This window comes from Novosphingobium aquiterrae (assembly GCF_042434435.1).
Taxonomy (GTDB): Bacteria; Pseudomonadota; Alphaproteobacteria; order Sphingomonadales; family Sphingomonadaceae; genus Novosphingobium; species Novosphingobium aquiterrae.
Map to the genome: position 1 here is coordinate 334,521 of NZ_JBHLTL010000011.1, position 57,671 is coordinate 392,191.

Below are 57,671 nucleotides of genomic sequence, written 5' to 3' on the forward strand. Positions count from 1 at the left end.
GGGCCGTAAAGTGCGTCGCGAGCATCCTCGCGCATGCCAACGCAAAGGGCGAACTCACACTATCGGACCCCGTGTTCGCGGCCGCACAGTTCGTCACTCTCTTGGTCGTCGCACCGATGCGCCATTTTGCACTCGGTCTTGCACCCGCCGCCAACGACGCGGCTGCACAGGACCGAGTCCGGCGCGGCATCGCGTTGTTTATCGCCGGCTGTCGGACACCAGCCTCGTGCAAGGAACAATCGTGCTGAGCGACGCGGAAGAGGATGTCCCGCTCGGCGAACGTGCGCGGTTTGCCGAGCTGGCAAGGATCTTTGCACGACATGGCCTGAACGGTCTTGCTTCACGCATTGGCCTGATGCCAAGCCGGGTCGCGCTTCCCGCAGAAGCGGATGCGCCGGAGCGAGTGGTCGCGCTGCTGCGCGATCTCGGGCCGGTCGCAGTCAAGCTCGGTCAAGTACTGGCCACTCGCGAAGACCTCATCGGACCAGAATGGATTGCAGCACTCTCCACGCTTCAGGATCAGGTGCCCCCGCTGCCTTTTGAGCAGATCGAAGCCGATCTGGTGGCGTCACTCGGCGCTCCGATCGATGAGGTGTTTGCCAGGTTTGACCGCATTCCCATTGCGGCGGCCTCGATTGCTCAAGTCCATGCCGCGGCGCTCCGCGACGGGACAGAGGTGGTTGTCAAGGTGCGCCGCCCGGGTATCGCCTCGCGGGTGGATGCCGATCTTCGGCTTCTGCGAAGGGTTGCGCGGCTGGGGGAGCGCCGCTCGCCCGAATTGCGAAGGCTCAAGCCCGACGAGTTGTTACGCGCTTTCGCCGAAAGCTTGTCGCAGGAAATGGATCTGAGTGCCGAGGCGGCGGCATGTGAGAGCATTGGCGCATATCTCGAAACTCTTGGTGTCCGGACGCCCAGGTTTTTTTGGGATCATATCGGGCGGCGCGCGAACGTGCAGGAGCGGCTTGTCGGCATATCTGTGCGCGCGGGCGCCGCGTCGGATATGGACTTTCCAGCCGCCAAGGACATTGCCGATACATACGCCGACGCCGTGCTGCGCATGATAATCTTCAACGGTCGGTTCCACGCCGATCCGCATCCCGGCAACGTGTTTGTCCTTACCGATGGCGGGATTGCGTTCATCGATTTCGGTGCGGTCGGTATCCTCACGCCAGCACGCCGCTCCGAACTTGTGACCCTTGTGTTGGCGATCGCGGGAGACGATGCCCGCGCGGTTGCCGACGTGCTGATGCGCTGGTCGGGCGACTATTCTGTGGACGCGCAGGCTCTCCAGCGAGACCTGAAATTGCTGATCGATGAGTTCCGGGGGGCCGTCCTCCAACAGATAGAGTTATCAGTGATCTTTACGCGCGTCTTCTCGCTCTTGCGCGAATTTCGGTTGGCGCTGCCTCCTGATCTCGCCCTCCTGCTACGCACGCTTCTCACCGCCGAGGGCTTCGTGCGCAGTCTCGACCCCAACTTCAACATCGCCGCGAGAACTATGCCGATTGCCCGAGAGCTGATGCGTGAACGTTTGAGCCCCGCTGACCTCAAGAAAGGCGGACGACGTTTAATAGCCGGTCTAGGGCGGCTTGCGAGCGCATCTCCTGAACTAATCACCCTGGCAGAGAGTATTGCGCGGTCTGGGGCGCTACCGATACGGATCCAACCCTCTTCATCATCCTCGAATATAAAAAGGAGTTCCGCGACCGACCCACACGTACTTACCGTCGGATTGATTATCGCGGGTTCCATTCTCGTGGATAAACATGAAACAGCAGGAATAAGTCTATTTATTGCAGCGGCCGGTAACTTTCTCTGGGCGAAATTCCAGTGCAAAAAATTGAACCGTGCGGATCCCTAAACCACAAAAAACTTCTGATTTTACTCGACGCCTCGCAGCTGAACCGCGAAACACCCCTGAATGCGATGTATCTACTTGCACGACTGTAATATTCGAATGTTGCTGTTTAAAGCGTAGGCGCTGTTCGGCCCCCACCTTGCGCGGGGGAGGTCCAGCGTTGAGCTTGCGCTGCCTGATTTGGGCCGAGGCGCTACTCCTATGATAATCCCGTGTGATGATCCTGTGAGCAAGGGCGCGCAGCGGTTCGAGATATTTAGCGGTGCGGGTAAGCGGCGCGATTGGCCACCGGAAGTCAAGGCGTCGATCGTGGCGGAGTGCTATTCAGGCAACGGAGGTGTCGGCGCCGTTGCCCGTCGCCATGGCCTTGACCCTTCGCAGGTCTATGCTTGGCGGTAGTATTTCCACAAGCAACTGGCGAACCAAGGATCGGTCCCTTCGTCGGCAGAACCGGCGGCCGCGACGTTCGTGCCGGCGGTGGTCGAGTTGGGCCACAACCGGATCCGGCACCAGCCCGCCGAGCCCGGCAGAGGCGGCGTGCGCCAACGGCTGCGGTAGAACTGGAGATTGACGGTGTAGCGGTGAAAATCGCGCGCGGCGCCGATGCCGGCGCGTTTGCCGCGGTGATCGAAGCGCTAAAGGCAACCCGATGTTCGGACCTGATGCTGGCGCGCGCGTGATGGTGGCGACGCGCCCGGTGGATTTCCGCAAAGGGCCTGACGCCTTGGACGCGCTGGTCGGTAAGGAGTACGGCGTGTGTGGACGCCCCGATAAATGCAAGCGAGATTTAGCGTCGGAATGGGCATGTGGTCGGGTGCTGACGTGTGTCCGGCCTCATAAAGCGACTTCAACACGTCGCGGGCCCTTATCGAATTCGTAGATCGGATCCAGTTCGGCTAGGCGTGCTCGAGGCACTCATCGACCTATTGGTTCTTCCAATCTCGTCTCTGACCGTTTGCCCATAGTTCTCCGATTGACCTCACCAGATTTCCGACGTCTCGCAGCCTGGCCTTACGTCATGCAACATAAGATGCTGGAGCTTGATAGACGCCGCGACGTGCCATTAGTGACCACGCAATGCGCGCCAATTTGTTAGCCAATGCTAATGCAACGAACTTTGGCTGTTTTGTTGCGATCATTCGTTCCAGCCATGTGCCGGGAGTCGCACCGCGACGCCGTGCCCAGCGAACAACCGCAATAGCGCCAAGAACCAGCAACCGACACAGATCTCGCTGGCCCATTTTTGAGACCCGCCCGAGGCGCTCTTTGCCGCCTGAAGAATTCTGCTTTTGGCGTAAGCCCGATCCAAGCGGCAAAATCACGACCCTTTGTGAATGTTTCAGGTGACGGGGCCAAAGCTTCAATAGCTGTCGCACAAATAGCGCCAATCCCAGGGATCGTCATCAGCCGTGACGCTATTTCGTCTCTTCTTGCGCGGGCACTCAGTTATCTATCGAGCGCGGAAATCTCGTCAGAAAGCGAATTCACGTTCTGCAGCAGTACGTCAGCTAGCGCCCTTGCACCGTCTGGAACATCCGGGTGAGAAGCGATCAGTTGCTCCAGTCTCGGATCGTGCCGAGATCCTTGCGGAATTATCAAACCGTATTCCATCTGATCTGCCCCCCCCCGCTGGGTCCCTCGATTTGATGTAGAGTCTGCCCCACTCGAAGGAGCAGACGAATGAGGAAGAGCCGTTTCACCGAGGTACAGATCATCTGGATAATTAAGGAGCAGGAGGCGGGGCTGTCGACAGCCGAGGTCTGCCGCAAGCACGGGCTAAGCCCGGCGATGTTTTACAAGCTGAAGGCGAAGTACGGCGGGCTTGAGGTGTCCGATGCCCGGCGCCTGCGCCAGCTCGAGGAAGAGAACAGCAAGCTCAAGCGGCTGCTGGCCGAGACGGTGCTCGACAATGCGATCCTTAAGGACCTGTTGGGAAAAGTCTGACGACGCCAGGTCAGCGACGGGACGCGGCGCTCGGCGTGATGCGGGATTACCAGGTCTCGATGATGCTGCGCGCCTGCGAAATGCGGACGAAAGGTGCCGGTCAGCATCGGGTCAGTATTGCTGCTCCGGGACATGGAGGAGTAGCCCGTCAAGCCGATCATCAAGCGTGATCTGGCAAGCCAGCCGACTTTCTTCCGTCGTCCCTTCGGCAAATTGAAGCAAATCGGCCTCCATGCTGCCATCGGAAAGGCATCCGACCCGGTCGATCCATGTCGGATCGACATGGACGTGACATGTGGCGCAAGCGCATTGGCCACCACAATCGCCGTCGATTCCCGGAACATCGTTGAACAGTGCCGCTTCGCGCGCCGTCATACCGGATGCGATTTCAACGGGAAACCGGCGACCATCATGAGCAACAAAGGTGACCTTGACCATAGAACTGCAACTTTCCCTTGGCGCGCAAATTAATGCGCGTGAAGTTTGACTGGCAGGCGGGTGATGCCGCGAACGAGATTGGAAAGCAGGCGCTCGGGCTCGCCAACGACCTCCACGAAGTGGAAGCGCTTCTGGATTTCCTCCCAGATGATCCGAAGCTGCAATTCGGCCAGGCGGTTGCCCATGCAGCGATGGATGCCATAGCCGAACGAAAGGTGTTGGCGCGGGTTCTTCCGGTCGATGATGAATTCTTCGGGCCGGTCGATCACCGTTTCGTCGCGGTTGCCCGAAAGATACCACATGACGACTTTGTCACCCTTGGCGATGCGCTTCCCGCCGATCTCGCTGTCTTCCAGCGCGGTTCGGCGCATGTGGGTGAGCGGGGTCTGCCAGCGGATGATTTCGGGAACCATATTGCCGATCAGGGCAGGGTCGCGCCGCAATTTGTCATACTGATCAGGATGCCGGTTCAGCGCCAGGACTCCTCCGCTGATCGAATTGCGGGTAGTGTCGTTTCCGCCCACGATCAGAAGCAGCAGGTTACCCAGGAATTCGAGGAACGGCATTTCGCGCGTGGCCGACGAATTCGCCATCATCGAAATCAGGTCGGTGCCCCCCGGCTGGTCGATTCGTTGCTCCCAGAGCCCTTTGAAATACATCGCACACTCGATCAGCTCGTCGCGGCGCTGTTCGAAGGAATCGACTATTCCCGCTCCAGGTATGGCGGTCGTGACGTCGGACCAGCGGGTCAGGCGGGCTCGCTCTTCCCAAGGGAAATCGAACAGGGTCGCCAGCGTCATCGTGGTCAGCTCGACCGAAACGCTTTTGACCCAGTCGATCTCCTCACCGACCGGCAACGAATCAAGAATTTCTCCGGCACGTTCGCGGATCACGGGCTCGAGCAGCAGCAGGTTCGAAGGCGCCACTGCCGGAGTGACCGCCTTGCGCTGCGCGTCATGCTTGGGCTGGTCCATGGCGATGAACATCTCAAGTTCGAGATTGCTCTGGTCGCTGTGCATGTCTTGGATCGCAATCCCGCCCAGCTTGGCTTCGGATGAATAGACCTTGTGATTGGTGTCGACCGCCATGATGTCGTTGTATCTGGTGATCGACCAGTAGGGGCCATAGGCGCTTTCGGCGCAGTAGTGGACCGGATCCTCACGTCGCAGCCGCTCGAAGAAGGTCCCGACCTTGTCGCTCTGGAACAGGCTGGGGCGAGCAACGTCGATTTCCGCAAGAGGGATGTCGGCAACAGCCCGGGCAAGCTCGGCACCGTCCAGTTCCTGCGGAATTGTTTGAGTGGTCATGGTCACCTCCCTCATCTCGGTCTGCTCTTTTGCTGGATTAAGGGCAGATCGCCGATTCGTCAATAAGTAGTATAAGAGTTTATCCAGAAACCTCCAGTGTATGGCAGTTTGTGCGGGAGCATTGACAGCATTTCGATTAATTCTTATCAGAGTTTGATGAAATCCAGCCCAAGCCCTGTCCTCCCAGCGGAGCCTGCCGCAAACTTTGGCCAGACCAAAGCCAAGCGCGCCCTGGTGCTAGCCCGCGAGATTGTCGAGGATATCGAGAGCAATGCGCAGGGACCGGGTGACCGGCTTCCCCACGAGGACGCCATGCTGGCGCGCTATGATGTGGCACGCGCCACGCTGCGCGAGGCTCTGCGTTTTCTCGAATTGCAGGGTGTGATTCATCTCACTCAGGGTCGGGGCGGTGGGCCGGTTATAACCCGTCCGCAGACAGCCGATTTCGCCAGTTCGATGGCGCTGATTCTGCAATTCATGGATACCGACCTTCGAGCCCTGCTCGAACTGCGCGAAGCGATTGCCCCGACGGTTGCGGCGCGGGCCGCGGAAATGGCCACCGTCGCCGATCTTGCTGCGCTCGAGGCTTGCCTCGCGCGGCTCGAGCGCGAGCGGGACGGTCCGGAATTCGAGGAAACCAATCGTCGGTTTCACGATCTGCTGGGCTGGGCCAGCGGAAACTCGACCTTCGGTCTGTTGGTCTCCGCTTTGCACCTGTTGACCCGCAGCATGTCGGAAGGTCTGGGCTATTCGGCGCAGGAGCGCGAAACCCAGTTGCGGTGCCTCGGTCGCGTGCTGCAAGCCGTGCGGATGCGCGATGCTGTGGGTGCCCGGCGCCAGATGGAACGGCTGACCGATGGATCGACCCAATATCTGGCAGAGCGTAGTCCTGCATTGCTCGCGCAAAAGGTCCGCTGGGGGAACGCAAACCGGGAAGCCTGAAGGGGAGAGAGACAATGGCCTTGACCAGCCGCATTTGTGATCTGCTGAATATCGAATACCCGATCGTCCTGGCCGGAATGGGTGGTGCAAGCGTTCCAGCGCTGGCGGCTGCGGTTTCCAATGCCGGTGGGCTAGGCGTTCTGGGCGCCGCAGCCTGCGCGCCAGAGCGACTGCGGGAATGGATCCGCCAAACCCGCGAACTGACCGATAAGCCGTTTGGGGTCGATACCCTGCTGCCGGCCTCTGTGCGCCTGGGCAAGTCCCCGCAAAGCGGTGCCGCGCCCGCCGATCCGATGGGGCTGGCGGCCGAATATCGCCAGTTCGCGGAGGATTTCATGGCCCGCGAAGGGCTGGTGAGGGCTGACGGCGAGGCGGCAAGGCGTGCGATTGGCGGACGCGATGCCGGGGGCGGCCCGCCGCTGTTCTCGAAGGAGTTCTTCGAAGCGCAGATGGAAGTGGTGATCGAGGAGAAGGTGCCGGTCTATGCCGCCGGCCTTGGCAATCCCGGCCCGTGGATGGACCGTCTCCATGCCAACGGTACGATCGTCATGGCCGTGGTCGGCAAGGTCAAGCACGCGCAGCAGGTGGTCGAAAGCGGAATCGACGTGATCGTCGCCCAAGGCCATGACGGTGGCGGACACAATTCACCGATCGGGACAATCTCGCTGATCCCGCAGGTGGTCGATGCTGTGGGCGACCGGGTGCCGGTGCTGGGCGCGGGCGGCATTTCCGACGGACGCGGGGTGGCCGCGGCCTTCATGCTGGGCGCGCAAGGGGCCTGGGTCGGCACCGCGTTCCTTGCCACCGAAGAAGCGGGCATCGAGGACTTCCAAAAAGAAGCGATCGTCGAGGGCGGAGATGCCGATACCGTGGTCAGCCGCTCGATTACCGGCAAGCCGGCGCGGATGATCCGCAACAAATGGGCCGACGCCTGGGTTGACGCGGGCAAGGAACCGTTGCCAATGCCTTATCAGTCGATGATTTCGGGCCCGGTCATGGCTGCCGGAATCGAGGCCAGGCGCAAGGATATCCTGCCCGGCTTCGCCGGACAGGGGATCGGTCTGATCCACGCGGTGCGCCCCGCCGCCGCAGTAATGGCCGATCTGGTTTCCGAAGCCGAACGTGCACTCGCGCTTGCCAGCCGTTTCCGCTGATCCAGGGGCGACGCGCATGACCGGATTTTCCGACAAAGCCGCAATAACCGGAATTGGCGAGACAGATTTCGTCAAGGGCACCGAACGCAGCGCGGTCGACATGATGCTGGAAGCCTCGCGCCGCGCGATCGCCGACGCGGGATTGAAGCCGGGCGATATCGACGGCATGATCCCGCCGCCGATTTATACGACGTCCGAGGAGTTGGCCGCCAACCTTGGGATCGATGTGCTGCGTTATGCCGCGACGGTCCACATGGGCGGTGCAAGTCCGACGACTGCGTTGCAAAACGCGGCCATGGCTATCGCCGCGGGCCTGTGCGACCATGTCCTTGTCACCCTTGGCTGGAACGGGTTCTCCGCGCTGCGCTCCAAGCCCGGCGCGCCGGCGACGCGGTCGATGAACATGACCACGCTGACCAACACGATCCAAGGCTATTATATCCCCTATGGGGTTTTTCTGCCGGTGCAGATGTATGCCTGGCTGGCGACACGTCACTCCCAACTGTTCGGGGTCGGACCAGAGGCGATGGGCGCGGTGGCGCTGGCCTGTCGCAAGCATGCCCAGCTAAACCCCAAGGCCTTCACCTGCGGTCGTCCACTCGACTGGGATACCTACGCCACATCACGCTGGATTTCTGAGCCATTCCGGCTTTACGACTGTTGCCTTGAAACCGACGGAGCCTGCGCGGTGGTGGTCTCGCGCATCGACAAGGCGCGTGACATGCCCCACGTGCCGGTGACGATTGCCGGGGCTGCGGAAGGGCACCCATATCCGGCCGACGACATTCCCTCGCGTCCCGATCCGTTCAAGATCGGGCTTTCCTACGCCGCTCCGAAAGCCTTCGAGATGGCCGGAGTTAGCCGTGAGAACATGGACTTCCTGCAGATCTACGACTGTTTCACCTACGTGGTTCTGCTGCAGCTGGAAGCCTTGGGTTACTGCGAGCCAGGAGGGCAACTCGATTTCGTCCGGGACGGACAAATTGAACTTGGTGGGCGCTATCCGCTAAACACTCACGGCGGGTTGCTCAGTGAGGCGCATGTCTGGGGCCTCAATCATGTGGTCGAGGCGGTCCGACAGCTGCGTCACGACTGCGGCGATCGGCAGGTCGAGAACGCCCAGACCGGCTTGGTCACGGGCTGGGGCGATCTGGGCGACGGCAGCATCGCCATCTTGCGGAGGTTCCCATGAGCCACGATGCAGAACTTCCTCCCAAGCAGCGGCATGAGGCTCAACCCCCCCCTGCCAAGCCGCGTCCGCGTCCGCAGGACCCCGTAGAGCAGGAATTCTGGCGGCTGTGCCAGGATGGCCAGCTGCATTTCCAGCGTTGCTCCGCCTGCGGCACCTGGCGCCATCTGCCGCGCTACATGTGCGCCCGCTGCGGTTCTCCCGAGTTCGCCTGGGAGCCCAGCACCGGCAGGGGCACGTTGTTCACGTGGACCGTCACGCACCAGGCCCTACACCCGGCATTTGCCCACGAAATCCCGTTCATTGCGGCTGTAGTAGAGCTGGAGGAAGGGGTGCGCATGGCGACCCGACTGATCGAATGCGCTCAGGACCGAGTCAAACTCGACATGCCGGTCGAACTGACCTTCGAGCCGCTGGGGGACGATTTTCGGCTGCCGGTGTTCCGGCCGACCGCGAGTGGAGAGCACGCGCCATGAACCTCGAATATGGCCCCGAATACGAGCGCTTCCGCGACGAAGTGCGCGATTTTCTCGCCCGCAATGGCAAGCGTGCGCCGGAATCGGCACAGCGTGCGGCGCGTCCGACGACCGACGCGGTCGCCTGGCAGAACCTGCTGCTGGAACATGGCTACACCGCGCGGACCATTCCGCGCGAATATGGCGGCTACGGCGCTGAGCCAGACATCCTTGAAGCGCGGATCATCGCCGAGGAATTTGCCCGTGCTTGCGTGCCTGGGGGGCTGTCCAACCAAGGCGTCTCGATGCTGGTTCCGACCCTGCTTGAACTCGGCACCGAGGAGCAGAAGCGCCGCTGGATCGAACCCACCCTGCGCGGTGAGATCGTCTGGTGCCAGGGCTATTCGGAACCCGGCGCGGGCTCGGATCTGGCCAGTCTGCGCACTAGCGCGCGCGAGGAAAACGGCCACTTCGTGATCAATGGACAGAAGATCTGGACCAGCACCGCGCGGCAGGCCGACATGATCTTCTGCCTGGTGCGGACCGAGACCGAGGCACCCAAGCACGCGGGCATTTCTTATCTGATCTTCTCGATGGACTTGCCGGGGATCGAGGTTCGCCCGCTCAAGACAATGACCGGGCACGCTGAATTCAACGAGACGTTCTTCACCGACGTGCGGGTGCCGGTCGATCAGATCGTCGGCCAGCGCGGCCAGGGCTGGTTCGTCGCCAATGCGACGCTCGGCCACGAGCGCGGGATGCTTGGCGATCCTGATGCGCTGGAAAACCGCCTGTTGGCGCTGATCAGGCTGATGCAGGAGGAGCAGATCGGGTCCGCTCGCGCTATTGACAATCCCGTGCTGCGCGACCGTCTTGTCGCTCTGCAGGCGGAAGTCGCGGCGATGAAATACAACGGGATGCGCGTGCTTTCGAACCAGCTCAAAGGTGAATCAGGGGGTATGGCAAAGCTGATTGTCAAGCTGCAGAGCTGCGAACTGGCACACCAGATTTCGGCCCTGGCGATCGACGCGATGGGCGAAATGGGCATCCTCTATGCCGAAAGCCCGCGTGAGCGCGAGGGTGGCGTCTGGCAATGGAACTATATGTTCCAGTTGGGGCTGATCATCGGCGGCGGTACCGCGCAGATCCAGAAGAACATCATCGCCGAACGCGGCCTCAACATGCCGCGCGAGCCGCGTCTTGCGCTGGACGCCGCCCAGAGCCGGAAGGAAGTCGCCTGATGGATTTCGGTCTTTCCCCGGAACAGGAAATGCTTAGGGACACGGTCGGGCGCTGCCTTGCGGAAACCTGCCCGCTCGATCATGTGCGCTCCTGCTCGGAAACAGGCAGCGCGGTCAGCGATCAGGTCATGGCTGCGCTACATGATATCGGGCTGACCGGTCTGTTGGTGCCCGAAGTGCATGGCGGGCTAGGGATGACGCTGCTCGATGCAGCGGTGGTGGCCGAGCAGCTTGGCCGGGCTGTTGCCCCTGCGCCGTTCCTGGCGCTCAGCGTGCTCGCCCCGCTGGCGCTGATGCTGGCGGGCTCGGCCGCGCAGCAGGCTGAATGGCTGCCCCGGATTGCTTCCGGCGCGGTACGCTTCGGCGTCGCGATCGCGGGCATCGTCGAGGAGCGCGACGGAGTGAGAGTCCGGGCCGACGGCGGCAGACTGACCGGCACCGCGCTGTTCGCGTTAGATTTTGCGGGGGCGGATTATTTCATTGTCGGCGATGTTTCGGGGAGGCTCCATCTGCTGGCCGCCGCATCGACCGGAGTCGAGCGGATCGCCTTGCAGACCATCGATACGACCCGAAGCATCGGCGAGTTGCGGCTGACCGGCGCAATCGCCGAACCCCTTGCCGACGATGGCGGCCTTGCGGCGCGGCGGCTGCGCGATGCCGGGCGGGTCTTGCTCGCGGCAGACAGTCTCGGGGCGGGCGAAGCGATGATCGAGAAGGCGGTCGCCTATGCCGGAGAGCGCGAGCAGTTCGGGCGGGTCATCGGCAGCTTCCAGGCGGTCAAGCATATGTGCGCAGAAATGGCCGCTCGGCACGAACCTTGCCGGGCGCTGGTGTGGTATGCCGCGCACGCCTTCGACACCGATCCCGAGGAGGCGGCGCTGGTGGCCTGCCACGCAAAATCGCTCACTGGCGAGGTTCACCGCTTCGTGGCGCGAACCGCGACGGAGGTGCACGGCGGGATGGGCTTTACCGACCTGCTTGGACTGCACTTCTGGTTCAAGCGGATCGGCTTCGACCGCCAAGTTCTTGGCGGGCCGGAGCGAGTAAGGTCCGACGCAGCGCAGCTACAGGGATTGACCGCAACGACATAGAACGACGGGTCGGGAGAGAAGAAGATGACCGATTGGAATTTCGGCGACATACTGGATGCGATCGAAGCGGCGCTTCCTCGCGATGCCCCGGCGCTGATCCACGGAGATCGGCGGATCAACTGGCCTGAAATGGCCGCGCGGTCCAACAATCTTGCCCGCGCGCTGCGTGCCAGGGGGCTTGAACCCGGGGCCAAGATTGCCTTCTACATGCGCAACCGGCCGGAATACGGCGAATCGATGGCCGCCTGTTTCAAGGCCCGGCTGACCCACGTCAATATCAACTACCGCTACAAACCGGACGAGGTGCTTTACATCTTCGATGATTCCGATGCCGAGGCGATTGTCTACAGCAGCGAATTCCGCGATTGCATTGTCGAATTGAAGGACCGGCTGGGGAAGGCCCGGATCTTTGTCGAAATCGGCGATCCGGCGGCGATCGCGCCGTTTGCCGAACCCTACGAGGCGTTGGCGGCGCAAGGCGACGGTTCGCCGCTGGGCATAGCCCGTTCGCCCGACGACATGCTGTTCATCTACACAGGTGGGACCACCGGCATGCCCAAGGGGGTGATGTGGCGCCACGATGACCTGCGGCGGGCGCAGCTCGATTCCGCCGGCCTGCTTGGTCCAGCGCCACACGACATGAACGAAACCGTCGCGATGATCCGTACTGACGGACCTGGCCGGGTGTTCCTCCCCGCTTGTCCGATGATGCATGGAACAGGTCTCCTCTCTGCCCTTGGCACGCTGATGGGGGGAGGCTGCATCGTAACGCTTGAGAACCCGTCGTTCGACGCCGACGAGTTATGGCGGGCTGTCGAGAAGCACCGGGTGCAGTCGGTCGCAATCGTCGGCGATGCTTTCGCCAAACCGCTGCTTGCTTCGCTCGACAACGCGCCGGGGCGTTACGACACCTCGAGCCTTATTTCGATCCTCTCGTCAGGGGTCATGTGGAGCCGCGAGGTCAAGGACGGGCTGATCCGGCACATTCCGCAGGTCGCGTTGATGGACGCCTTCGGCGCATCAGAGGGGCTTGGCTATGGCCTGTCGGTGACCACTGCACAAGGGTCCGTCCAGACCGCCAAGTTCGTGATCGGCGAGCATTGCGACGTGTTCGACGAAAGCGATGCAAAGGTGGAAGCCGGCAGCGGGATCCCTGGCTTCATTGCCCGCAAGGGTGCCATTCCAATGGGCTATTACAAGGATCCGGAAAAGTCTGCGAAAACGTTCCGGACGATCGGCGGCGTGCGCTACTCGATCCCCGGCGACTGGTGCCGGGTGGAGGCTGACGGCAGTCTGATTCTGCTGGGCCGGGGCAGCGTCTGCATCAACACCGCCGGGGAAAAGGTCTATCCCGAAGAAGTCGAGGAAGTGCTCAAGACCCACCCATCCGTGGCTGATGCTCTCGTGGTTGGCGTGCCTGACGAGAAATGGGGCCAGGCCGTGACCGCAGTGGTCTGCATGGAGGATGGCGCCACGTTCGACCTGGAAGCACTCAAGGCCCATGTCCGCCGGCAGCTGGCCGGGTACAAGACCCCTAAGACAGTCTATCAAGCTGGTATCGCTCTGCGCGCGTCGAACGGCAAGGCTGACTACGCCGCAGTGAGAGACTTCGCGATAAGCCAGGGCGCAGCGGTGTGAGCGGCGGGTCAGTGGTTGACTGTGAGGCTCTGATCGTCGGTGCCGGCTTCAGCGGGGTCTATCTGCTTCACCGCCTGCGCGAGGCCGGCTTCGACGCCAGGTTGATCGACGCGGCCGAAGAGCCGGGTGGCATCTGGTACTGGAATTGCTACCCCGGCGCGCGCGTCGATTCGCAGGTTCCGCTGTACGAACTTTCGCTGCCCGAACTTTGGCGCGACTGGACATGGAGCGAACGCTATCCCGGATGGCGCGAGCTGCGCGGCTATTTCCGCCATGTCTGTGACCGGTTTGGGCTTTGGCCCCACATGACCATGGGGACCCGCATGGCGGGCGCCGAGTGGGATGAAGGACAGCGCAAGTGGCGGGTCACGACCGGAAGCGGCGAAACGATCACTGCGCGCTTTCTGCTGCCCTGTCTCGGGTTTGCCGCAAAGGCCTATGTGCCCGAAATCGCCGGACTGGAGACCTTTGCGGGCGAATGGCACCACACGGCCCACTGGCCGCAGCAAGGGCTGTCCATGGCCGGACGTAAGGTGGCAATCGTCGGCACCGGAGCCAGCGGTGTCCAGGTGGCGCAGGAAGCCGCAGCAGAAGCGGCTCAGGTCACCTTGCTACAGCGTACGCCGATTCTCGCGCTGCCGATGCGGCAGGAATCGTTGACTGTTGAACAGCAGGAGCGGGAGAAAGCAGATTACCCGGCGATCTTTGCCGCCCGTCTCCAGACTGGCGGTGGCTTCGATACAGGCAGAATCGACGCTTCGGCGCTCGAAGTCGACGAGGAAGAACGGCACCGTCTGTTCGAGCAGCAGTGGCAGGCCGGAGGTCTGCGTTTCTGGTACGCCAATTTCGCCGATCTGCTGACCGACGAGCGTGCCAACCGTCACGCCTACGATTTTTGGCGCGACAAGACCAGGGCGCGGATCGCCAATCCAGCCTTGCACGAGATACTGGCGCCGAGTGAGCCGCCGCACCCCTTTGGAACCAAGCGCCCTTCGCTCGAGCGGAACTATTACGAGATCTTTGGCCAGGACAATGTCACGCTGGTCGATCTCGCGCAGGCGCCGATTCAGCGGATCGTGCCCCAGGGGATCGAAACCGCCGATAGGTTGATCGAATGCGACCTGATCGTGTTCGCCACCGGCTTCGACGCCGGACGCGGCGGGCTGACGCAAATCGAGATCAGGGGGCGGGACGGTCGCAGCCTGACCACTGCCTGGCATGACGAGGTGACCGCCTATCTCGGCTATGCCGTACATGGATTTCCCAACATGGCCTATCTTTACGGACCGCTCAGTCCTTCGGGCTTTTCCAACGGCCCGACCGCGGCAGAAATCCAAGGCGATTGGGTCCGCGACCTTCTGGTGAAGCTGCGCGAAGACAACTTCACGCGTTTCGAGGCGGACATAGCCGCGGAGCGCGAATGGACCGAGAGCGTTGCAGCGATCGGGGCCATGACGCTCTTTCCCCGGGCAAAGTCCTGGTACATGGGCGACAACATTCCGGGCAAGCCGCGCCAGTTGCTCAATTATCCCAGTGTCGTTGGCTTCGCCATGATCTGCGATGAAGTGGCGGCGGACGGATACCGCGGCATCACGCTAGCATGAACGAGGAACCAAGACCGATGAACTTGGCCACATCCGACATTGCGCCGGAATGGGCGCCCGACCCGTCGGTCCTGCCAGCCTGGTTTATCGACGCCATGGCTGTTCCGCGCGAGGAAGGTTTCATAACCGTCGATGGCGTGCGTATGCACTACTTCCGATGGGGCAATCCGGCCGCGCCGCCGGTGCTGATGACTCATGGCTTCCTTTCGCACGCCCGCTGCTTCGCCTTTGTCGCCCCGTTTTTCGCCCACGATTACCACGTGGTCGCCTATGACCTCTCGGGCATGGGCGACAGTGACGTGCGCCCCGACTGCGACATGGCGGCGCGCGGACGCGAGATGGTCGGGTTTGCAGAAGCGTTGGGCCTTCTCGGCCATGCCCGCAAACCCATCGTGGTGACCCACAGTTTCGGCTCGGCAGTGGCGCTGGAGGCTCTCGAACTCGCCCCGGCCACTTTTGGCGGGGCGGTGATCTGCGACATGATGGTTCTGCGCCCGTCGGAACTGGAAAAGTACAGAAGCGATGGCCGTACCAGCCCTGGCTCCGGCGATCCCAACCGGCCTCATCGCCGCTATCCCGATTACCTGAACGCCCGCGCGCGGTATGTGCTGTCCCCGCCTCAGCCGGTGGCGGAACCGTTTCTGATGGATTACATGGCCTATCATGCGCTGCGCCGCGAAGGGACCAACTGGACCTGGAAGTTCTCACCGGCAGTGTTCAAGCGCGACAATTCACAACGCTTGTGGCTTGAGATTGGCCCTCGCCTGGTCGCTGCACCCGGTCGGAAGGCGATTATCCATGGCGAAAAGAGCCAGCTATTTACGCGGGATTCATGCCAGTACGTGCGTGAACTGGGCGGGGTGGACATCCCCATCATCGCGGTTCCCGAAGCCCGACATCATTTGATGCTCGATCAGCCCTTGGCCTTCACCGCTGCCTTGCGTGCGGTAATCGAAGGGTGGTCCAAAAGTGACTGATCGAAGCTACGGCGATGGCAAGAATACCTTCGAGAAGGATGGGCCGGTCCGGGATCAACTGAATTGCGATCGCGACCAAGAGTGTTGATGAAGCTAGAGCCAGGGAGACAGACATGACCGACGCACCTCAGATCCCCGACCCGAAACCCGCAGCGACGGTGCTTCTGGTCCGCGATAAGCCCGAATTCCAGGTGCTGATGGTCAAGCGCCACCACCAGATAGATTTTGCGTCGGGCGCCCTGGTTTTCCCCGGGGGAAAGACGCATGGCGGCGACACCGACGAGCGCTGGGCCGAGCATGCAATTGGATGGGATGAACTGGATCTGGTGCAGCGAACCTTGCGGATCGGAGCGATCCGCGAGGCGTTCGAGGAAACCGGAATTCTGCTGGCACAGACCGCCCAAGGCGCGCCTTTTGAGGACCCGTGTGACGCATCGGTCCGAAGCGCGGTCGATGCTGGTCATGTCGCTTTCATCGATGTCGTTCGCGAGTTGGGTGTCCACCTCAGGCTGGACGAACTGGCTATCTTCGCCCGGTGGATTACCCCGACCATGATGCCCAAGCGGTTTGACACCTGGTTCTACGCGATGAGCGCTCCCGCGGGACAAGTGGCGGCGTGTGATGGGCGCGAGACTGTCGATGCGGAATGGATCTCGCCGTCAGAGGCGATCCGATTGGCAGCGGTGGGCGAGAGGACCATCATTTTTCCAACCTTGATGAACCTGAAGCTGCTCGCCGAGGCAGAAAGCGCGCAGGATTGCCTTTCGCGTGCGCGGAAACGCAGGCTGGTCACGGTGCTACCCGAGGTCTCGATCGAGAATGGCGAGCGTGTCCTGGTGATACCGCCCGACGCAGGCTATGGTCCCGTTTCGCAGCCGCTGAGGACGCTCGGTGCCTGACTCAGAGTAGACCTGCGGTGTTGACCTTCGCGTTCCGTCGAGGCCCGGTTTCAATCTTCTAGGTTCGAAGACATGATCGCGAGCATGTCCTTGACTGTGTCCGCCTGTTCTTCGGAAATCCCGGTCAGGACCCGTTCGTAGATCCTGTCGGCTGCCGTGCGCAGCGAAGGAAGAATTTCGATCGCCTTGGGAAGCAGGTGAAGCGCCCAGATTCTTCGGTTGCCTTCGGCGGAGCGCCGCTCGACGAAGGCGGCTTTTTCCAGCTGGTCGATCACGTGCCCGACACTGGCTCGTTCCATTTCGAGGTGCTTGGCCAGTTCGGTCTGGGTGAGGCCGGGGGTCCGGTAAATATATCCAAGCGCGCGCCACTGGGTGCGGGACAGGCCGAATCTGACTGTACTTGCGTCGAAGAGCTTGCGCAGCTTGCGCGGCACCTCCTCGAGCAAGAAAACGAGCTCGTCTGCCTCGGTGAGATAACCCTTGCCTGGCGCTGAATTTCCCATGGAAACGACAGCTAACGCATCTGGCGATGCATGAAAAGTCTTTACTGTAAAAAGTATTACAGTAAGAGATAATCATGTTTGCTGATCTGACACTTTTTGGCCACTGTGGGCACAGAATCGCAGCCAGCGCCGAAGGTCCTGACGGGGGAATGCCGGTCTTGCTGGCGCACGGTGGTGGCCAGACGCGATGGTCATGGAAGAGTATTGCGAATCTCCTGGCGGAACACGGGTTTCGGGTGATTGCCCTCGACCTGCGCGGCCATGGCGATAGTGCATGGGCCACAGACGGGGCATATGCGATGGCCGACTTTGCTGGCGATTTGGCTGCCATTGCCAGCGCAATGGATCGCAAGCCTGCACTGGTTGGTGCTTCGCTGGGCGGCCTTGCGGGGATCTTGGCCGAAGGCGAACACGGCCCGAACCTATTTGCATCGCTAACTTTGGTCGATGTTACCCCGCAATTGGATGCTGGCGGTGTCGCGCGCGTGATAGGCTTTATGGCAGCCCATGCTGGCGAGGGGTTCGCCTCACCTGACGAAGCGGCGCGCGTGATTTCCGAATATATTCCCAATCGTCCAAGCCGCCGTGCTTCGCCCGGCCTGGCGCGTTACCTGCGGCAAAAGGCGGATGGTCGCTATTACTGGCACTGGGACCCTGCGTTTGTGACTGGAGTCATGCGCCAGGACGAAGATCAAAGCGAGGATCGTGGCTATGGCAAGGTAGAACTCAGCGAAGCTGCGCGAAGGCTGACCCTTCCTGTTCATCTTGTCCGCGGTGGATCAAGCGATCTCGTCTCGCCGGAGGCCGTGGCCCATTTCCGCGAACTGGTTCCCCATGCAGAATACAGCAATATTGCAGATGCAACGCATATGGTCGTTGGCGATCAAAACGACCTCTTTGGCGAAACAGTCGTGGATTTCCTGATCCGCACCCATGCTCGAAAGGGGGGAGAATGACCGACAAGCCATCGTTTCCACAACTGGAGGCCTTGCGTGAATTGCTGCTCGTCGCCCCGTTCCATCGCTGGCTCGGGCTGGATATTGTCGCAGTGACCGCTGACGAGTTGATCCTCGAGATGCCGTGGCGGGATGAAATCGTCTCCAACCCGATGATCGGATCGGCGCACGGCGGTATCCTCTCCGCCCTGATCGATCTTACCGGACTCTATGCGATCAATGCACTGGGCGGCTCGGCACGCGCCACCGCCGACATGCGCGTCGATTTTCACCGCCCGGCGACCGCGGGTCCGCTCCGTGCGATCGGCAGAGTGGTCAAGCTCGGCAAGCAGTTAAGCGTCGCCGAGACCCGGATCGAGGACCCGGATGGGCGGTTGCTCGCCAGCGGCAGGGGGGCCTATGTCGCCTAACCGCCGACTGCTGCTGGCGGCCTCGGCGATCCTGGCGCTCGCTGCCTGCGTTCCGGTGCCAAAAACCGGCATAAGGCCGGTGATGCAGACCGCCGATAGCATCGGATCGGCGCAGACCCTTGCCGCGCGGGGTGACAGTGTCTGGCCGCCAGATCAGTGGTGGCGGCTTGCCGGCGATCCGCAACTTACGGCGCTGATCGAGGAAGGGCTGGCGAACTCCCCGCAGGTCGCCGTGGCCATGGCCCGGATCAAACGCGCCGAGGCCGAAGCACAGCGTGTCGGCGCGGGCCGGCTGCCCGCCATCGGTGTGGACGGCGAGGCCGGTGTCCGGCGGCAGAGCGGTAACACGGGTATTCCCGCCGAGTTCCTCCCCGATGGCTGGAAGGATTACGGTCAAGTCTCGCTGACTTTCGGCTTCGATCCCGATTTGTGGGGGCGCAATCGCGCCGCCCATGCCGCTGCAACTTCAGAAGCACGCGCGGCCGTGGTCGACGCGGCCCAGGCACGGCTTGTCCTTTCGGTTGCGATCACCGCCGCCTATGCCGAGCTTGGGCGTTACTACAGCGAGCGAGATATGGACGAGGCGCTCCTGGCCAATCGCCGCGCCACCCGCGATCTAATTGGACAGCGCGAGCGCAACGGGCTCGACAACCGCGTCAGCCTGCGCCGGGCCGATGCCGAAGTCGCGCGCGCTGAAGGCAATCTGGCCGCGGCCGATGAGAGCATCCGGCTGCGGCGCAATCAGCTGGCCGCGCTTGTTGGCGCGGGACCGGATCGCGGCCTGGCGATCACGCGTCCACTACCGATTCCTTCGACTCCTGCGGGTCTTCCCAAAGGCGTAACCACCGAACTGCTTGGCAGGCGTCCGGACATTGTTGCAGCCCGCGAACGGGTCGAAGCGGCTTCGAGCCGGGTCAAGGTAGCGCGCGCCGGGTTCTTCCCGTCGATAAACCTGCGCGCATTGATTGGTCTGCAGGCGATCGGCCTTGGCAATCTGATCGATACGTCTTCACAATTCGGGTCCGTTGGACCGGCGATCAGCCTGCCGATCTTCCAGGGCGGTGCCTTGCAAGCGCAATATGGCAGCGCCCAGGCCGGATATGACGAGGCTGTCGCCGTCTATAACCAGACGGTGATCAGCGCCTACCAGCAAGTCGCTGATGCGGTCACCCAGCGCGACGCCGCCGACAAACGGCTTGCCGCAGCCCGCTCTGCGCTGTCAGCAAACGAAGATGCACAGGCGTTGTTGCGAACGCGCTACGAGGCGGGGCTGGCGAGCTATCTTGACGTGCTTAACAGCCAAGCCGGTTTGCATGAGCTGCAACTCGCGGTGGTAGACCTCGAAATATACGAGCGCGGAGCGACCCTGGCGTTGATCCGGGCGCTTGGCGGCGGCTTCGGAACAGAGGCCAAGACATCCAAGGAACCGGCAGGATCATGAACGAAGCTACGAGCGAAACCCCTCCCGTCGATCCTGCCCTGTCGGACGCGAGAAAGGCCGCACGCAAGCTGTGGCTACGGCGACTTGCCGTGGTGCTGGCACTGATCGCGCTGGGCTGGGGCATCTGGTATGTGCTGGTCGCACGCAACTATGTCAGCACCGACAACGCCTATGTGAATGCGCAAATGGCGCAGGTGACACCGCTGATTGCCGCTCCCGCAGTCGAGGTTCTGGTCAAGGAAACCCAGCTGGTCAAAGCTGGTGACGTGCTCGTCAGGCTCGACCAGGCTGACGCTCGAATTGTTCTGGCGCAGGCAGACGCGGATTTGGCGGCAGCTCGCCGCCGCTTTCGCCAGACTCTTGCCAACAACACAGCGCTGGCTGCGCAAGTCGATACATCGAGTGCGGGCCTGGTGCAGGCGTTAGCGCAATACCGAATGGCATTGGCCGAACATGAAAAGGCAAAGATCGATCTACGCCGCAGAGAAACCGTTGCAGCCAGCGGAGCCGTCTCGGGCGAGGAAGTGACCCAGGCTCGCAAGGCTTACGCAACCACGCTCGCCGCACTTGACGCCGCACGCGGCGTGATTGCGCAAGCCGGATCGTCGAGGCGTGCGACCCAAGGCCAGTTTGCCGCCAACGATGCGCTGGTGCGCGGACTGAGCGAAGGTACCGATCCTGCCGTCCTGGCCGCAATGGCCAAGCGCGATGCTGCGCAGCTCGATCTCGACCGGACCGAAATCCGTGCGCCAATCGACGGCGTAGTCAGTCGCTTGCAGGTCCAGGTCGGGCAGCGCCTCAACCCGGGCCAGACGATCATGACAATTGTCCCGCTGGCCAATGTCTATGTCGACGCCAATTTCAAGGAAGGGCAGTTACACCGGGTGCGCCTTGGCATGCCCGTGACGTTGACCGCTGCCATCTATGGATCGAGCGTGACCTACCACGGCAGGGTTGCCGGCTTTTCCGGTGGCACCGGCTCGTCGATGGCGGTGATTCCGGCGCAGAATGCGACCGGCAACTGGATTAAGGTTGTTCAACGACTGCCAGTTCGGATCGAGATCGATCCAGCCGATTTGAAGCGGCACCCCCTGCGGGTCGGCTTGTCAATGGACGTCGAAATCGACGTGTCGGGTAACTGAGCGCAGATGAACGGTGCTGCACAGGCTTCGGCAGGTTTTCCGCCTTCGCTTCGGCTCATCGCCGGGCTGACGCTGGCCTTTGCGAACTTCATGGTGATCCTCGACCTGACGATTGCCAACGTGTCGATTCCGAGCATCGCTGGCGGGCTCGGCGTCACTTTGGAGCAGGGCGCATGGGTAATTACCTCTTACGCGGTTGCGGAAGCGATCTGCGTACCCTTGACCGGATGGATCGCGGGTAGGTTCGGGTCGGTCCGGACCTTCCTGTTCAGCATGGCCGGTTTCGGATTGTTCTCGTTGCTCTGTGGGCTGTCGGTTTCAATCGAAATGCTTGTCATTTGCCGCATTGGCCAAGGCATCTTCGGTGCCTTTCTGATGCCGATGTCGCAAACTTTGTTGTTGCGGGTCTTTCCACCTGAACAGCAGAACATTGCGATGGGAATGTGGGCGATGACCCTGCTCCTCGGCCCTGCGCTTGGACCGATCATCGGAGGCTGGCTGACCGACAACTGGTCGTGGCACTGGATATTCCTCATCAACGTGCCCATCGCTGTCTTGGCGGCTTTCGCTGGCGCTGTTCTGCTTCGCCGGGTCGAAACCGACCGTCAGGTGCTTCCGATCGATATTATCGGGCTCGTCCTGCTGGTGGTTTGGGTCGGCTGTCTGCAGATCATCCTCGACATTGGCCGCAACCATGACTGGTTCAGCGATCCACTGATCGTCGCCCTGGCGATCACGTCGGCTATCGCGTTTCTCATCTTTGTCGTCTGGGAACTCACCGAGGATCATCCGGTGGTCGACCTGCGCGTCTTGCGACACCGAGGGCTGAGCATCAGCCTTGCTGTCCTCGCGATTGGCTTCGGCGCCTATTTTGCCGGCTTCGTGATCATCCCCCAATGGCAACAGGCCTGGCTTGGCTATACCGCAACACAGGCGGGCTTCTCGTCGTCATTCACAGCTATCGGCGGGCTATTGACCGCGCCGATTGTCGTAATGCTGATGGCGCGCTCCGATCCTCGTGCTCTAGTTTCCGCTGGAATCGTTTGGCTGGCTGTTATTGGGCTGACTCGGACGTTTTGGACAAGTGACAGCGGTTTCTGGACGCTGACCCTACCGCAATTTTTCCTGGGGCTGGGCATGACGTTCTTCATGCTGCCAATCATCAACCTGACGCTCAGCACCGTGGACGAAGATGAGGTTGCATCTGCCGCCGGTCTCCAAAGCTTCATGCGCACGATCGCAACGGCTTTCGCCACTTCGGTTTCACTGACCTACTGGGGCGACACCCAACGTGCTGCGCGCAGCGATATCGTCGCGGTTTTGGAACCGGGTGCGGCCGGCGGCTCAATTTCCGGACTTGGGTTCTCGCCCGAAGCGGTGCTTCAAATGTTCAGCAATATGGTCGAGGCGGAGGCCACGACACTGTCTGTAATCCATATCTTCTGGACGACATCCGCGATCTTGCTCATCGCTGCGGCCCTGATCTGGCTGGCACCGCGTCCTAAGCGAAGCGGAGGCATGTCGATGGGGCATTGACCCGGTGAGGCATACCGCACGGACATCTTCTGCCCCGACACAACTTTGGCAAAGATGACCGCCGTAAGTCAATGTTTCTAACGAGGCACGGTTTTGGGCGGTAAGCGCATGGGCAGTTCGTAGGCAGCAGCTTTTATGACCGGAAGCTTAGCGAGGCATCCGTCCGCATCCGCTTGGACATAAGCGATGGATATCTGACAAAAGGAACAGAACAACAAATTGAGAGTTTGATTTTCTTGGTGAAACCTAAGTGGATCGAACCCGCGTTTCGGCAGCGTGCGGGGCGCATTGCTGCCAGTTGCCACTTTGTAGCGCGTCGAGAACCTGGACGCCTGGTGGGCTTGCGGACACATCATCGCAAATAAGAGGGGAGGGAGCTTTGACCTGATTGAGCCATTGGGCGTCGATGGTCGATGCGCCGGGCTCGCATTCAGGAGTATGTCCCATGATCAAGACGATCCCGCTGAACAAGCTCGTTCAGTCCCCCCGAAATGTCCGTCGCCATGCCGATCCCGCAGCCGACGCCGAGCTCAAGGCGAGCATCGCCGCGCGCGGCCTGTTGCAGAACCTCATCGTTCGCCCCGGCACCAAGGGCAAATTCGAGGTCGAGGCCGGCGAACGCCGCCGCAAGGCCATGCTGGCGCTGGCAGAGGACAAGGTACTGTCCAAAGACCACGAGGTGACTTGCCTGGTTCTCGAGGACACCGCCGAGGGTGCGATCGAGACAAGCCTTGCCGAGAACTTCCACCGCTTGGCGATGAATCCCGCCGACGAAGCCCAGGCCTTTGTTGCGCTGATCGATGGGGGGGCCTCGGTCGAGGATGTCGCCCGCCGCTTCGGTCTTACCGTCCGCTTCGTCGAGGGCCGTTTGCGCCTTGCCAGACTGGCACCGGTTGTCTTCGCGGCGCTGGCCTCGGGTGAGATCACGCTCGACATGGCCAAGGCCTATGGCGCAACCTCGGACCAGGAGATCCAGGCGCGGGTCTTCGAGCAGATTTCTTCGGCCTACTATGCTCCCAATCCCGACTCGATCCGCCGCATGGTTCTCACGGGCACCGTGCGAGGCATTGACCCGCGCGCACGGCTCGTCGGGCGCGATGCCTATCTCGCTGCTGGCGGCCGGATCGAGCGCGAACTTTTCGATGACGAGGACAGTGAAGCCTGGGCCGATGTCGCGCTTCTCGAAGAGCTCGCTGCCGCGAAGATGGCAGAACAGGCAGAGGCGCTCGCTGCCGAGCAGGGGCTTGCCTGGGTCAAGCCGACCCTCGATCCCTACGCAAGCCACGACCTCGTCGAAGGCCTGGTTCGGCTCCCTGCCGAGCCCGCCCCGCTCACCGAAGCGGAACTCGCCCGGCTCGACGAGCTCGACACCTCTTACGACGAGCACGCAGCGGTTCTGGAGGACGAGAACAGCGCCGAGGCAGCGATCGCTGCAGCCGAAGCCGCGATCGCAGCGATCGAACGCGAATGCCAGGACATTCGCGCCCGCCCGCCAGTAATCTTACCCCAACTCAAGGCTGAGGCGGGGATGATCCTGGTGCTCTCGCGCGACGGCACTCCGGTTCTCCAGCCGGTGTTCTATGGCGAACGCCAGGTCGATCCGGCAGGTGATGACGATGGGATCGAGGTGGTCACCGACGAAGGCAGTGAAAGCCCGCGCCGCTCGGCATTGTCGAAGCGCCTCGTGGACGAGCTCGCGATGCAGCGCCGCGACGTTCTCGCGCTCCATGTTGCATCCGATCCGGCCCTCGCACTCGACCTGATGGTTTTCACGCTCGCCGACGCCGACACGCTCGACTACCGCGCGCGGGCCGCAACGACCTTGCGAGGCGGGGTGCCTTCCGGACCGATCACTGGGTTCGAGGCCAGGGACGCGGCGGCGAGTGCTTCGCTTGCCGAGTTCCGGTCGGGTCTCGACGAGCACTGGCGCGCTGGGGCCAGCGTTTCAGAGCGGTTCGAGCAGTTCCGTGCGCTTTCCGACGAAGCCCGTGCGGCCTGGCTCGGCCATGTCGTCGGGCGCTCGCTCGAAGCCAGTCTCAACATGGCAGGCGAACGCCGGATCGAGTTCCACGACCATCTCGGCAGTCAGATCGGGATTGATATGGCGGCGTGGTGGCGCCCGACCGCGGCGAACTACTTCGACCGCGTCTCGAAGGCGGTGATCCTTGACGCTCTGTCCGCCGTCGGCGGTCCGGGCCTCGCAAGCCGGTTCGCCTCGGTCAAGAAGGGTGACCTGGCGATGAGCGCCGAGCGTGTCTTTGCCGGGACTTACATCACCGAGGTCGAGGTGCGCGACCGCGCGCTGGCCTGGGTGCCGGAGGTCATGCGCTTTGCCGGTGCTGCGCCGGTCGAGGCCGAAAGGCTCGAGCCGCAGCTCACCGAGCCGACCGAGGACGCCGTGGCCGCCGGAGGCGCCAACGACGACGATCAGACCCCCCGCGAGCTGGCTGCCTGACCTCCTCCTGACAGGCAGACCACTCGTACACCAGAAGCGGTCCCTTGGCTTTGCGCTGGGGGGCCGCTTCCTTTGTTTTCCCTATTCATGTGGAAAAGCGCGGATTTGCCTTGGTTTGCGCTGCCAAACGCTCCTACCGAGCGCGCTCCGTTAAACGAAGGAACCACTTCACATGAACAATGCTGACCTCGCCGAGAAGATTGCCGAAGCAAATGGCCTGACCAAGGCCGACGCCCGCAAGGTCGTCGACGGCGTTTTTGCCGCGATTGCCGATGCCGCCGCGAGCGGCGACGAGATCGCGATCAATGGTTTTGGCAAGTTCAAGGTCAAGGCCAGCGCCGAGCGTGAAGGCCGCAACCCCTCGACCGGCGCGACCATCAAGATTGCTGCTTCGAAGAAGCTGGCGTTTGCGCCCGCCAAGGCGGTGAAGGATCGCCTTAACGGCTGATCTGTCTCGGCCCTGCGTCGCCGGTTTTCCGGTGCCGCAGGCCCGTCCGGCGCTGACATTTCAATCCAAGCGCCGATCTCAGAGAGGGGAGGGGGCCTGAGCCTGAGTGGACCTGACCGGCGGTTGTGCCGCCCGATTGGTCAGTCGTCCGGATCAGGAGACCCCTCATGGCCTATCGCAAGTCTTCGCAGGGCGGACTTTCGCCCGCGACCCGCATTACCCAGGAAATCATAACCCGCCTCGACGCCGGGACCAAGCCGTGGATCCAGCCCTGGCGCGGGGTTCCGGTGTCACGACCCTTGCGCGCTTGCGGGATTCCCTATCGCGGCATGAACGTGTTCTGGCTTTGGATGGTCGCGGACATGTGCGGCTACGCTTCGCCCTACTGGATGACCTACAACCAGGCCAAGAGCCTTGGGGCGCAGGTCCGCAGGCACGAGAAGTCGACCATCGCGATCTTTTACAAGAGCTACACCAAGGAGGTGGAGGCCCCTAACACCGGCGAGAAGTCGGACGAAGCGCGCCGGGTGCTGAAGGCCTATCCGGTGTTCAATGCCGACCAGGTCGAGGGACTGCCCGAGCGGTTCCATCCAGCTGCCGCGCTCGATTTGGTCGAGCCTGAAGGCCGCGAGGCGGAACTCGACGCGTTCTTTGCAAGAATCCCGGTTAACCTTCGCCACCAGGGCGGTGAAGCCTATTACGAACCAACCCCTGACCGGGTCACGATGCCGCCTGAGCACCTGTTCGCCGGCTTCGACCACTACTATGCGACGCTTGCCCATGAGCTGTCGCACTGGACCGGCCATTCCAGCCGCCTGAACCGCGACCTCAAGAACCGCTTCGGCACGGCGGCCTATGCAGCCGAAGAACTCGTCGCTGAGCTTTCGAGCGCGATGCTTGGGGCCGAGCTCGGGCTGCCGGTCACGCACCTCGATAGCCACGCGAGCTATATCGAACATTGGCTGAAGCTGCTGCGCGATGACGACCGCGCGATCCTTACCGCCGCCGCCAAGGCAGAGGAAGCCTCAAGCCTGCTGCTGAAGCTCGGCGGGCGCGCTCTGGCGGACGACGCGGCCGAGCCCGACGACATCGCACTCGCAGCCTGAAGGAGGAGATCATGGGCCGATCGGTCAGCTATCCCAGCGGTGCCCTTGTCGCTTTCACCGTGCTTGAGGTCGAAGACAAGGACGACTGGGAGTTCGAATACGAATGGCTGCGCGGCGATCTAGCCGAGCGCGCTGCCGCCGCCTTTCCCTCGCTTGCCCCGCACGAGGGCTGGCGCGGGCGCGAAGACCGGATCCTGATGCGCAACGCGTTCGCGGACTTCGGGGTTTCGGTTTATGGCAGCCTGGTCGCGGTCTGGATCGCCGAACGTGACGATGGCGCCTACTGGGACCTTGAATGGCGCACCGCCCGCTCTCCCCGCGCACAGCGCTGGCTTCGCCAGATCGCAGCACGCTTCGATGCGCTGTTCGGCGACTACGACTGCGTCGGCCACATGTCGAACGGGGAAGGCGTCTATCGCAAACGCGCGGCCTGAGGCCGGGCCGGTGCCAAGAGTGTCTGCATGGCACCCTCCTGATCTCAGCGGATCAGCGCAGCTTCTGGCTCCTGCCACGCGAGAGAGGCCCTGGGCCAGCCGGCGGCCCCCGCGCAACCCGGCTTGATCAGGCCCGTGTTGGCCGGTCCCTGACGGGCCTCGGCCTGCCCGCGCCAGCCTGACCAAGCGGGTTTCCCTGCGGTGCGCGTTGCCGCCCAAGACTGGCCCTGACGGGCTCTCGCTGGCGAAGCCAAGAGGCAAGCGTCGGCTGCACACCAGTCAGGAGGATACGTACATGCATACCAGCTTCACCGACCAGCTCGCCGGTCTCGATCTTGCCGGATTTTCGATTGGTTCTGCACCGCTGAACACCAGCGATTTTCCGGTCCGCGAAGCCGTGGTCCAGACGCTCGAAGCAGTCTGGTCCGATCTCTTTGCGCTGGTCTCCGGGACCGCGCTCGAAGCCGACGCCGAGGATCTGGGTTGGGCCTTCGTCAATCTCTTCCACCGTTCTGCCCACCGCAAGTCGACCGCGCTCGACCGCGCCACCGACGAAGTCCGCGCACTGGTCGCGACGGCCGATGGCTCCGAGATCCACACCTCCGAGCTCGAAACCCAGGTCGAGCGAGCGCAATGCGCCGAAGCCGCGATGCTGGCGCTCGAAGAGATGCGCGAGATCGCTGCTGGCCTCTACCTCAACGAGTTCGGTTCGTCCTGGAAGCCGGTCTCGAGCTCGCGCTTCAACCACGGCGCCATGCTCACCTCGGCGCTGGTCGAAGGGCGCGACTTCATGCGCGCCCGGGCTGAAGCCAAGCGCCGCGCGGCGATGCCCGCAGGCTCGCCGGTCGTGTTTGCCGGCGGACGCACGCGCCATGCCGACGAAGCCGATGCGATGACTTTCGCCAACAACGTTTGGGCCACGCTCGACAAAGTCCGCGACCGCGTCCCTGACATGGTCCTGATCCATGGCGGCGATACAAAGGGCGTCGACCGTCTCGCCTCATCCTGGGCCGAACGCCGGGGCATTGCTCAGGTGACCTTTTCGCTCGACATGCGGCTTGGCGCCCGTGCCGGGTTCAAGCGCAACGAGCGCATGCTGTCCCTCGACCCGCGCTACGTGGTCGCGTTTCCGGGCAATGGCGTCCTTGAACGCCTCGTGATCGAAGCCAAATCGCGGCGGATCACGGTCGTCGATCGCCGCGGTCCGCTCGGGACCAGCCCAAAGGCACAACCTGTATGAAGGCAGGCAAAAGAACGGCGGCATCAACGGATGCCGCCGCTTTGAAAGTCAGGATCTCTTTCGAGTCCTTCGGGTCGCAGGACATCGATAGGCCCGGTGGCCGATTCTATCCTTGTATGATTTCGCCATATTGCGAACGATTCCGAAATGGCACAGTCGCGCAGGCGTTCCTTACCCTAGCGCTCAGCCGTGGACCGTCTCGCTCCGTTCCAGCATCGCGACGAACTCGGCGATCTTGCGCGCACGGGTCTCAGGACGCTTCACGGCGCCGATCCGGTAGAGTACTGCATAGCGATTGGCACCGGTCAGCGTCGCGAAAAACGCTGCCGCCTTGGGGCTCTGATCAAGAGCTTCCCTGAGGTCAGCGGGGACTTCTATCTTGCTTGCCGGCGCATAGGCAGCCCCCCAGCGCCCGTCCGCCTTGGCCCTGTCGATCTCGGCCTGTCCGCGCGGCGTCATGCGCCCATCAGCGATCAATTCCAGCGCCCGCGTACGGTTGACCTCGGACCATTTGCTGCGCGCCTTGCGCGGAGTGAACCGGATGAGCCAGCTTTGCGCGTCGTACTTGTCGAGCTGCCCGTCGATCCAGCCGTGACACAGTGCGAGATCGATCGCTTCGGCCTTGCTCAGGCTTGCGATGCCGGCGCCCTTACGGGCGAACCGGAGCCAGGCCCCAGCCGCATCGCCGGGTTGCGCATCGAGCCAGTCGCCGAACCCTTGCGCGGTCTCGAACAGCAGTATCGGCAGACCTGATCTCATGTCGCTCATGGGCCGCAGCATAGGTCGCAACCGGTGCAAGGGAAGGCCCTTCGCACCAGCCTGTCGAAGCCTGCGCAACACAAGGCGACAGCCTCGGTCAAGGCAGATTCCACGGTTCGTTTGGCGCTGTCCGCGATCTCATCTTCGCTCCAGACCTTGCTCATTGCGTGATCGCCGCAGCGTACGGACAGGTGCTTGGTGATGCGCCTGCGGGATGGCGGATGGGTGCAGGAACATGGGCACGAACGATCGAGGTCAAAATCTCCAGAGCAGACACCCTGGACCACCCGGCTTCTTCGCGAACCGTCCCTTGAATCGGCCTTCGCCCAGACGCAACCCGCGGGACCTGTCCGGCCGTGTTGCCGCCCTATGGGCGGCTGCCCGCACCACCCGAACTGGCCCGGGGTTCCCCTACGGTGCGTCTCGCCGCTGGCCGCTTCTTCACTTGGGTTCGCAGCCGGGATGGTCCCGGATGCTCGTTCAGGAGAAGACCCATGACCAATCTCGTTATCCTCGTCGGCCGCATCGCTCGCGATCCCGAAACCCGCACCACGGGAGGCGGCACCAAGATCACCCAGGTGACCGTCGCGACCGACCGCCCGGCCCGCAAGGAAGGCAAGACCTTCAAGGACGAAAACGGCTACACGGTGAAGGACAGCGAATTCCACCGCGTGACCTGCTTCAACGGCCTCGGCGAGAACGTCGCCAAGTTCTGCACCAAGGGCCAGCTGGTGACCATCGAAGGGCGCATCCACTACACCCAGTGGGAAGACCAGAGCGGTGCCAAGCGCTACGGCTGCGAGATCATCGCCGACAAGGTCGATTTCCTCTCGAAGGGCAAGGCTGGCGGCAACGAAGCCGCACCCGACATCGACGAGGACTGACCGGTACCATTCGCCACAAGGCCCCGGCGGCGCAAGCCGCCGGGGCCTTCTTTTTGCTCTGTTTTCGGAGCGGCTGCGCGCGGGCATCGAACCCGCGCGCAGCCGGATCAAACAGGCATCAGGTAGACTTTGGCGTGGAGGCGAGGCGGTTGAGGCTTTCCTCGATCCCGAGCGCCATCGACTGGCGCATCAGCTGCCGCATCTGCGCCGGTTCGAGCACTTCAGCGCCGCATTCGAGTAGCACCTTGCCGAGTTCAGCCGCGGCGCCTTCGCGCAACTTGGCTTCCTCGGCAGCGAGTTCCTCGCGCTGGCGTTGCACTTTCAAAAGCGCATCGCGTGCGCTTACTTTGGACCGGGCCATGGATCATCCTTTCACTGGCCGTTGGTCCCCTCCTGCGAACCCGTGTGACAGGTCGAAGGCTTGTAGGAAAACGCTTTGCCGATGGTCCAGTGCGCCACCGAGAGGGAGGAGGGCTCTCTCGCGAGAAGTCCGAGCATGATGGAGGCTTTGGGTCCGCGTCAAGGACGACGGGGCCCCACCATTTTGCTCCAGGGCCAAGGCCCTTCCACAAAATCGTGACCCCCATCGCCGCTTCGCGGCCGCGTGTTCCACGCGGTCCCTGACCCGTCCCGTCGCCCCCATCCTCACGCTCCTGATGCGAAGCATCGAACATCAGGAGACCTGCCATGATCGTATCTGCTGTCCTTACCGCCACGCCGCTGCACTTTGACCAGGCCGCGTACCTTGCCGCGCTGGATCGGGCCCATGCCCGCTCCTACCACAGCTACTTCAACCAGTACGTCCTGACCGACGACGAGGCGGGGTTCATTGCCATCGACGAAGGTGATTACGGAGCACTGGCACCGCGCCTTTACGACCGGATCGTCGAGACTGTGCCGAGCAAGCTCTGCGACGAAGACTAGGCCGCGGCTACGAGGTCAATTGCCACCGAAGGGGGAGTCCGGTCATCCGGGCTTCCCCTTTCGTTTTGCTTGGATCCCAGGTCTGAACTGGGCAGGGGAACGGGCTCGATTTCGCGACGCGCTCATCCCACAGGTAGCTTGTTCGATAACGAGCAATCCGGTTCAACCACAAACACTGGTACCGCACTTCGAAGTAGGGAACAGGGGGCACACCCTACGCCAGGCCTGGCAGGTTGGAGCAGCGCGCAATTCAGCCAATTCCAAGCTCGAATCGACCTTCTGTCACTTCCCAATCAGATTGATTTAACAGAACAAATGCAAATCACCTCAACTTTAGAGGGCGTGGAGGTGGCAGAATCGCGCGGCGTTTATGTTCTTGACATGTTCTTTTGTGTGATGTAGCCCGCAAACCAGCCTTGCGGGCGCAAACCAGGATCCAAGATCGAAGGATCCTGACAATGCCAAGACCAATATCCCTCCAAGTCTATGTTTCCCCCGAGCTTGCCGAGCAGGTTCGGGCCGCTGCTGAGGCCGACGGCCTCGCGGTCAGCGAATGGCTGCGCTCGCAGCTCAAGAAGGCGCTGGCAAATAGCCCTGCCGGGGCAAGCGAGCGAGACCTGCTGGACAAGCTTTATCGCCAGTCGCTGTTCGCCTTTGTCGGGCTCGATGCGCTGCTCTCGGGGCATCCGGACCACACCCTGCGCGAGCGTGCCCACAGCGCCTGGAAAGCCCGCTGCAAGGAAGTCGGCATGGCTGTGAGCCCCGCCAAGGGAGCCACAAAATGAAAAAGAACCTCGTCGACTTCACCCGTGGCAGCCAGCTCCTGGGCCACTTCAGTTTCATGTTCGCAGCCGGCCTCAAGGGCCCGTTGATCATCGCCGCGATCATCGTGTCGTGGATGTCGTGGTGGAGGCTGTCCACCGGGCTCACCGATCACGAAAGCTACCTCGTCTGGATGAAGCTCTACGCTGCCGCCTACGGCTTCATGGAGTTCGATTCACACAAGCAAGTTGCGCTTGAAACCGTCTTCGGGGGCACGGTCAAGTTTCCCATTTCATATGTCCAGGCGTTCCCGCCGGTGGTGCGCGCCTGGGATCATATGGCCTCGATCATGGAGCGCGCTCTCGCCTATTCGGCGCTGCTGCTCGTGCCCGCCTTCGCCTTGTTCTACTGGTTTGCTTCGCGGTTCGGCGCCAAGTCCAAGGAGCGCAAACACGAACGCGGGGCGATGCTTTCGACGCTGCCAGAACTGGTCGAGGAAGTACGCGTCCACAACAATGCCGAAAAGGCCAGGGAGCTCTCGGCGGTGCTTGGCTGGCGTTACCGGCTGTGCAGCCAGAAGGAGCTCGCCGAGGTCTTCCCCTACCAGCCTTCGCGGCTTGCCAAGGTGACCTATCCCTGGCGGCTTGAGCAGAGCCACGCGATGCTGATCGGTACCACCGGCATGGGCAAGACCGTCGCGTTGTCCGACATGATCGCGGAGGCGAGGGCGCGGGGTCAGCGTGCGGTGATCTTCGATCTGACCGGTGCGTTCATCGAGCACTTCTACGACAGCCGCCGCGACGTTATCCTGAACCCGCTCGACGCGCGCTGCCCGCAGTGGAGCGTGTTCGACGAATGCCGCGACGAGGCCGAGTTCACGGCTGCGGCCGAGGCGCTCGTGCCTCATGACGGGGGCGGCGCCGAGCAGTTCTGGGTGCTCGCCGCACGGCTCTTGTTCGTCGAAATGTGCCTGAAGCTGAGGGCCCGCGGTCAAGCCAGCAACGAAGCCCTCGCGGCAGAGTTGATGACCGCTGATCTCGCGGCGGTGCACCGCCTGATGCGCGGAACGATTGCCGATCCGCTCACCGCGCCCGAGGCCGCACGCATGGCCGAATCGATCCGCGCGGTGTTCAATGCCAACGCCAAGGCGCTCAAGCTCCTGCCTAAGACGGGCAAGCGCTTCTCGGTGCGCGACTGGATCGAAAATGACCAGCACGACGGGTCGATGGTGTTCATCTCGGCGCGCTATGTCGACATGAGCGTCAGCTCGCAGCTCCTCACCGTTTGGCTCGACCTTGCCATGAATACGCTCATGGCGATGGACCGGACCCGCGAGGTCAGGATGTGGTTCTTTATTGACGAGCTTGGCGCGCTCCACCGCCTGCCGGCGCTCGAGAAGGGCCTGCAGACCGCGCGCAATTTCGGCGGTGCGATCGTCACCGGGATTCACGCCTATGCCAAGCTCAAGGAGGTCTATGGCGAGAACATGGCGATGACCCTGTCGTCGCTTGCCCGGACCAAGCTGATCCTCGGCACGGCTGACCGGGAGACCGCCACCTGGTGCTCCGACTTCATCGGTCACCGGCAGGTCCGGGACATGGAAGAGGGCTACACCTACGGCTACAACAACGCCCGTGATGCGGTCAGCCTGACCTCGCGCAAGCATATCGAACCGCTGCTGCTGCCCGATCAGCTGATGAACCTGCCGCGGCTTTCGGGATACCTGAAGTTCCCCGACGGATTCCCCGCAGCGCCGGTCAAACTTACGCCAGTCGATCGTGCCCGGAGAGCCGAGCCGTTCATCCGCCGCGCGGACGATACGGGGTCTGGGGCTGGCCCGAGCTTGCCGCAAAGTCCGCTCTCCGGCCCGTCACCATTGCCGCCAGCACCATCGCCGGCGCCTCTGCCCACCAGCGGCGATGGCGCTGCGGATCCCCCCTCGGCCAATGACGATGGGGCGGGGCAGCGCATGGTTCCCCGGCAAGGCGAACTTGCCCTGGCAGCGGGTCATGAGGTCTTCGGCAGCGAAGGCGAGGCGCGGCAACGCGACCCTATCGGCGAGGCGCTTCGGGAAGCACGAGCAGCCGAAGCCGCGACCGGCCTGCCCGCTACGAAACCCCAGATCGCTGTGAATGCTGAGTTGCCTGCAGAAGGGCGGAATGCTCCCGCCTTGCCTAAGGACGCAGCGCTTAAACTGGCGAGCGGCGAAGGACAGGAACACGGCACAGGCAAGCAGGAGCAGGCACCGCCGCGCAGCGATACGCCGCTTGTTCAGAAGCCTGCGAGCGAGCCTCGTCCGGAGCAGAGGCAGGGCGTTCCGGGCGTCGGTGCTGAGGCCCGCAAGCTGATGCTCGAGGATGGCCTTCCCGAACATGACGAACCAGGCCGCGACGAGCGCGGCCTTGGCGAAGCCGACATGGAAATCTGAAGCCAGGCCCTGAACCCATTACAAGCATCCGCCGGGAGCGCGAGACATGCTGTCTGTTGCCAATGTCCGCACCGCCGGCGGCACCGCCAAGTATTTTGCGGCCGACAATTACTACACCCGCGCCGACGCCGATCGTTCGGGCGCCTGGTTCGGCAAAGGCGCCGACAGGCTCGGACTTGCGGGCGAGGTCGATCCCAAAATGTTCGAGGCCGTGCTCAAGGGGCTTCTCCCCGATGGGAGCCGTCTGGGCAGCGACAATCGCGAGCACCGGGCCGGAACCGACCTCACATTCTCTATGCCCAAGAGCTGGTCGTTGCTGGCGCTGGTTGGCGGGGACAAGCGGATCCTCGAAGCCTACGCCGAGGCGGTCAAGGAGACCCTCGCCTGGGCGGAAAAGCATCTCGCCGAAACCCGGATGGAGGTGAACGGCAAGTACAAGCCGGTCCAGACCGGCAATCTTCTCGTCGCCCTGTTCAGCCACGACACCAACCGCAATCAGGAGCCGAACGCGCACATCCATGCGGTGGTTGCCAACGCAACCCAGGGCCCCGACGGCAAATGGCGCGCGCTCAAGAACGACAAGCTCTGGGAGCACAATACGCTCCTCAATGCGATGACTATGGCGCGCTTCCGGCTCTCGATCGAACGGCTTGGCTACGAGATCGGCGAGATCGGCAAACACGGCAATTTCGAGGCCGCTGGCGTGCCGCGTGACGCGATAGAGGCGTTCAGCACCCGCCGCGCCGAAGTCTTAGCCCAGGTCGAACGCATGACCCACAAGGGGCCATCGGCAACCGATACGGCGACGCTGATGACCCGGGCCGAGAAACAGCCGATTGCGGACAGGGAAGCACTCGCGCGCCAATGGGCCGACAAGGCCGCCGCGATGGGCTTCGATCCCAAGGCGGTCATCGCCAAGGCCAATGCCAGGGCGGCCAGCGACATCGGCAATGTCGGCTCTCTGGCATCGGCAGCACGTGATCTTGCCGCCCGCGGCAGGGAGCTGATTGGCGCGCTCGCCGAGCGCTTCGGCCTGCGTGAAGGCGATCCCTTGTTACCCGCCGATCTGGCGCGCCGCCCACCCGAAGAAGTCGCTGCGATTCATGCGGTGGCCTCGGCGGTCCGACACCTCTCGGAGCGTGAAGCGGCCTTCTCCCGCACCGACATTTACAGGACCGCGCTCGGTTTCGGCTTGCCCGCAGGCATGGCGGCGTTAGAGCGCCGGGTCATGCAGCTGGAGCGGCAAGGGCAACTCCAGCGGGGCAAAGGCGCCGACCGCACAATGGTCACCACGGCGAGCGCGATTGTTTCGGAGCAACGTATCGTCGCGGGCGTCGAGGAGGGGCGGGGCAGGGCGCCGGCTATCGTTGAGGCTGGCGAGGCCGGGCCGCGCCTTCAGGCGCTTTCGCAGCTCAAGTACGGCATGACCCTCAATCCCGGACAGGAAGCTGCTGGGCGCTTGCTGCTTGGTTCCAACAACCGGATTGTGGCGATCCAGGGGATTGCAGGGGCGGGCAAGAGCACCATGCTCAAGCCCGTCGCTGACATCCTGCGCGAGGAGGGCAGAGCGGTGCTGGGGCTCGCGGTCCAGAACACCCTGGTTCAGATGCTCGAGCGCGAAACCGGAATTCCGTCGATGGCCGTGGCGCGGTTCCTGAAGCGCCATGCCGGGCTCCTCGGCGGCGGCGACAAGAGGGCTCTCGCCAAGGCCAAGGCAGAGCTTCGCGGTACCGTCGTTCTGCTCGACGAGGCCTCGATGGTCGGCAATTCCGACAAGGAGAAGCTGGTTCGGCTCGCCAATCTGCTTGAACTCGACCGGTTCGCCGCGATCGGAGATCGAAAGCAGCTGGGCGCGGTCGATGCGGGCAAGCCTTTCGACGTGATCCAGCAGGCCGGCGCGGAAACCGCGACCATGAACATCAACATTCGCGCCCGCGACAAGGCGCTGCGCTCGGCGCAATACGCGGCGCAAGGCGGCCATATCGATGAAGCGCTGCGTCACCTCGGCAGCAATGTCGTCGAGGTCAGAGAGGGGGCCGCGATCGAGGCGGCGGCAGAGTGGCTCTCGTTATCGCCGGCAGACCGGGAACGCACCGCGATCTATGCTTCAGGACGAGAACTGCGGGGCCAGGTCAACGAGGCGGTCCAGACCGGGCTAAAGGCCAATGGCGAAATCGGCGAACCCTCGCTCCGCCTCCAGGTGCTGTCCCGGATCAACACCACGCAGGAGGAGCTGCGCCATGCTGCAACCTACCGGGCTGGCATGGTGGTCGAGGTCGAGCGCGACAAACGCGCGCAAGGACTCTCCAGGGGCATGTACACGGTCGTCGGGGTCGACGCTCGGCGCGAGCGAGTCGAGCTTGCCAACGAACGCGGCAAGCGGTTCGGATTTCGTCCCGATAAGCTGCGACCCCAGGGCGAGCATGACGCCTTGCGGCTCTACGAGCGCAAGGAACTGTCACTACACGGCGGTGACCGCATCCGTTGGACCCATACCGATCACAAGCGCGGGCTGCTCAATGCCGATCAGGCCAGGATCACAGCGATCGATAAGGGTACGGTGCGGCTGACAACTTCAACCGGGATCGAGCACCAATTGGGCAAGGACGATCCGATGCTCAAACGGCTCGATCTTGCCTATGCACTCAACGCCCATATGGCCCAGGGACTGACTTCGGATCGCGGGATCGCGGTGATGGACAGCCGCGAGCGTAATCTCTCGAATCAGCAGACGTTCCTCGTCACGATCACCCGCCTGCGCGATGGCCTGACGCTCTACGTCAACAATGCCTCGCGGCTTGAGGCGGCGGTCGAGCGGAATACCGGCATGAAGCGCTCGGCGCTTGAAACCGTCGGATTGCTGCGCGATGCGGCCGCAGCGGGGCAAGCTAGGGGCCAGGTTCCGGTTGCGTCCCCTGAGAAGCAGCCACCCGAAAAGGACCGGTCGATTGTCAGGCCTTTCGAGATCGGGATCTGAGCGGCGCGCTCCTAGTGCCGCCGTACATCGGCGCCAGCCTGGAGCTCGACGATCCGCTTGGCGATTTCCTGCCACGTGCGGATGCCTTCGTCATCGCCTTTGAGCGCGAGTGCACCGATCTGCTCGGCAACGTGGACTGGCACCTCAACGCCGTGGTTCTCAAGCACCGTGCTGGCGCAGGCCCAGAGTTCCCAGTCGCTCAGCGGCACCGGTGACCCCGCCAGTAGCGGTCCCATCTGAGCACGGTTCCGGTCGCGACCATCGCGCAGGAGAGATCCTGGCCCGAGGGCAGCGTGCACCAGGCAGCAGTGCGAGTTCCACCCGCAGAGCCTTCGGAAATGCAGGTCATGGTCGGACCACGGACAACGACGTGGCCAGTGCTGATCATGCCTCGCGCCCCTCCGAACAGATCAACGAGCGCATCGCGGGCCTGGATTGCGCTTGCAGCAGGGCAGGGCTGATTGTTGCGACAGGTTCCATCCATCTCGCGCGCTGCGATCCCAGCAATGCGGACGTGCGGGCCTTCAGCGCACCAGATCGGTCCATCGCCGTCATAGACATGGGTGGGAGTGCAGGTGAAAGTCTGACCGGCGCTGACGACAGCGGCGGCGAGGGCAAGCAGGCTCATAGGCTTGTGCTACTGCAACCTGCGCCCGAACCAAAGCACCCGCCCGACTATGTTCACCGTCCGGCGATCGAGCCCGTTCCAGGTCGGGTAAGCGGGGTTGTCGCTTATCACCGAAACCTTGCGTCCCTGCGGCTCGATCGCGACGCGCTTGACCGCAAGAGTATCGTCCATCCGCAAGACGTAGATCCCGTCGCGTAGCCGGGTCTGGTTGTCGCCAAGATCGACCAGCACATCGTCGCCATCGCTCAGCGTTGGTTCCATCGAGTCTCCGCGCACACCGATGATCGAAAGACTCGGGCTCTTGCTCGCGGTGAGTTTGCGCAGCCAGTTGGCATCGAACCCGAACTGTGCGCTCTTGGCTTCCATTTCGGCGAGGGCGCCGTAGCCGGCCGACGCTTCGACGTCGAAGATCGGCACCTGGACCAGATCGATCACCGGCCCCGAGCGCCGCGCCGGGCCGCCGAGCACCGCCTCATCCACGCCGAAGAATCGCGAGAGGATTGCGCGATCCCGCTCGTCGAGATGGCGCGGGCTGCCCTTGCGCATGAACTGCTGGATGTAAGAGACATTGCGGCCGAGCAACCGCGAAATCCCTGAGTACGTGCATTTTCGCTCAAGGATCAACCGGTCCAGCGCTACCCGGGTTTCGTCCATCTCTGGGGCTTCCAAAACTGCCTGCATAGGAAAATATCCTAGACTCTAGGATGGGCGTCCTATACGGAACATAACATGAACACAAGCCTAATGTGAGTCTGACGCCAATGGAGCTTCTGGATCAGATCGAGACCTATCTTGAGCAGCATAGGATGCCGCCGAGTAAGTTTGGGCGCCTTGCCGTCGGGGATCCAAGGTTCGTGGAGGATCTCCGGAGCGGTCGCTTGCCGAGGGCCAAGACTTGCGATCGAGTGAGGCGCTATCTCGGTCGGTAGGTTCCGCGAACATTGCCGACATTCGAAAGCCGGTCGTGGCTCCCCAGAACGCAGACGCTAGCTCTGCGCTCTGCCATCTGAGCCAGTGGGCGTCCGACAATGAACTAGGCAAGAGTGCCCGCGGGTCAGGACAAGAGACTCCGCACCCTCAGGAGCAGGCCAGAGGCCTGCGGGACAGAGTGCGTCAATCAATCCTTGCCGCTCAACTTCCCCTGCTCCTGATCGTCACCCGGATGGGCCGGGACTACAGGCCCGGTCCGCGCAGCGGATAGAGCAGGTCGCCCGAAGGGCAGCGCATGAAGTGCAAACCACGGCCAAGAAACAGGGGACTCGGCCAAACGTCGATGATAGGTCAATGGCTAGGGGTGTCCGGCCCGAGCTTAGGCTACTGATGCTGTGTTGATCTATGGGGGTTTGTCTTGGGAATTGTAGGAGAAACGATAAGAGAAATATCGCTCAAGGTTTCTCAGTACTTCTTGGATTTCCTAGAGTCCGATTTCAAACGTCAGCAAGCGCCGCGCCGACGTGTCGTTCTTCAGACAGAGAGCGGCTTTCGCTCCGCATTGCGGGTCGCCACATACCCCGCTCTACAGCACAATCTGTGGCAGATAATCGGCAAACGCTCGGACGGCGATCCGACACTGAGGGTTGCACCTCGAACCTATCCACGTCCGATTTCCAATACCCTTCGCCTGATCATCAAGGAGCAGATTCAGGTCGTCGCGGACGACGAGCTTCTGAAGGTTCGGGCCGCCGTTTTCTCTCAAGCTGAAGACAGCCGCAGCCTCGCCATCGAGAATCCGGAGGAATGGGTCGATCTAGTCCGAACAACGCTCGCGGCAGAGATAGGCACTCACATCGTCGCGCCATTGCTGGCGCTCCTCGATGGCCCGCTCTCCCAACAATCTTACTCTGTTCATGACTCGATTTACGCGGCCGAATCCGAACTCATCGAGATCGTAGCGTCTCGTCTAGATGTCATACTGCCCGAGGTTCTCAGTCGATATCTCGCGAGCGGCGAGCAGGCGGAATTCCTTGCCGTGCTGGAGAGCGATCTGGCTCTCGAGGACGTTCAAGCCGAGATGCTTGCTTACTTCGAAAGTTTTATGGCGGCAGACGCCTTCCTAGAGTTCAGAGACCTCGACACCTACGCCATGACGGGCGAAGGCCTCCAGCTCTATCTCTATATCGGGCAGCTCAAATTCGGGGGCCACGGCTACCCGCTGTTTTATGTCCCTATCGAGGTTGAGCGAAGCGAAGGGGGCTACACCCTCAAGCTTCTAAACCATGTCTATGCCAACAAACGGGCGATTGACTACGTGTTGCAAGAACTCGGCGAACGCCAACAGCGGCAATGGCTAAGTCCCATCACTGACCGGATCACCTATCTCGCGCCCGATCAAAGCATCACGAGTGCAGTGCAGTCGTTGTTCCAGAAAATTGCGAATGCGCTTGATCTGGGTGGACAGGTGGAATTGAAGCCAGGCCCTGTTTTGGAGGCCTCAAACACCTCAGTCCTGCTTTCGACTGCTCTCCACATCGCAGTCTTCGATCGTTCCGACGAGGCGCTGCTCAACGATTACGAGGAGATGATAAGCCAAGCGCGACAGAACCAGCCCGGCGTCATGGATCTTTTCCAAGGCATTGTAGGCAGCGTGTTGGTTGAGAACCCGAAAAGCATAACAGGCGAGATCGATGCACAATGGGACGGCCGCTCATTAGTGGATCGGGTCGTTATCGACGCGCCCGTTCCGCTCAATGAAGAGCAGATCAAAATTCTGACTGCAATCCAGCATCCGGAAGGCCGGATCGTGGTTGTTGAAGGGCCACCGGGCACGGGCAAATCCCATACGATCACAGCCATCGCGGCTGATTGCGCGCTCAAGGGGAAATCGTGCCTGATCTTGTCGGACAAAACCGAAGCGCTCAATGTTGTGCAGCGCAAGCTCTCCGACACGATGAGCCAAGTGCGTCACAGCCGCGATTTTGTGAATCCGATTCTCCGACTCGGGCAGGAACAGGCAAATTTCAAGAAACTCACGTCACAGCAGACGCTGACTCAGATCAGCGCATACGTCCGGGCGAGCAAGGCGAACGCTCCAAAGATTCGGGGCGAGTTGGCAGACACTCGCGAACTGATGCGGGACCGGATTGATCGAACCATTTCGTCGCTTGGAACACTGTCGCTTCGTGAAGTGGCCGAGTTCCACGTCACCGAGAAAGACATTGAGGCAATCGATCCCATCCTTGCGGAACGCCTTCGCTCGGTCAAATCCGAGGCAACCGCTGCGGGTTTGAACGAGACTGTAGCCGACGAAGTTGCGCTCAAAGGCTACCTCGTTGACCTTTTCGACAGGCTCCTCCCCAATCAAGGCATCAGCGCCAACTCCCTGGAGCAACAGCTGAGGCTGGACGTTGCCGTACTGGAACTGTCGGACGAGGTAGAAGGGGCTTCGCTCGCCTTGCTGGAGACATGCTCAAGTGAGCATCTCGCAAGATTGACGCGGTGGGTGCTGGAGTATGACCAGCTGCGAATGCCGGTGTTCGGTTACCTCTTCCGGGGAGGAGCGATAAGAACCATCGAGCGCGATCTCAATGAGTCACTCTTGCCGATAAGGCCGGTCTTGATGAAGCAAGAGATCGCCATTTTGCGCGACATCCAACGTGATGCGACCAAGCTCAGACTCGGCCTTCCGGCTCATTTTCTCACGGAAGACGATCTCGGAAATGTGTTCTCGAAAATTGCGCAAGACCGGATACCCCCAACCAGCTCGCGAGCAGCCAAGAGGATGGTCTTCGGCCTTTGCAAGGTGCTGAGCGGCGCTCTTCCGGACGCGCTTACGCAAGGCACCGCCGAGCAATTGGCGGAACGGTGGCTCCTGGTGGTCAGCTACCTCACCGGGTTAGTGACGATCAGCGCGGAGTTCGCCAAGGTACCCGAGTTCGACTATGCCGGAAGCAAGTCGGTCCTAGAGCGTCTCAACGTCTCTGTCATGAACACAGAGGTCGATAACCGCCTGGTGCAGTTCATGGACAATTCGCGAGCAGATGCTCGCATTCTCTCCTCAATTGTCGCCAACCGCCAAAAGTTTCCCGAAGAGAAATTTGAGGACGTCAAGAACGCTTTCCCGGTGATCATCGCCAACATTCGCCAGTTTGGGGAATACATGCCGCTTGCACCGGGCGTCTTCGATGTGGTGGTGATCGATGAAGCTTCTCAGGTCTCTGTCGCGCAAGCTTTCCCCGCGATGCTCAGAGCCAAGAAGCTCGTTGTGCTGGGTGACAGCAAGCAGTTCAGCAACACCAAATCATCCAACGCGAGCATCGCGTTGAATGAGAAATACAAGGCCGATCTCAACGCCTACTTCCGTCAAAAGGTGGCCCAGGACGCTGGCACGCTGCAACGCTTGTCGCGTTTCGACGTAAAGTGCTCGATTCTGGAATTCTGCCAGCTTTGCGCGAACTACTCGATCATGTTGCGGAAGCATTTTCGTTCTTATCAGGAGCTCATCAGCTACTCCTCGCAGACGTTTTATGGAGGCCAGCTTCAGGCGATCAAGATCCGGGGCGTTCCGCTAGATGAAGTAATACGCTTCGATCAGATTGAAGTGGGCGAGGCTAAGGCAACGCGCGGGACGAACGAAGCCGAGGCGCGGTTTATCCTCACTCAGCTGCTGGAGCTGCTGGAAGATGACGAGCCGCCAACGGTGGGAATCATCACGCCCTTCCGGGAACAACAAGCGCTTCTGACGAAGCTGCTGTTTTCCCACGCGTCGGGCGCGGAATTTCAGGACAAGCTGCGCCTCAAGGTAATGACCTTCGATAGCTGCCAGGGCGAGGAACGAAAGATCGTCTTTTATTCGATGGTAGCTACGGCCGAGAACGATGCTCTGAATTACGTTTTCCCCGTCGATCTCACGGACGCCGAAGAGCGGGTCGAGGAAAAGCTGAAGGTCCAGAGGCTCAATGTCGGCTTCAGCCGCGCCGAGGAACTGGTCTGGTTCGTCCTGTCGAAGCCAATCGCTGATTACCGAGGCTCGATCGGTCAGGTGTTGAACCACTACAACAACATTCTCCAAAGAGGCGATATATCGCCCGACCTGACCGACCCGAACAGTCCGATGGAGACCAAAGTCCTGGACTGGCTTCAGAAAACGCAATTCTATCAGCAGCACGGGGATAGCGTTGAAATACTCCCGCAATTTCCGATCGGCGATTACCTCCGCCAACTCGATCCGACCTACAAGCATCCGTCGTGGCGGGTCGACTTCCTTGTCACGTTTGTTTCAGACCAGGGCATCGCGCGGATCGTCATCGAGTACGATGGATTCGAGCACCATTTTCAGAAGGGCAAGGACGTAAACGTCGGTTCCCACGAGCGGTACCTACTCGAGGCCGATATTGAGCGACAGCTGACGCTCGAAAGCTACGGCTACCGCTTCTTGCGGATCAACCGGTTCAATTTGGGCAATGACCCGGTCCAAACGCTTTCTGACAGACTTAATCGTTTGGTCGAGGCCCTTTTCGACGAGAACGGGGTAGATGCTGTCGAGGAAATGCAGGCGCTTGCCGGTGGCCTGGCGTCCAAGGAACTGAAGCAGTGCACGCGGTGCAACTCTATCAAGCCCTTGGTGGAATTCTTTGATCAAAGCCTCAAGGATGGTGCCGGTGCGACAGGCAGAGTATGCATGTCCTGCAAGAATGCGGACTCGGTAAAGAAGCGGGTAAGACCCTACTCCGGTTCTCGTGGTCGTCGCGGCTATCGACGTCGTTGGAGATAGCACCGTTTCAGAATCACCGCGACAAGGCCGCTACGTAGCAACCCGAGCAGCGAGACCTGTGCATTCCGTTGCGAGCCTCAATCTTCCCACCTGCGAGCGACACCCTGCTCGATCAATGCGTCGCCGACATCACGGCCTCCAACGCTGACCGTTGCAAGGGTTCGGCCATATTTGTCTTTGCCTTGGGGCGAGAGAACAACCGGTCCGCCAGATAACGTTGTCGCCAGAGCCACTCTGGCCTTGCTTCCTAACTCGAAGTCGCACCAACTCGGGTTCTTGCCGATCCGCAGATTTTTGCATCGAGCGGAACCAGGGGTCTCCGGGGCATCGATGTTAGCGATGCGGACTTTCTCCCCGTGAAGCCAGAAGGTGTCGCCATCGACAACACAATTGCGTCGGATCAGCCCGCAAGAGCTGAACGAGATTGTGTCGGACTGCGACCCACTGACTAAGGCTGAGATCGCGGACCAGTTGGTGATTGCCATTCCACCCGCAAAAACCCCAGCGAACGCACAGAGCCCAAGCAGCCATAAGCGCCCTTGTCCGGCTGGTCGCCGTCGGCGATAGTTAGCCATGTAAATTGGCCCGAGTTTGACGGGCGCACCAGTAGGTTGCTTTCGAATGGCCATAGGTCTGGCGAGTTTGTGACCTTTTGCAACGTTTGTCTATCGACGAGATCAATACCTATCGCCGACATAGTTGCCGTTTTGCGACATCATTCACGGCTCGGATGACCGGATGTCCGATCATGCTGCAGTTTGCAGTGCAACCCCGAGCATAAAGCGGTCGTTACTCAGCCGTTGCTCGCAAAGTTCCATGTGTGCAGATTGCTTAGTGTGTTAGGGACGTTGCGAGATCATGATAGTTCAAAAGGACAAGGCGTGAAAATTGAGAATGGCGGGCCACGCCTCAGTGCAACCGATCTTGCAGGGTATCTCAATTGCCGCCATTTGACTCAACTCGAACTTTCGGCAGCCCGGAGCGAGCTCGACAGACCGAAGTTCTTCGATCCGCTGCTTGAGGTGCAGTGGGAGCGGGGCAAGCAACACGAGAATGCATTTGTCGAGCATCTTAATGGGCAAGGACTGACTTCAATCCTCATAGAAGGGTTTGATATCAACGACGCGGCGCTCGCTGATACGATATCGGCCATGCGCTCGGGCATCGAGGTAATCGTGCAGGGAGCCTTAGGTGGCGGTTCCTGGGCAGGGCGCGCAGACATTCTGCGCCGCGTCGATAGTCCTAGTGAGCTTGGCGCATGGTCCTATGAGGCGCTTGATACCAAACTCGCCCGCGTAACGAAGGGCGGAACTATCCTACAGCTGTGCCTATATTCAGAACTTATCGGCGACATTCAGGGCGTCATGCCGGTCTATGCCAGCGTAATTCCGCCATGGTCCGATTTCCAGCCCGAGCGCTATCGGTTGTCCGACTTTGCCGCCTACTACCGCCAAGTGAAGGCAGGCTTGGCTGGAGCTGTCGGAAGCGAGCAACCTGCCCAAACCTATCCCGAGCCGACATCCCACTGCGACGTTTGCAGTTGGAATGCTCGATGCGCCAAGCAGCGGCGCGATGATGATCATCTGTGCCTAGTCGCTGGCATTTCGAGCATGCAGATTGCCGAGCTCAAGGATCGAGGCGCTACGACTGCCACAGCACTCGCGCAGATGCCGCTCCCATTGCAATGGAAGCCGGAGCGAGGGTCAAAGGAATCGCTGGAACGGGTCCGAGAACAGGCGAGAATTCAGATCGAAACCCGACAAGCTGGTGAGCTCCGCTACAAAATGCTTGCTCCGGTAGCCGGTTTCGGCCTCAATCGTGTTCCCGAACCCTCGGAAGGCGACATCTATCTCGATTTTGAGGGCGATTCTTTCGTAGGCGAGCACGGACTCGAATATCTACTGGGCTTCCACTTTCTGGAGAACGGCGAGGCTCAGTATCGCGGCCTTTGGGCATTCGATCGTTCAGCTGAAAAGGCTGCTTTCGAAACCTTCATCGATTTTGTCCTCGAACGGATGAAGCTGCACCCGGACCTCCATGTCTATCACTACGGCGGTTACGAGACTGGCGCGCTCAAACGCCTGATGGGGCGTTACGGTTCGCGCGAGGATGAGCTGGACCGGCTCCTGCGTGGCCAAATCTTCGTCGACTTGCTGAGCGTCGTTCGACACTCGCTGCGCGCCGGCGTCGAAAGCTACTCGATCAAGAGGCTCGAGCCACTGTTCGGTTATGTGCGCGATGCCAAGCTGCCCGATGCCAATCTGGCGCTCAATCGTCTGCAAGTCAGCCTTGAGCTTAACGATGCCAGCGGCATCCTACCGCAAGACAAGGATACGGTTGAAACTTACAATCGAGACGACTGCGTTTCGACCCGCGCCTTGCGCGATTGGCTCGAGGTCGAGCGCGCCAAGCTCATCGCTCAGGGTGCCGAGATCACAAGGCCGGAGCCGGCAGATAGCACCCCTAGCGAGGGGCTTGCGGAGTGGCTGGAGATCATTGGCCCGCTCATCGAGCAGTTGGTTGCCGATGTCCCGGCTGATCCTGCGGAGCGCAGCAGCGAACAGCATGCCCGTTGGCTGCTCGCTAATCTCCTGGAGTGGCACCGCCGCGAAGAAAAGGCGACCTGGTGGGAGTACTTCCGCCTCCGCGACCTCTCACCAGACGATTTGCTGGACGAGCGCGCAGGTCTCGCGGGACTGACGTTTATCGAGACAGTGGGCGGAACAGCAAAATGCCCAATCGATCGTTACAACTTTCCCGCCCAGGAAGCCGATATCCGGCCAGAAAAGAGCGTAAAAGCACCCGGCGGGCAGAGCCTCGGCACTGTCGAGGACATCTCAAGAGAGAACCGCAGCATCGACATCAAAAAGACGTCGGCCATGGCGAGCGAACACCCTGGAGCGCTGTTCGTGCACGAGTTCGTCTCCTCCAAACCCATGCAGGAATCGCTAGTTCGCCTAGCGACCTACGTTTGTGAAAACGGCATGATCGACGGCGATTCATATCGAGCGGCTCGCGATATGCTAATGCGCTTTGCCCCGCAGGTCGGCGAAGGCGCTGCTTTGCGCCAGGACGGAGAAAAGCCACTGGACGCCGGTGTTCGGATCGCCCCGCTCATCGCCTCCGGCGTGCTGCCAATCCAAGGGCCTCCCGGCACGGGCAAGACTCACACCGGTGGGCACATGATCTGCGAACTGGTCAAGCAGGGAAAGAAGGTCGGCATCGTCGCGAATGGTCACGAAGTGATCCGCAACCTGCTCAACAAGACCATCGAAGTCGCCGAGGAAACGAACACTCCGCTCGTCTGCATTCAGAAACCTAAAGGCGGGTCGAAGGAGGATGCGGCCGACCGGCTACGCTTCGCCAAAAAGAACAATGCCGAGGTTTACGCTGCACTGCAGGCGGATTGCAGCGTCGCCGGTGGCACTGCCTGGCTATGGTCGGATGCGGCTGCCTTCGAGTGTCTCGACGTCCTTTTCGTTGATGAAGCGGCACAGATGTCACTCGCAAACGTTCTCGCCGTATCGCAAGCGGCTAAGACCGTAATCCTGCTGGGCGACCCCCAACAACTCGATCAACCGATGCAGGGCAGTCACCCCGAAGGCACGGGATGCTCGGCGCTCGATCATCTGCTTTCCGGTAAACAGACAATTGGGCCGGACGAAGGCCTTTTTCTCGATGTAACCTGGCGTTTGCATCCGGATATCTGCGAGTTCACATCTGAGCTCTTCTACGAAGGTAAGCTCACTTCGAAAGAGGAGACAGTCAGGCAGCGGATCAATGCCGCTGGAGTCGCTACTGGGACGGGGCTTCGCTTTGTGCCGGTCGAGCACAAGGGCAACCAGAACTGCTCGCCCGAAGAGGCCGATGCCATCGCAAAGCTGGTCGGCGAAATCCTCGCACAAGGTGCCACTTGGATTGATCGGGACAACAACGAGAAGCCAATCGGGATCGCGGACATCCTGATCATGGCACCTTACAACGCCCAGGTTTTTGAGATCCAGCGGCGCTTGCCGCAAGCGAGGGTTGGGACCGTCGACAAGTTCCAAGGCCAAGAGGCACCAATCGCGATCTATTCACTCGCCAGTTCCTCCCACGCCGATGCGCCTCGCGGAATGGAGTTCCTCTACAGCCTAAACCGGCTGAACGTCGCAGCGTCACGGGCGAAATGCGTCAGCATTCTCGTCGGGTCGCCTCAAGTTTTCGAAGCTGACTGCAGGACTCCTCGGCAGATGCAGTTAGCTAATGCGTTTTGCCGCTATCTTGAGCTTTGCTCCTAATTTGTTAAGCTGTCCCAGAACTTCTCTAATGAACTTGCCACGAATCTAGCTTCTTTGACGATTGACAGGTTTTTCGGAGACAGGCGGCAGTGGCTGACGTTTGATGGCACGATGCGTGATGGCCGCTGCCGCTGACATAGCCGTCATTCAGACCTTGCGAACGGGCGCTTGAAAACTGCCGGACGTTCAACTCGTCTCGTCACCCGATTGATCGGGCCGAATGCATCGGGCGGGGTCGCGGGTGGGCAGAACTGCTATGCCCAGGAAGGTTAGGAATGGCCTGGATTGGCATTGCGCGTGTCGAGGACCCTTGGGGCTCCGCCGCGAAGCAGTTCAGTTTGTGTTTTCTGCGAAAGATATAGGTAATTAGCCGGCAACCCCAGCCGACGCGCAGCCTGGCTGGGAGCACTGGCCGGATCATGCCGTCGATCAGCCAGGCGGCCCATCAACTTGAGCGCCATCCGGTCGACTGCTTTCAGATCATTGCGCGACCCGAGCTGCAGCTTCTCACGCAGTTGCGGCGGCAACAACGAAACGGCGGCGCGCGCTACGGCGCGGTGGAGGAAGCGCGGGATGCTGGGTGCAGCGCGGCCGGATTCGATGATGTCGAGAAATTCAAATATGATCGGATGCGGCTCAAACCGGGGTTCAAGTTCGCCGTACATGACCATGAATTCGGCGACCGATTGCGGCGTACGGCGCGCACCAAATTCCCGGCCAACGACTTCGCTATCGTGCATAAAGCGGTTCTGCTGCGCATCGCTCAAGGGCGCGACAAACCGGTGATAGGCGGTCAGAAAGCCATACGATGCGGTTGCCGCCACCCAATCAAGCAGCGCCGGATCGAGTGCACGGTAGCGTTCGCCTGACGGGGTCTCGCCGACGACCTTGCCGTGCAGTTTGTTAACCTGGCGAATGACATTGCGCGCCGTGCTCGCCGGACCATAACAGGCCAGCATCGCGACCAGCCCGGTCCGGCGCGAACGGCCGATCGGATCGGCCTTGTAGGTGGAATGATCCCACACGCCGGAGCGGATCCGCGGTTCGGCAAATTCAAGCAGAACCGCGGCGATCCCGCCAATTCCCAGCGCGATTTCGTTTTTGTAAACTCGCCACTGGACCGAATCCGGGGCGAACAGGGCCGCTTCTCCCGCCGGGGCGGAGAAATCGACATCGAGACCGAGATAGCTTTCAGTCACAGCGGCCTTGCTCCGTCCTTATCCGTCAGAAATCGAAGCCGAGCGTTGCGCCCCAGGTCCGCGGCGGATTGGGGAACCGCACCACGACGTTCGCATTGCTGGCAATAGCCGACCAGTAGTACTTGTTGAACAGGTTCTTGCCCCACAGGGACAGCGACCAGCCCTCCTTGCTCTTGATCCCGATGCTCCCGTTGGCAACAGCATAGGCATCGATCTTGTAAAGCGGCAGGTTCTCGAAGATCGTGTTCGACTTTGACTGGTAGCGCAGGCTGACCGCTCCGTTCAGGTTGAGCCGATCCGTTATCGGCGTGTCGTAGGCCACCGTGACGCTGCCCTGGAAGTGCGGGCTGTAGATGAATTCCGCGCCATCGAAGTTCTGCGGCTGCCCGGCGGCATTGGTCCCGTTGTAGCTGTCGACCCGGGTCTTCAGCCACAAGGCATTGCCGACGATCGTGAAGCCGCGCGCCGGGCGCAGCGTCAGTTCGCCTTCGAACCCATAGGCCTTCGACTTGGGCACATTGTCGAGCCGCGACAGCGCGGTGTAGATCGGATCGGCGAAGTAGGTACTGATCTGCTTGTCGCGGTAGTCATAATAGAACGCCGAGAAGTTCGCCTGCACCTTGCGGTCGGCAAGCGTGGCCTTTATCCCCACTTCATAAGCAGTCAGCCGCTCCTGCTTAACCGGGGCATTCTGACGAGCTATACTGGCCGCGTTGATCGGGGTCGTGCCGGACTTGTAACCGCGCGATACCGAAGCATAGACCAGCGCATCGGGCGTGGGCGTCCAATCGAGCGCAGCGCGCCAGGCGACGTTGTTTTCAGACAGGGTCGAACGTACTCCGCCGAACGTGCCCGTGGCTGGGTCGAAGGTGTTGCACTGACCCTGGGTAATCTCGGGCGCGAGCACGCCGTAGGTCGAAAAGAACAAGTAGCGGTTCACGACATTGACGTTAGGCAGCATGTTGCCGTTGAAATCGCGCGAGCAGCCATCGTATCGCTGACGGTCTTCGGTGTAGCGAATGCCGGTGGTCAGCTTGAGCGTATCGCCGAGCTGCCAGTCGGCATTGCCGAACATGCTCCAGGTCCTGGTGCTGATCTGACCATAGTCTTCGTAGGTCCGGAACGCCTGCGACATCTGGGTCGCGGTGTAGCCGCTCGAGTTGAACGGCGTCGCCAGCAGGGTGTTGCCGTAATAGCGGATCAGGCCGACATTGGCGTTCTGGCCGAGCATCGTCCGGTTCGAATCGATGATCTGGTCATTCGCGTAGTAGCCGCCGACCAGCCAGTTGACCGATCCCGACTTGCCCTCGACGTGCAGTTCCTGAGCAAAGCTCTTGATGCTGCCGACGGTGTTCTGCAGTAGCACTTCAAACGGCGCTCCACTCCAGTCCGACAGCGCGTTGCGCTTGAAATAGTTGTAGCTGGTCAGCGAGACAATCTTGGCCTCTGCGCCAAGATCTTGGTCGATCCGCAGTTTCAGACCCCAGAATTCGTTGTTTTCGCGCAACGGCCCGGGAAGGCCCAGCCCGGTACCGACATCAGCCGAACGGCCCGCTTCCGGCGCCCAGTCTGCCTGCGAAGCTCTGGTCGGGGTGTTGTTGGCGATGTAGGTCGCCAGTCCCGGTGCATTGAACAGCCGCGACAGGCTTGTGCCGGTGACGGGGTCAGTCGCCGGGGTAAAGCCGATACCCTGACCCGCGACGGTGTCCGACTTGTTGCGCCACCACACTACCGAAGCGTCGATGTGGGTGCCCGCTGCCGGGTCGATCGCCAGCGAACCGCGAACCCCATATTTCCGCACCTTGCCCAGCCGTTCGTTGCGGCTGTTGCTGACCTGCCAGCCCTCATCGCTGTTATCGCTGCGGAACGCGAGCCGTGCTGAGATACCCTCGGCGATCGGCCCGGAAATGTGCCCGCCAAAATTGTAGGTCTTGTAGTTGCCGACGTCCGCCGTCAGCGATCCCTCGAACTGATTGGTGGGCTTGGCAGTGATGAAGTTAATTAGCCCGGCCGTGGTGTTGCGGCCATAGAGGGTGCCTTGCGGACCCTTGAGAACTTCGACCCGTTCCAGATCCATCAGCGGACCGGTGTTCATGATCGGGTAGGCATAGGCGACTTCATCGACGTAGGTGCCAACGGTCGAAGTGGCTGAAAGGTTGATCGTGTTGAAGCCGATTCCGCGCAGGGTATAGGTCGGCACACCCTGATAGCTCTGCGACACGGTAAAGCTTGGTGCCACGGCAGTCAGATCGCGCACGTCGGTTACGCGCAAGTCCTTGAGCGTTTCTGCAGTTACCGCCTGCAGGGCCATCGGCACTTGGTTAAGCGATTCGCCGCGGCGCTGGGCGGTGACGATGATCTCGCCTTCGGGCGCATCGGCGGCAGGGGGGCTATCGGCGTCTGCGGCGGCGGCAAGGCTCGGGCTGGCCCAGGCTATGCTTGTGGCGACGCCTGCAAGCAGGATAGAACGGAATGCCGTCATGTCAAAAATCCTCCCTCAAATCGAACTGCCGCTGGACTCGTCTTGGTGCGAGCCGCGCGGCAATCGGTTAATGACAATGGACGGATTTCTTGCTTGTGCGGCAAGCTGGCATCCGTGTCAGGGTAGGAGCGACCAAGTTGACTGATAGTGCAGCAGACTGCTGGGCGGAAATGCCCGCCCTGATCGCGGCAGTGCAGGCGGCTGGTGACCGGGTCGGCTTGCCCTACATTGCCGCGCAGGCTGACCTGGGCGATCCGGAGCCCATGGCAGACAGCGCAGGGCAACCCTATGCGGTCACCACTTTTCGCTGGTTCGATCCGGCGCATGAATATTGGCGCGACCGCAAGCTGGCGCTCCAAGTCCCGTTCCTGACCGCTGCTCGCCTCGTGGCGGAGCCGTTCTACTACAGCGAAGGAAAGTTGCTGACCTGGCGTTCAACCGGACTGCTCGACCAGGTCGACTGCCGCCCGGTTCAGGCCGGCGGCTATGAGGGCGAGGCGATCGTTGCCCCGATCCATATGCCGCGCGGTCTGGTTGGCGCTGTGGTGTGGTGTTCGCGCGACCGGGTCGGGGTGGAGCAGCTGTTCGCGCATCATGGTGCGCAAATGCACATTCTGGCGTTGCAACTGGTTGCAACACACAATGAGGCGCGCGGGCGGCCCCGTAACGCTACTGTGCTGCAGAACTTGACGCGGCGCGAGGTGCAGTGTTTGCGCTGGGCGGCAGCGGGCAAGACTGACGGAGAGATCGGCACGATCCTGGGGCTTTCGGTTTCGACCGTGCGCTTTCACCTGCGCAACGCGGCGGGCAAGCTTGGGGCGACCGGCCGAGCCCAATCGATCCAACTTGCCGCTGGATTGGGCTACGTCGGTGCGGGTTCAGCCTGACGCAAACAGCAGCTTTGCCAAGTCGCAAAGGCAGGCCATGGGTCTGGAATGGATACGATGACCGAACCCGAAACTGAAGCCTTCCGCGCCGAAGTTCGCGCCTTCCTCGAAGCGAGCTTGACCCCGGAACTGCGCGAGGCTGCGGCGCGCGCGGCCAGCGTTTTCATCGATCCGGCGGTGACCTTGCCGTGGCAGGCGATCCTGCATGCCCGGGGCTGGGCCGCGCCTGAATGGCCAGCGCAATTCGGCGGCCCCGGCTGGAATGACCTGCAACGCTACGTCTTTGCCGCCGAGTGCGCCCGGGCCGGGGCGCCGGGCTTGGCTCCGATGGGGCTGAAGATGGTCGCTCCTGTGATCATGCATTACGGCACCAGCGAGCAGCAGGCCCACTACTTGCCTCGCATCCTCTCGGGCGAGGACTATTGGTGCCAGGGCTTTTCCGAACCAGGGGCCGGGTCGGATCTTGCTTCGTTGCAGCTAAAAGCGGTGAGCGACGGAAGCGACTACGTGCTGACCGGATCGAAGATCTGGACCACGCATGCGCATTTCGCCAATCGCATGTTCTGCCTGGTGCGGACGTCGAGCGAGGGCAAGCCGCAGGCCGGGATCACGTTCCTGCTGCTCGATATGGCAAGCCCGGGTATTACCGTTAAGCCGATCCGCACGCTCGCCGGGGAGCACGAATTCAACCAGGTGTTCTTCGATGAGGTTCGCGTGCCGCAAGCCAACCGGCTTGGTGCCGAAAATGACGGCTGGTCGGTGGCCAAGCACTTGCTCACTTTCGAACGCGGCGGCCGATACGCTCCGGCGCTGATCGAGCGACTGAGCCGGCTCAAACTGCGCGAAGGAATCGATCCCGTCACCCGTGCCCGGCTCGGGCATGAGGCGGTTTCCTTGCGCGCACTCCAGGCGCTTGAAATGAAGGCCATGCGCGGGCTGGGCGGCAGTCCAGCGCTTTACGCCTCGGTGTTGAAAGTCCTTGGGACCGAGGCGGCGCAGCGGATCGACACGCTTGACTGCGACATCGCCGGGATCGACGCATGGAGCATGGCCAACGGTCAGACACCTGCTGATTTGGCGACCGCAGTCCCGCGCTATCTGAATGACCGCGCCGCCAGCATTTACGCAGGCTCGAACGAAATCCAGCGCGACTTGATTTCCCGGCAGCTGTTAGGCTGAACGCTCGAGCAAGGCTGCCTCGCTCCCCAGGCCAGCCGCAATCGCCAAAACCCGCTTGAACCGGGCGCCCAGTTCGAGCTCTTCGGTCAGGCCCATCGCGCCGTGGAGCTGGACGGCGCCTTCACCCACTTTGCGCGCCGCATCGCGAACCGCGACGCAAGCCGAGGAGGTTGCCTGTGCTCGATCGACCTCCCCCGAACCGAGCGCGGCAATGGCCAGTTCGGTGAGCGCGGCAGCTTGCATGTGGCTGAGTTGCATGTCGGCGAGTCGGTGCCGCAGCGTTTGAAACAATCCGATCGGCGCGCCGAATTGCCGTCGCTGGCCCAGATAGTCGGCAGTGTCCGCGATCATCCGCCGGGTCAGCCCAACGGCCTCGGCACAGCGGCAGGCGAGAACCACGTCATTGACGAAAGCTGCGAGTGCCGTTGCAGGCGCGCCGTCGACCAGCAGTTCGGCTGCACCTGCCAGGCACAGATCGGCAGCTATCGTGCCGTCATGCATCGGCCGCGCGGTGCGCTCAGCTGGCGTTGCCAGCAGGATGACCAGCGGATCGGCCAGGATCAGGATGTCAGCCCGCGCCGCACCCGCAACCAGCATCGCCTCTCCTGAAATTGCATAACCGGTAACCGCCCGGCGAACCTGCGGCATGCTGGCAGAAGTTGCCGCGCAAATCAGCGCTGCCCGCTGGGAACCGGTCGCCAGGCCGGGCAGCGCCGGATGCTCAGGGGCTACTGCGGCCAGAACCAGGACTGCGGCCGCATGAACCAGCCACTCGACCCCGGCGAGCGCCGTTCCAAGTTCGGCCATGATCAAGGCCATATCGCTGGCCCCGCCGCCGAAGCCGCCAATCGCTTCGGGTGCCGTCAGCCCGCCAAGGCCGATCTGATCGCACAGCGCATTCCAGTCTGGCTGAGGATTATCGGCAAGAAACCGCTGCACTGCGTCGCGCAGCACCAATTGGTCGGGACCAAGCGGCAGGTCAAGCATGTTCATCTCAGTTCACCCGCCGTTCGTATCCAGCCCAGAACGGCTCGCGCAGTTCTCGCCTCAGGATCTTGCCCGATGGGTTGCGAGGCAGCTCTGCAATGAAATCAACAGATTTAGGGCACTTGTAAGCCGCGATCCGCTCGCGCGCCCAGGCAATGATAGCGGTCGGGTCGGGTGTCGCGCCGAGGGCGGGGACGACGATTGCCTTGACCGCTTCGCCCCACTTTGCGTCCGGCACACCGATCACGGCCACGTCGGCCACATCGGGGTGTCCATAGATCGCGCTCTCCACTTCGGCCGGATAGACGTTCTCTGCGCCGGTGATGATCATGTCCTTGATCCGGTCTTTCAGGAACAGGTAGCCCTCGTCATCCAGCATACCGGCATCGCCAGTGCGAAGCCAGCCGTCCTCCGACAAGGCCGCGCGAGTGGCCTCTTCCTGCCGCCAGTAGCCCAGCAGGTTGGACGGAGAGCGAACCTCGACCTCACCCGTCTGACCCGGACCAAGCAGTTCGCCTTCGCTGCCCCGGATCCGAAGTTCCACTCCCGGCATCGCCTTGCCAGCGGCGGCGAGCAAATGCCGCCGGGTCGGATCGTGATCTTCGGGCGGCAATGCGACCACGCCGCCCCAGGTTTCGGTCATGCCGTAAACTTGAATGAACTGGCATCCCAACCGGGCCATCCCCGCCTCAAGCAGCGGCACCGGGATCGGACTGGCTCCGTAGGAGAAATAACGCAGGCTCGAAAAGTCGGCGCTTCCGGCGCGGGGGTGAGCCAGCAGCAATTGCAATGCTGCCGGGACCAGAAACAGTCGCCGCAGCCGGTGGACTTCAATCGCATCCATCAAGGCACCGGGATCGAACTCGCGGTGGATGATCATCTCGCCGCGCGCATGCAGGATGAGCAAAGCCTGTCCGGCTCCGGCAATGTGCCCGAACGGCATCGCCAGCAGCGCCGTCTCGCCCGGTGCAGACTGCAGCCAGTCAAGCCCGGCGGCATCGATGACCTGCCGATAGCGGGTGGCATTGGCATGGCTCAATACTGCGCCCTTGGGCCGCCCTGTGGTCCCCGAGGTATAGATCTGGAGTAGGGCATCGTCCGCGCACACCTCGATTGAGGGCCGGGCCGGAGCTGCTTCGGCGATGAAGCGCTCGAAAGTCGTCCAGCTTGGCTCGGTCAACTCGCCTTCGATCTGAACAACTCGCTCGGGCAGGACAGTTAGCGCTTTGGCCACTGGGGTCAGGTCAGGGTCGAGGAACAATATTTGCGCGGTGCTGTCTTCAAGGATGTAGTCAACTTCGCCGCGTGCCAGCCGCCAGATGATTGGGACCAGAACCATGCCAGCCTTGGCCACACCAATAACTAGCGCAACTGCCATGTCAGAGTTCTTGCCAAGGTAGGCAATCCGGTCGCCCGGCCGGGCGTGGGCAAGAAGGGCGTTGGCGATCCGGTTCGAAATGGCATCCAGCTCAGCATAGGTAGTGATGCGATCAAGATAGCGAAGCGCAATCGCGTCACCACTCTCGGCCGCATGCCGGTGAATGATCTTGCCGAAAGTAGGCGCGCTGGTTGACGCGGTTGCTGATAATCCTGCTTGCATATCCAATTCTCCCGCCGATCCAATCGCCGATCAGCAGGAACATGGATAGCTGGTGGTTCTTGCAGGTCCGCAGTCCGCCTCGAGTGGATTTGCGAGCGTAGCATTGCTTATGTCTGCAATTGGGCTGTGTCTGGATAATCCCCTTTCGGGACGAGAACAATGAAAGCCTAGTTAGCCGTGCGTTGCCAGAGACGTCTGCTTTCCAAGGTCTCAATCCAAGACCTGCCGTTCCGGAGTGTCCAACCAATCGGGCATGGATGCGGTGCGGGAATTCTCCAAGGACGCACACTGGCCTCGCAGGCTCGGACCAGGGTGCGGCGTTCTTGTCGCTGACCCGCTGGCACTCTTGCGGCTCTCCTTGCCGAACGCCGGCTGGCGCCCAGTCCCGCGCGCCTTGCGTTCGGCGGCGTCGAGCCTTGCAAGGGTGCCGTTTCTTGCTGGCTCGCTGCGCGAGCGGTGTCCCCCGGCCGACGCAGGCCCAGATTGCTGGATCCGTACATCGCACCATGCGGATGAGGAGAGGGGGCGGTTAGGGGACGCCTTAGGACGCGACCGTTCTCGAGTCTTTTCGGCTTCCCGCCCCAGAAGTTTCTGCTATGTTCCAGGGAGCAAACCAATGAACGCCATTATGACCGATTTCGATTTCAAGCAGGGTAGCGAACCTGTCCCCCAGAAGTGGGAGGGCTTGGCCGAACTTGATCGTGCGCTCGCCGAGAATCGACTGACCGAATATCGAGTGAAGAAGGCTTGGGCTGATCCATGGGCCCAGGCACTTGGCATTGTCGTCATCACACTGTTCGTCGCGTTTGGAATTTTTGTGGTTATCAATGATCTGATCATTGGCCACTAGGTTTCCATTCCTTCACTTCGTCAGCAGCTTCTGCACTTGCGCCCTTGGCACCCCCAGTGAGTCCCTCGAGGCGTGACCTTTCGCCGGTGATCCGCTGACGGCCAGTGCCCTGCTGTCCTATCACTTCGTCGTGGATTGTTGACGGCGCTGGGCCTTGCGGAAGGCCACCTGGAGCCGGGATGGCGCCGAGCGGAGCCGTGGCGCGAACGCTCGCCGGGGTGCTGACACCTGGGCTTCCGATCGGCGCGACGGGCGGAAGGACGAGCTCGCTTTCGACCTCGGATATGATGCTGCCCGCGTAGGATTCGATGAACTTGCGTTGGAGCGCCTGACCCTTTGGGCTGAGCTGGAATGTTGTGTCGTCGAAACGAACATCGCCGTAATAGTCGCGGTTGTTCTCGATCTCGGCCATGCCCCATTCGCGGTAGGCCTGGCTGAGGTTGAGGTTCCCGGCCGCATTGCTTCCTGCGAAGAACGAGGCCTGCTGTTCGAGCCGGTTGCCTGTCTCTTCGGATCGCCGTGCTTCGAGCGTGCTGGTCTTGGTCTCAGTGAGTGAGGCGTTGAGACCGGTGGCAGTCGAGCGTACGCGACTGTCTGTCGAAGTGCTAACGGTGCGCATGAACCCGTCGCGGGTGCTGGTCCAGTTGTGACTGTCCGAGATCTGGCGCAACGTGCCCGAGATCTTGTCGCGGTCTTCCGAGGCAATGCCGATGTCGCTGTCGGTCCA

At 61.7% G+C, this 57,671-nt stretch carries 48 protein-coding genes and 2 pseudogenes (2 of these 50 cut by a window edge); 34 read left to right on the forward strand and 16 right to left on the reverse strand.

Annotation, left to right across the window (positions count from 1 at the left end):
* The 3 genes from ACFFF7_RS15120 to ACFFF7_RS15130 all read left to right on the forward strand — a co-directional run.
* Positions 1 to 248, forward strand: the 3' portion of a protein-coding gene (locus tag ACFFF7_RS15120) for a TetR/AcrR family transcriptional regulator (RefSeq protein WP_379482369.1). It extends 427 nt beyond the left edge of the window; 248 of the gene's 675 nt are visible here — the last part of the coding sequence; its start codon lies beyond the left edge, outside the window; its stop codon occupies positions 246 to 248.
* Positions 242 to 1,861, forward strand: coding sequence for an ABC1 kinase family protein (locus tag ACFFF7_RS15125; RefSeq protein ID WP_379482186.1), 1,620 nt, complete (start codon positions 242 to 244; stop codon positions 1,859 to 1,861). The genes ACFFF7_RS15120 and ACFFF7_RS15125 overlap by 7 nt, the downstream gene beginning before the upstream one ends.
* Before the next feature lie 198 nt (positions 1,862 to 2,059).
* Positions 2,060 to 2,257: a transposase gene (locus ACFFF7_RS15130; RefSeq protein ID WP_379482187.1), complete on the forward strand. Its 198-nt coding sequence runs from the start codon at positions 2,060 to 2,062 to the stop codon at positions 2,255 to 2,257.
* A 617-nt stretch (positions 2,258 to 2,874) separates the two neighbouring features.
* On the opposite strand, the gene ACFFF7_RS15135 is transcribed toward ACFFF7_RS15130, so the two are convergent.
* Together ACFFF7_RS15135 and ACFFF7_RS16155 are read right to left on the reverse strand one after the other, a co-directional pair.
* A complete protein-coding gene (locus tag ACFFF7_RS15135; protein ID WP_446686291.1) occupies positions 2,875 to 3,099 on the reverse strand; it encodes a hypothetical protein in 225 nt (74 codons plus the stop codon).
* Positions 3,100 to 3,202: 103 nt separating this feature from the next.
* Positions 3,203 to 3,262, reverse strand: a pseudogene (locus ACFFF7_RS16155) (hypothetical protein); the annotation flags it as partial.
* 276 nt (positions 3,263 to 3,538) lie between these two features.
* Here ACFFF7_RS16155 and ACFFF7_RS15145 point away from each other — a divergent pair.
* Positions 3,539 to 3,885 (forward strand): annotated as a pseudogene (locus ACFFF7_RS15145) (transposase); the annotation flags it as partial.
* 28 nt (positions 3,886 to 3,913) lie between these two features.
* Here the strand turns inward: ACFFF7_RS15145 and ACFFF7_RS15150 are convergent.
* Positions 3,914 to 4,240: a 2Fe-2S iron-sulfur cluster-binding protein gene (locus tag ACFFF7_RS15150; protein ID WP_379482188.1), complete on the reverse strand. Its 327-nt coding sequence runs from the start codon at positions 4,238 to 4,240 to the stop codon at positions 3,914 to 3,916.
* 29 nt (positions 4,241 to 4,269) lie between these two features.
* Positions 4,270 to 5,547 (reverse strand): cytochrome P450, encoded by a 1,278-nt coding sequence (locus ACFFF7_RS15155; protein WP_084277454.1) that lies wholly within the window; start codon positions 5,545 to 5,547, stop codon positions 4,270 to 4,272.
* 156 nt (positions 5,548 to 5,703) lie between these two features.
* On the opposite strand from ACFFF7_RS15155, the gene ACFFF7_RS15160 reads away from it, so the two are divergent.
* The 10 genes from ACFFF7_RS15160 (at position 5,704) to ACFFF7_RS15205 (ending at position 16,737) form a co-directional block, all read left to right on the forward strand.
* A complete protein-coding gene (locus ACFFF7_RS15160; protein WP_084276761.1) occupies positions 5,704 to 6,489 on the forward strand; it encodes a FadR/GntR family transcriptional regulator in 786 nt (261 codons plus the stop codon).
* Positions 6,490 to 6,503: 14 nt separating this feature from the next.
* On the forward strand, positions 6,504 to 7,643 hold the full coding sequence (locus ACFFF7_RS15165) for an NAD(P)H-dependent flavin oxidoreductase (protein WP_379482189.1): 1,140 nt from the start codon (positions 6,504 to 6,506) through the stop codon (positions 7,641 to 7,643).
* A gap of 16 nt (positions 7,644 to 7,659) precedes the next feature.
* Positions 7,660 to 8,835, forward strand: a complete 1,176-nt coding sequence (locus ACFFF7_RS15170; protein ID WP_379482190.1) for a thiolase C-terminal domain-containing protein — start codon at positions 7,660 to 7,662, stop codon at positions 8,833 to 8,835.
* Positions 8,832 to 9,308 carry a Zn-ribbon domain-containing OB-fold protein gene (locus ACFFF7_RS15175; RefSeq protein ID WP_084276764.1) on the forward strand — a complete coding sequence of 159 codons (477 nt, stop codon included), beginning with the start codon at positions 8,832 to 8,834 and terminating at the stop codon, positions 9,306 to 9,308. Before ACFFF7_RS15170 ends, ACFFF7_RS15175 begins: the two co-directional genes overlap by 4 nt.
* Positions 9,305 to 10,528, forward strand: a complete 1,224-nt coding sequence (locus tag ACFFF7_RS15180) for an acyl-CoA dehydrogenase family protein (protein WP_084276765.1) — start codon at positions 9,305 to 9,307, stop codon at positions 10,526 to 10,528. Before ACFFF7_RS15175 ends, ACFFF7_RS15180 begins: the two co-directional genes overlap by 4 nt.
* Entirely contained in the window at positions 10,528 to 11,619 is a 1,092-nt protein-coding gene (locus ACFFF7_RS15185) for an acyl-CoA dehydrogenase family protein (RefSeq protein WP_379482191.1), read from the forward strand. Before ACFFF7_RS15180 ends, ACFFF7_RS15185 begins: the two co-directional genes overlap by 1 nt.
* Before the next feature lie 24 nt (positions 11,620 to 11,643).
* Positions 11,644 to 13,257 (forward strand): acyl-CoA synthetase, encoded by a 1,614-nt coding sequence (locus ACFFF7_RS15190; protein WP_084276767.1) that lies wholly within the window; start codon positions 11,644 to 11,646, stop codon positions 13,255 to 13,257.
* Positions 13,258 to 13,268: 11 nt separating this feature from the next.
* A complete protein-coding gene (locus ACFFF7_RS15195) occupies positions 13,269 to 14,861 on the forward strand; it encodes a flavin-containing monooxygenase (protein ID WP_379482192.1) in 1,593 nt (530 codons plus the stop codon).
* Positions 14,862 to 14,878: 17 nt separating this feature from the next.
* On the forward strand, positions 14,879 to 15,838 hold the full coding sequence (locus tag ACFFF7_RS15200; protein WP_254894906.1) for an alpha/beta fold hydrolase: 960 nt from the start codon (positions 14,879 to 14,881) through the stop codon (positions 15,836 to 15,838).
* 113 nt (positions 15,839 to 15,951) lie between these two features.
* Positions 15,952 to 16,737 carry an NUDIX hydrolase gene (locus ACFFF7_RS15205; RefSeq protein WP_379482193.1) on the forward strand — a complete coding sequence of 262 codons (786 nt, stop codon included), beginning with the start codon at positions 15,952 to 15,954 and terminating at the stop codon, positions 16,735 to 16,737.
* A 50-nt stretch (positions 16,738 to 16,787) separates the two neighbouring features.
* Here the strand turns inward: ACFFF7_RS15205 and ACFFF7_RS15210 are convergent, their stop codons facing one another.
* Positions 16,788 to 17,240, reverse strand: a complete 453-nt coding sequence (locus tag ACFFF7_RS15210; protein WP_379482194.1) for a MarR family winged helix-turn-helix transcriptional regulator — start codon at positions 17,238 to 17,240, stop codon at positions 16,788 to 16,790.
* A 74-nt stretch (positions 17,241 to 17,314) separates the two neighbouring features.
* On the opposite strand from ACFFF7_RS15210, the gene ACFFF7_RS15215 reads away from it, so the two are divergent.
* The 10 genes from ACFFF7_RS15215 to ACFFF7_RS15260 all read left to right on the forward strand — a co-directional run bounded on the left by ACFFF7_RS15215 (position 17,315) and on the right by ACFFF7_RS15260 (position 28,408).
* Entirely contained in the window at positions 17,315 to 18,196 is an 882-nt protein-coding gene (locus ACFFF7_RS15215) for an alpha/beta fold hydrolase (RefSeq protein WP_379482195.1), read from the forward strand.
* Entirely contained in the window at positions 18,193 to 18,606 is a 414-nt protein-coding gene (locus tag ACFFF7_RS15220) for a hotdog fold thioesterase (protein ID WP_084276773.1), read from the forward strand. Before ACFFF7_RS15215 ends, ACFFF7_RS15220 begins: the two co-directional genes overlap by 4 nt.
* Entirely contained in the window at positions 18,596 to 20,047 is a 1,452-nt protein-coding gene (locus ACFFF7_RS15225; RefSeq protein WP_379482196.1) for an efflux transporter outer membrane subunit, read from the forward strand. The genes ACFFF7_RS15220 and ACFFF7_RS15225 overlap by 11 nt, the downstream gene beginning before the upstream one ends.
* Positions 20,044 to 21,189, forward strand: coding sequence for an EmrA/EmrK family multidrug efflux transporter periplasmic adaptor subunit (locus ACFFF7_RS15230; RefSeq protein WP_379482197.1), 1,146 nt, complete (start codon positions 20,044 to 20,046; stop codon positions 21,187 to 21,189). The genes ACFFF7_RS15225 and ACFFF7_RS15230 overlap by 4 nt, the downstream gene beginning before the upstream one ends.
* A gap of 6 nt (positions 21,190 to 21,195) precedes the next feature.
* Complete coding sequence (locus ACFFF7_RS15235; protein ID WP_379482198.1) at positions 21,196 to 22,725, forward strand: DHA2 family efflux MFS transporter permease subunit; 1,530 nt, start codon at positions 21,196 to 21,198, stop codon at positions 22,723 to 22,725.
* Positions 22,726 to 23,170: 445 nt separating this feature from the next.
* Entirely contained in the window at positions 23,171 to 25,180 is a 2,010-nt protein-coding gene (locus ACFFF7_RS15240) for a ParB/RepB/Spo0J family partition protein (protein ID WP_379482199.1), read from the forward strand.
* Between the two features lie 172 nt (positions 25,181 to 25,352).
* Positions 25,353 to 25,628: an HU family DNA-binding protein gene (locus ACFFF7_RS15245; RefSeq protein WP_084276778.1), complete on the forward strand. Its 276-nt coding sequence runs from the start codon at positions 25,353 to 25,355 to the stop codon at positions 25,626 to 25,628.
* A 167-nt stretch (positions 25,629 to 25,795) separates the two neighbouring features.
* A complete protein-coding gene (locus tag ACFFF7_RS15250; protein ID WP_379482200.1) occupies positions 25,796 to 26,734 on the forward strand; it encodes an ArdC family protein in 939 nt (312 codons plus the stop codon).
* An 11-nt stretch (positions 26,735 to 26,745) separates the two neighbouring features.
* A complete protein-coding gene (locus ACFFF7_RS15255) occupies positions 26,746 to 27,168 on the forward strand; it encodes a hypothetical protein (RefSeq protein ID WP_084276780.1) in 423 nt (140 codons plus the stop codon).
* Between the two features lie 295 nt (positions 27,169 to 27,463).
* The gene (locus tag ACFFF7_RS15260; RefSeq protein ID WP_379482201.1) at positions 27,464 to 28,408 is read left to right on the forward strand and encodes a DUF2493 domain-containing protein; all 945 of its coding nucleotides are present in this window, start codon (positions 27,464 to 27,466) and stop codon (positions 28,406 to 28,408) included.
* A 183-nt stretch (positions 28,409 to 28,591) separates the two neighbouring features.
* Here the strand turns inward: ACFFF7_RS15260 and ACFFF7_RS15265 are convergent, their stop codons facing one another.
* A complete protein-coding gene (locus ACFFF7_RS15265; RefSeq protein WP_084277455.1) occupies positions 28,592 to 29,176 on the reverse strand; it encodes a YdeI/OmpD-associated family protein in 585 nt (194 codons plus the stop codon).
* A gap of 485 nt (positions 29,177 to 29,661) precedes the next feature.
* On the opposite strand from ACFFF7_RS15265, the gene ACFFF7_RS15270 reads away from it, so the two are divergent.
* Positions 29,662 to 30,051: a single-stranded DNA-binding protein gene (locus tag ACFFF7_RS15270; protein WP_084276782.1), complete on the forward strand. Its 390-nt coding sequence runs from the start codon at positions 29,662 to 29,664 to the stop codon at positions 30,049 to 30,051.
* 118 nt (positions 30,052 to 30,169) lie between these two features.
* Here the strand turns inward: ACFFF7_RS15270 and ACFFF7_RS15275 are convergent, their stop codons facing one another.
* Positions 30,170 to 30,412 carry a DUF6437 family protein gene (locus tag ACFFF7_RS15275; protein WP_379482202.1) on the reverse strand — a complete coding sequence of 81 codons (243 nt, stop codon included), beginning with the start codon at positions 30,410 to 30,412 and terminating at the stop codon, positions 30,170 to 30,172.
* Between the two features lie 326 nt (positions 30,413 to 30,738).
* Between ACFFF7_RS15275 and ACFFF7_RS15280 the strand changes: the two genes are divergently transcribed.
* The 4 genes from ACFFF7_RS15280 to mobF all read left to right on the forward strand — a co-directional run bounded on the left by ACFFF7_RS15280 (position 30,739) and on the right by mobF (position 37,142).
* A complete protein-coding gene (locus ACFFF7_RS15280; protein ID WP_264415747.1) occupies positions 30,739 to 30,975 on the forward strand; it encodes a hypothetical protein in 237 nt (78 codons plus the stop codon).
* A gap of 458 nt (positions 30,976 to 31,433) precedes the next feature.
* Positions 31,434 to 31,760, forward strand: coding sequence for a hypothetical protein (locus tag ACFFF7_RS15285; RefSeq protein ID WP_379482203.1), 327 nt, complete (start codon positions 31,434 to 31,436; stop codon positions 31,758 to 31,760).
* On the forward strand, positions 31,757 to 34,165 hold the full coding sequence (locus tag ACFFF7_RS15290; RefSeq protein WP_379482204.1) for a type IV secretion system DNA-binding domain-containing protein: 2,409 nt from the start codon (positions 31,757 to 31,759) through the stop codon (positions 34,163 to 34,165). The genes ACFFF7_RS15285 and ACFFF7_RS15290 overlap by 4 nt, the downstream gene beginning before the upstream one ends.
* Before the next feature lie 46 nt (positions 34,166 to 34,211).
* Positions 34,212 to 37,142, forward strand: coding sequence for a MobF family relaxase (gene mobF / locus ACFFF7_RS15295; RefSeq protein ID WP_379482205.1), 2,931 nt, complete (start codon positions 34,212 to 34,214; stop codon positions 37,140 to 37,142).
* An 11-nt stretch (positions 37,143 to 37,153) separates the two neighbouring features.
* Here mobF and ACFFF7_RS15300 read toward each other — a convergent pair whose 3' ends face one another.
* Genes ACFFF7_RS15300 through ACFFF7_RS15310 form a run of 3 tightly spaced genes read right to left on the reverse strand, consistent with a single transcriptional unit; the run spans position 37,154 to position 38,424 of the window.
* A complete protein-coding gene (locus ACFFF7_RS15300; protein WP_379482206.1) occupies positions 37,154 to 37,351 on the reverse strand; it encodes a DUF6961 family protein in 198 nt (65 codons plus the stop codon).
* The gene (locus ACFFF7_RS15305; RefSeq protein WP_379482207.1) at positions 37,342 to 37,770 is read right to left on the reverse strand and encodes a thermonuclease family protein; all 429 of its coding nucleotides are present in this window, start codon (positions 37,768 to 37,770) and stop codon (positions 37,342 to 37,344) included. Before ACFFF7_RS15305 ends, ACFFF7_RS15300 begins: the two co-directional genes overlap by 10 nt.
* Before the next feature lie 9 nt (positions 37,771 to 37,779).
* Positions 37,780 to 38,424, reverse strand: a complete 645-nt coding sequence (locus ACFFF7_RS15310) for a S24 family peptidase (protein WP_379482371.1) — start codon at positions 38,422 to 38,424, stop codon at positions 37,780 to 37,782.
* 694 nt (positions 38,425 to 39,118) lie between these two features.
* On the opposite strand from ACFFF7_RS15310, the gene ACFFF7_RS15315 reads away from it, so the two are divergent.
* Entirely contained in the window at positions 39,119 to 43,480 is a 4,362-nt protein-coding gene (locus tag ACFFF7_RS15315) for an AAA domain-containing protein (RefSeq protein WP_379482208.1), read from the forward strand.
* 77 nt (positions 43,481 to 43,557) lie between these two features.
* Here the strand turns inward: ACFFF7_RS15315 and ACFFF7_RS15320 are convergent, their stop codons facing one another.
* On the reverse strand, positions 43,558 to 43,965 hold the full coding sequence (locus tag ACFFF7_RS15320; RefSeq protein WP_379482209.1) for a thermonuclease family protein: 408 nt from the start codon (positions 43,963 to 43,965) through the stop codon (positions 43,558 to 43,560).
* 396 nt (positions 43,966 to 44,361) lie between these two features.
* Between ACFFF7_RS15320 and ACFFF7_RS15325 the strand changes: the two genes are divergently transcribed.
* Positions 44,362 to 47,760 (forward strand): TM0106 family RecB-like putative nuclease, encoded by a 3,399-nt coding sequence (locus ACFFF7_RS15325; protein ID WP_379482210.1) that lies wholly within the window; start codon positions 44,362 to 44,364, stop codon positions 47,758 to 47,760.
* A gap of 269 nt (positions 47,761 to 48,029) precedes the next feature.
* On the opposite strand, the gene ACFFF7_RS15330 is transcribed toward ACFFF7_RS15325, so the two are convergent.
* Together ACFFF7_RS15330 and ACFFF7_RS15335 are read right to left on the reverse strand one after the other, a co-directional pair.
* Positions 48,030 to 48,959 carry an oxygenase MpaB family protein gene (locus tag ACFFF7_RS15330; RefSeq protein ID WP_379482211.1) on the reverse strand — a complete coding sequence of 310 codons (930 nt, stop codon included), beginning with the start codon at positions 48,957 to 48,959 and terminating at the stop codon, positions 48,030 to 48,032.
* 25 nt (positions 48,960 to 48,984) lie between these two features.
* Positions 48,985 to 51,441: a TonB-dependent receptor gene (locus tag ACFFF7_RS15335; RefSeq protein WP_379482212.1), complete on the reverse strand. Its 2,457-nt coding sequence runs from the start codon at positions 51,439 to 51,441 to the stop codon at positions 48,985 to 48,987.
* Between the two features lie 137 nt (positions 51,442 to 51,578).
* Here ACFFF7_RS15335 and ACFFF7_RS15340 point away from each other — a divergent pair, with 137 nt between their 5' ends.
* Positions 51,579 to 52,328, forward strand: coding sequence for a helix-turn-helix transcriptional regulator (locus ACFFF7_RS15340; protein WP_379482213.1), 750 nt, complete (start codon positions 51,579 to 51,581; stop codon positions 52,326 to 52,328).
* A gap of 48 nt (positions 52,329 to 52,376) precedes the next feature.
* On the forward strand, positions 52,377 to 53,507 hold the full coding sequence (locus ACFFF7_RS15345; RefSeq protein WP_379482214.1) for an acyl-CoA dehydrogenase family protein: 1,131 nt from the start codon (positions 52,377 to 52,379) through the stop codon (positions 53,505 to 53,507).
* Here ACFFF7_RS15345 and ACFFF7_RS15350 read toward each other — a convergent pair.
* Positions 53,499 to 54,500, reverse strand: a complete 1,002-nt coding sequence (locus ACFFF7_RS15350; RefSeq protein ID WP_379482215.1) for an acyl-CoA dehydrogenase family protein — start codon at positions 54,498 to 54,500, stop codon at positions 53,499 to 53,501. The two genes, ACFFF7_RS15345 and ACFFF7_RS15350, sit on opposite strands and share 9 nt — an antisense overlap.
* A gap of 1 nt (position 54,501) precedes the next feature.
* Entirely contained in the window at positions 54,502 to 56,094 is a 1,593-nt protein-coding gene (locus ACFFF7_RS15355; protein ID WP_379482216.1) for a long-chain-fatty-acid--CoA ligase, read from the reverse strand.
* Between the two features lie 616 nt (positions 56,095 to 56,710).
* On the opposite strand from ACFFF7_RS15355, the gene ACFFF7_RS15360 reads away from it, so the two are divergent.
* Positions 56,711 to 56,944, forward strand: coding sequence for a hypothetical protein (locus ACFFF7_RS15360; protein ID WP_379482217.1), 234 nt, complete (start codon positions 56,711 to 56,713; stop codon positions 56,942 to 56,944).
* On the opposite strand, the gene ACFFF7_RS15365 is transcribed toward ACFFF7_RS15360, so the two are convergent.
* A protein-coding gene (locus tag ACFFF7_RS15365) for a conjugal transfer protein TraG N-terminal domain-containing protein (RefSeq protein WP_379482218.1) crosses the window boundary here: on the reverse strand, positions 56,931 to 57,671 show its 3' end. Its footprint extends 1,980 nt past the window's final position; the window shows 741 of its 2,721 coding nt (coding positions 1,981–2,721); the start codon falls outside the window, past its right edge; its stop codon occupies positions 56,931 to 56,933. The two genes, ACFFF7_RS15360 and ACFFF7_RS15365, sit on opposite strands and share 14 nt — an antisense overlap.

Coding starts and splice junctions, on each gene's coding strand:
- ACFFF7_RS15130 (WP_379482187.1), top strand. CDS start 2,060: ATGATAATCCCGTGTGATGATCCTGTGAGCAAGGGCGCGCAGCGGTTC.
- ACFFF7_RS15135 (WP_446686291.1), bottom strand. CDS start 3,099: ATGGGCCAGCGAGATCTGTGTCGGTTGCTGGTTCTTGGCGCTATTGCG.
- ACFFF7_RS15150 (WP_379482188.1), bottom strand. CDS start 4,240: ATGGTCAAGGTCACCTTTGTTGCTCATGATGGTCGCCGGTTTCCCGTT.
- ACFFF7_RS15155 (WP_084277454.1), bottom strand. CDS start 5,547: ATGACCACTCAAACAATTCCGCAGGAACTGGACGGTGCCGAGCTTGCC.
- ACFFF7_RS15160 (WP_084276761.1), top strand. CDS start 5,704: ATGAAATCCAGCCCAAGCCCTGTCCTCCCAGCGGAGCCTGCCGCAAAC.
- ACFFF7_RS15165 (WP_379482189.1), top strand. CDS start 6,504: ATGGCCTTGACCAGCCGCATTTGTGATCTGCTGAATATCGAATACCCG.
- ACFFF7_RS15170 (WP_379482190.1), top strand. CDS start 7,660: ATGACCGGATTTTCCGACAAAGCCGCAATAACCGGAATTGGCGAGACA.
- ACFFF7_RS15175 (WP_084276764.1), top strand. CDS start 8,832: ATGAGCCACGATGCAGAACTTCCTCCCAAGCAGCGGCATGAGGCTCAA.
- ACFFF7_RS15180 (WP_084276765.1), top strand. CDS start 9,305: ATGAACCTCGAATATGGCCCCGAATACGAGCGCTTCCGCGACGAAGTG.
- ACFFF7_RS15185 (WP_379482191.1), top strand. CDS start 10,528: ATGGATTTCGGTCTTTCCCCGGAACAGGAAATGCTTAGGGACACGGTC.
- ACFFF7_RS15190 (WP_084276767.1), top strand. CDS start 11,644: ATGACCGATTGGAATTTCGGCGACATACTGGATGCGATCGAAGCGGCG.
- ACFFF7_RS15200 (WP_254894906.1), top strand. CDS start 14,879: ATGAACTTGGCCACATCCGACATTGCGCCGGAATGGGCGCCCGACCCG.
- ACFFF7_RS15205 (WP_379482193.1), top strand. CDS start 15,952: ATGACCGACGCACCTCAGATCCCCGACCCGAAACCCGCAGCGACGGTG.
- ACFFF7_RS15210 (WP_379482194.1), bottom strand. CDS start 17,240: ATGGGAAATTCAGCGCCAGGCAAGGGTTATCTCACCGAGGCAGACGAG.
- ACFFF7_RS15215 (WP_379482195.1), top strand. CDS start 17,315: ATGTTTGCTGATCTGACACTTTTTGGCCACTGTGGGCACAGAATCGCA.
- ACFFF7_RS15220 (WP_084276773.1), top strand. CDS start 18,193: ATGACCGACAAGCCATCGTTTCCACAACTGGAGGCCTTGCGTGAATTG.
- ACFFF7_RS15225 (WP_379482196.1), top strand. CDS start 18,596: ATGTCGCCTAACCGCCGACTGCTGCTGGCGGCCTCGGCGATCCTGGCG.
- ACFFF7_RS15230 (WP_379482197.1), top strand. CDS start 20,044: ATGAACGAAGCTACGAGCGAAACCCCTCCCGTCGATCCTGCCCTGTCG.
- ACFFF7_RS15235 (WP_379482198.1), top strand. CDS start 21,196: ATGAACGGTGCTGCACAGGCTTCGGCAGGTTTTCCGCCTTCGCTTCGG.
- ACFFF7_RS15240 (WP_379482199.1), top strand. CDS start 23,171: ATGATCAAGACGATCCCGCTGAACAAGCTCGTTCAGTCCCCCCGAAAT.
- ACFFF7_RS15245 (WP_084276778.1), top strand. CDS start 25,353: ATGAACAATGCTGACCTCGCCGAGAAGATTGCCGAAGCAAATGGCCTG.
- ACFFF7_RS15250 (WP_379482200.1), top strand. CDS start 25,796: ATGGCCTATCGCAAGTCTTCGCAGGGCGGACTTTCGCCCGCGACCCGC.
- ACFFF7_RS15255 (WP_084276780.1), top strand. CDS start 26,746: ATGGGCCGATCGGTCAGCTATCCCAGCGGTGCCCTTGTCGCTTTCACC.
- ACFFF7_RS15260 (WP_379482201.1), top strand. CDS start 27,464: ATGCATACCAGCTTCACCGACCAGCTCGCCGGTCTCGATCTTGCCGGA.
- ACFFF7_RS15265 (WP_084277455.1), bottom strand. CDS start 29,176: ATGAGCGACATGAGATCAGGTCTGCCGATACTGCTGTTCGAGACCGCG.
- ACFFF7_RS15270 (WP_084276782.1), top strand. CDS start 29,662: ATGACCAATCTCGTTATCCTCGTCGGCCGCATCGCTCGCGATCCCGAA.
- ACFFF7_RS15275 (WP_379482202.1), bottom strand. CDS start 30,412: ATGGCCCGGTCCAAAGTAAGCGCACGCGATGCGCTTTTGAAAGTGCAA.
- ACFFF7_RS15280 (WP_264415747.1), top strand. CDS start 30,739: ATGATCGTATCTGCTGTCCTTACCGCCACGCCGCTGCACTTTGACCAG.
- ACFFF7_RS15285 (WP_379482203.1), top strand. CDS start 31,434: ATGCCAAGACCAATATCCCTCCAAGTCTATGTTTCCCCCGAGCTTGCC.
- ACFFF7_RS15290 (WP_379482204.1), top strand. CDS start 31,757: ATGAAAAAGAACCTCGTCGACTTCACCCGTGGCAGCCAGCTCCTGGGC.
- mobF (WP_379482205.1), top strand. CDS start 34,212: ATGCTGTCTGTTGCCAATGTCCGCACCGCCGGCGGCACCGCCAAGTAT.
- ACFFF7_RS15305 (WP_379482207.1), bottom strand. CDS start 37,770: ATGAGCCTGCTTGCCCTCGCCGCCGCTGTCGTCAGCGCCGGTCAGACT.
- ACFFF7_RS15310 (WP_379482371.1), bottom strand. CDS start 38,424: ATGGACGAAACCCGGGTAGCGCTGGACCGGTTGATCCTTGAGCGAAAA.
- ACFFF7_RS15320 (WP_379482209.1), bottom strand. CDS start 43,965: ATGGCAATCACCAACTGGTCCGCGATCTCAGCCTTAGTCAGTGGGTCG.
- ACFFF7_RS15335 (WP_379482212.1), bottom strand. CDS start 51,441: ATGACGGCATTCCGTTCTATCCTGCTTGCAGGCGTCGCCACAAGCATA.
- ACFFF7_RS15345 (WP_379482214.1), top strand. CDS start 52,377: ATGGATACGATGACCGAACCCGAAACTGAAGCCTTCCGCGCCGAAGTT.
- ACFFF7_RS15350 (WP_379482215.1), bottom strand. CDS start 54,500: ATGAACATGCTTGACCTGCCGCTTGGTCCCGACCAATTGGTGCTGCGC.
- ACFFF7_RS15355 (WP_379482216.1), bottom strand. CDS start 56,094: ATGCAAGCAGGATTATCAGCAACCGCGTCAACCAGCGCGCCTACTTTC.
- ACFFF7_RS15360 (WP_379482217.1), top strand. CDS start 56,711: ATGAACGCCATTATGACCGATTTCGATTTCAAGCAGGGTAGCGAACCT.